This window comes from Amycolatopsis jejuensis, from assembly GCF_000717335.1.
In the GTDB taxonomy this organism is placed as follows: Bacteria; Actinomycetota; Actinomycetes; order Mycobacteriales; family Pseudonocardiaceae; genus Amycolatopsis; species Amycolatopsis jejuensis.
In genome coordinates this window covers 337469-395139 of the sequence record NZ_JNYZ01000004.1, presented here as the reverse complement: position 1 = coordinate 395139, position 57671 = coordinate 337469, and the positions used below count along the sequence as shown (strand labels likewise).

The window sequence follows — 57671 nt, the reverse complement described above, 5'->3', positions numbered from 1 at the left end:
CCCGCATGGAGCCCCGTTCGTGTTCACACCGCGGTAAAACCGCCATCCACGAGGATTTCCACCCCGGTCACGTACGACGATTCCCCTGACGCCAGGAACAGGATCACGTCCGCGACCTCCTGTACCTCGCCCGTCCGGCCCATCGGCACGCCCTCGACCTGCTTCGCCCGCCACACCGGATCCGCCGAACCGCGGGACGTGCGCATCGGCGGGAGCATGCCGGGTGCGACGGCGTTCACGCGAATACCGTCGGCGGCATAATGGACCGACGCCGTCGTCGTCATCGATTTGATCGCCGCCTTCGACGCGCCGTAACCCAGGTGGACGCCGAGCTGGCCGATCGACGCCGAGATCGACGTCAGGTTCACGATCGACCCGCCGCCGCTGCGCTTCATCGCTGCCGCGCCGTGTTTGATGCCCAGGAACACGCCGCGGGCGTTGACCTGCATGAGGCGGTCGTAGAACTCGGTGCTGGTGAGGTCCGGGTCGAAGGTGCCGCTGATCCCGGCGTTGTTCACGAGCACGTCGAGCCGCCCGTGCCGGTCGAGGAGGTCGGCGACGGCGGTGGTCCAGGACTGCTCATCGGTGACGTCAAGCCGCCGGTATTCCGCCTGCCCGCCGTTCGCGCGGATCTCCTCGGCGACCGCCGCGCCGTCGGTGTCCTCGATGTCGGCGACGATCACCGTCGCGCCTTCGCGGGCGAACGTGATCGCGGCCGCGCGGCCCATCCCGCTCGACGCGCCGGTGATCAGGGCGATCTTGTCGGCCAATCGCATGTGGTGCACCCTTTCGCTGGTACTGGGATGGTCAGTCTGCGCGCCCGAGCGCGCGCAGGGTAGTCCACCGGATTTCCTCCGCCACCACCTCGAGCGGCAGCAGTTCGAGCGCGTCGGAAACCGGCTCGACGCTCACCGGCGGCCACGCGCCGCACAGCTGCCGGATCCGCGAGAGGAACCCGGTGGTGTCGAGGGTCCCCCGGCCGGGGTAGGTACGCAGGTGCCGGGCCTCCCGGGCGAGCGCGACGCCCGGCCGGTCGACCACGTCGGACAGCTGCACCACCGCTACCCGGTCAGCGAGCTTTGCCGAGATCCGGCCGGGCGTCCATCCGGACCGGAAGAATTGCAGGATGTCCAGCACGATTGCGGCGTTGCCGGTGCCCGCATGCGTGACCAGGTCGAGCGCGGCAGCCGGATCGCGAACGACCGAGTACGGCATGAACTCCACCGCGACCGCCGTGTCCGGATGCCGTGCGCACAGCGCCGCGAACTCGTCCGCGACCCGCGGGAGCTCGCCACTGAACGCGGCCGTGTGCAGGCGGTCCGGCTTCAACACGCCGACGAGATCTTCGACCAGGCCGTTGGCGAACCGGACCGGGCCGTCGTCCCCGAGCCGGACCAGTTCCAGCTCGGCGACCGCCAGTCCGGCGTCCTCGATCCGCCGCGGCAGCTCCTCCGGTGCGATTCCGCGTTCCAGCGCCGACACGCATTGCCCCACGGTCAGCCCGATTCCCGGGAACGCACTCGTGCTCGCCGCGGCGAGGATCCGGTCGAATGGCCGGTCGCGGAAGCAGATTGCGCCCATCGTGAGCGGCACCGGCGTTGTCCGGTAAGGGAAAGGCACGGCAGCTCCTTACGCGTTGGTGAGCACGGGCGCCGGGTCCGAAGTGGACGCTCGACGGCTCTTGACGATTACCGCTGTAATGGCGATGGCCGCCGGGACGAGGAGCACCAGGAACACCTGACGGTACGACAGGCCCGCGGCGACCAGCACGGTACCCGCCGCTGCCCCGGCAATGGCGCCGAAGCGGGCGATTCCGGTGGCCCAGCTGGTGCCGGTGGCGCGGATCGAGGTGGGGTAGAAGTCCGCGGACAGGATGGGGAAGCCGGTTGCGACCGAGTTGGTGAACATGCCGAGGATGAAGATCAGCGTACCGATTGCGGCGACGTTGCGCGGGGCCAGCGCGACGAGCACCAGCAGCACCGCGGCGCACGCCATGCCGGTGGCGACTGTGCGGTGCAGGCCGAAGCGGTCCATCAGCCAGCCGATCCCGATGTTCCCGATGGTGCCGCCGACCTGCAGCAGCAGCCCGATCGTCGCGGCCGCGGCGAGCGAGAACCCGACGTCGGTCATGAGCAGCGGCAGCCAGCTGTTCATCAGGTACACGATGAAGAACGCGGCGAGGAACCCGGTCCAGATGGTCAGCGTGCCGAGGCGGAACCGGCGTGACACGAGTCCGGCGACGCGGATCCGGGAACCGGCGGCGGGTTCGTCGAGGCGGAACTGCGTGCCCTCGGGCAGTGGTTCCGGAACGATGCGGTTGACCAGCGCGCCGAGCTCGGACTGGCGATTTTCCTGCCGGGCAAGGAATTTCGGCGACTCCGGCAGCGCGACCACGAGCACGACCGAGTACAGCACCGGCAGCACGCCGCCCGCGATCAGGACCCAGTGCCAGCTCGAGATCTGGACCAGCGCGTTCGTGAGGTACCCGGCGAGCGCGCCGCCGAGCGTGTGCCCGCAGTAGGTGAGTGCCATCATTGCGCTGCGGCGGCGGGTCGGGGCGTATTCCGACACCAGCGTGGTCGCGTTCGGCATCGCCGCGCCGAGCCCGATTCCGGTGAGGACGCGCAGGATCGAGAACCACAGTACGTCCGTCGCGAGTGCGGTGAGTGCACTCATCAGGCCGAAGAAAATCACCGAGAGCAGGATGATCCGCCGTCGCCCGAACCGGTCCGCGAGTGGACCGGCGACGAGGGAACCGATGGCGAGGCCGAAGAGTCCGCTCGTGACGATCGGGCCGAGTTCGGCTTTCGTCAGTCCCCAGTCGGCCAGCAGCGACGGGCTGAGGAAGCTGACCATCGCGACGTCCATTCCGTCGAGAGTCAGCACCCCCAGGCACAGCAGCAGGACCCGGCGTTGCATGCGGCCGACCGGATGCCGGTCGATCAGCTGCTGCAAGTCGAGAGCGGGCATGGTTGTCCTCCGTTGGACAGGGCCGCGGATGCGGCTAAGCGGTGGGGGCGGTGCCGAGGAAAGCGTTGCGTAGCAACGTCTGGAGGGCATCGGTGGTGACCGGGCGCGGGTTCGCGTAGGGGGCGGCGAGCGCTTGATCGGCCACAGTGGACAGTCCAGTTTCGGGAAGTCCCAGTGCCTTCAGGGACATTTCCGCGCCCAGGCTGCGGGCGAGATCGTACAGGCGGGTGGCTGGGTCCGGGCCCAGGTTGAGAGCTGCGTGTGCGGCCGGGGAAGCAGGGAGGTTGAAGGCGAGGACGTGCGGGAGTACGGCGGTGTGCGTCTCGGCGTGTGGCAGGTCGAAGGTGCCGCCGAGGAGGTGACACAGCTTGTGGTGCAAGGACATCGTGGTGCTGCCGAGTGCGGTTCCGGCGAGCCAGGCACCGTACAGCGCGTCGGAGCGGGCGTCGAGGTCGCGCGGGTTTTCGACGATGCGAGGGAGCGCGCTGGCGATGGCGCGGACGGATTCCGCGGCGACCAGGGCGGTGATCGGGGAGCAATCGGGAGCATACAACGCTTCGGCGGAGTGGGCCAGTGCGTTCATTCCGCTCGTGACCGACAGCCCCGGTGGGAGTGAAACGGTCAGTTCCGGGTCGTAGATCACGGTGGTGGGTAAGACTTTTGGGTCGCGGCCGGTGGTCTTGTGGCCGTTGGCGGTCAGACCCCAGACTGGAGTCATCTCGGACCCGGCGTACGTCGTGGCGACGGCGATGATCGGGAGCCCGGTTTCCTTGGCGACGGCCTTGGCCAGCCCGACGGCCGAGCCGCCGCCGACCGAGAGACAACCGTCGGTACCCTCGCTCAGCGCAATGGCTTTCTCCGCGGTGGACACCGGAATGTGCATTACGGCGTGCGGATGCAGGACGGTGTTTGGCAGCGGCGCAGTCAGTTCGGCGGCGAGATCGGCTTGTCCGGGTGCGCAGACGACCAGGAGTCGTTTCACGCCAAGGCGTTCGACCTCTTCGGCAAGCTGATGCCGGGTGCCGGCACCGAAGACAACGCGGCCGGGTCTGGTTTCGTGGACGAATTTCATTGCCGCGTGTCCAGGACGATATCGAATTCGATGAGCCGGAACGGGTTTTCCGTGCCGTAATGCGTGGCCAGCTTCACGTCGTCGACGTCGGTGACCGGCCGGATGAGCGATTCCTTCACGCCGAACACGGCGTCCGAATCCAGATACGGGCTTCCTTCGACGAAAACGTGCGTGGTCACCGGGAAATGACCTTCGGCACCGGCGATCACGTGAATGTGCGCGGGCCGGTTGGGATGGCGTCCGGTGGCGTTCAGCAGGGTGCCGACCGGGCCGTCGTCGGGAATCGGGTAATAGCGCGGAACGACCGTCCGCAGCCAAAACCGGCCCTCTGTGTCGGTGGTGAAAAGGCCGCGAAGATTGCGTTCCGGCTGGAGATCCGGTTGCTGGACGTCGTAGAAGCCCGCGCCGTTGGCCTGCCAGACGTCGACCTGCGCGCCGGGTAACGGCGTCCCGTCGGCAGAGCGGACCCGGCCCGCGAATACGCACGCATCGCCGAGACCGTCGAGGGAAATGTCGTCTCCCAGTTCCCGCGGTGGGGAATCGACCAGATGGAACGGGCCGAGCACGGTCGAATCGGTCGAATCGGCCTGGGCTCGGTGATTGATCGCGTCGACCAGCATCGACACTCCAAGCACGTCGGACAGCAACACGAATTCCTGCCGGGTGTCATCGCATTTGTGCCCGACGGCGGTGAGGAAGTCGATTGCGTGCTGCCACTCGGTTTCGGTGAGTTCGACGTCTTTCACGAACGCATGCAGGTGTGAAACGAGACTGGTCAGTACCTGCTTCAGCCGCGGATCCGTGGTATCGGCGAAACTACCGGCGACGATTTCGGCCGAGCGTTCCTCGGAAAAACTGGCGGTCACCGGGACTCCTCGAGATTGGTTTTCCACGCGGCCGCCGTACTTCCCGTGCGGCGGAGCGTTTCCTCCGCGGCGGCGAAGGCCAGCCGGGCGGCTTCTTCCGCGGGCCGGGCGTCGAGGTCGTCGGAGAACACCTCGACCGACATCGGCAACGGTCGCGCAACTTCGCGCAAGGCGGCAAGCGCCGCGGCCGTGTCGCCCGCCCCTTGACCGGGCAGTTGCCTGCGGTGCCTGGCCTCGTCGGCGAGGTCCGGGCCCGGTTCGGGAAGGACGTCGCACAGCTGCACGGACGTGATCGCCGAGACCTCGGCCAGGTCGGCGACCTGCGCCCCGGAACGGAACCAATGCCACAGATCGACGATCACTCCGGCGTTCGGCCGGTCCGCGGCGGACACGACCTGCCATGCCTCGCCGAGCGTCCGGACGTGGCTGTAGGGCAGGAACTCGAACCCCACCAGCAGACCGTGCCCGGCCGCCCGGTCGCACAGCTCACCGAATGGCCGTACCAGGTCTTCGAGCGGATGCTCGCTGAACATCGGGACGTTGAGCTGGCGGACGCCGATCCGGTCGGCAAAGCGGAACATCGCCTGCTCGGCGGGGTCTTCGACCGTCCAGTCCCACGTGTGCTCCAGTTCGAGCACCCGCATCCCGTGCCGGTCGAGCAGGTCGCGGATCGCTTCGTCGGGCAGTTCGGCGCCGAGGTAGTCGGACACGCGCAGGCCGAGCCCGGTGAACCCGGCGGCGGCCGCGGCCGACACCCTGGTCGGCAGGTCGGCGAACCGGAGCGTGTTCGCGCTGCAGGTCAGGTCGGGCATGTCAGCCGACCTCGCCCGCGGTGGCCGACCCGGCGAGCCACTTCGCGCCCTCGTCGTACAGCCGCTGCACGGCCTCGCCGGTGAGGCCCGGGAGGTCGAGCTTGACCGTGAACCCGGCCTTGGTCTGCAGGTAACCGAGGTGGCGGTAGCCGATCGGGAAACGGGCCAGCAGCGCCGGGTCGAGCTCGAGGCGGGCGGCCGGGTCGACCGGGTCGAGCCGGTCCTTCTCGTAGATCGGCTGGCGGCGCACGATCGTCCAGCGGCCGTCGCGGCGGTGGCAGAAATCGTAGAACCGGCCGGTGCACACGACGTCGACCTCGACCCCGTCGACCTCGGCGCGCTGGTTGATGGTCATCTTGGTCTGCGCGATCGCGCGGTCGCCCGCGAGGTCGGCGGAGTGGCCGCCGAGGAAGTGCAGGATGCTCACGCCGCGTTCGAACCCGTCGCGGCTCACCGCGATGAAGTCCTTGGCGGGGCCCTGGAACCAGGTCGCGGTCATCCAGCCGGCGTCCTCGTCCCAGACGCGCGCGAACCGGTCCCAGTCGCCGGCGTCGCGCCACACCGCCCAGTTGTCGACGAGCTCGCGCAGGGCTTCGCGGTCGGTCTGCACTTCAGGATCCTCCTTGATGTTCACGGAATGTGCGGCGCGAGATGGGTCCCGGCCGTGACGTGGATGACTTCGCCGGTGATGGCGCGGGCGCGGTCGGACAGCAGGAACGCGACCGCGTTCGCCACGTCCACCGGTTCCACCAACCGGCCGATCGGGGACGCGGCGGCAAAACGTTCCCCATAGGAATCGCCTTTCACCGCACTCAGCGGAGTGCGCACGAAACTCGGCGCGACCACATTTGCGGTGACCCCGAGTGCGCCCAGCTCACGGCAGGCGGTGCGGGTCAGCCCGACGAGCGCTGCTTTCGACGCCGCGTACGACGCCGAGGTAGCCCCGCCGAGCCAGGTGCGCGAGCCGACCGACACCACCCGGCCGCTGCCCTGGTTCCGCCACTGCGGGATGCAATGCTTGATCATCAGCGCCGGTCCGGCGAGGTTGACGGCCAGAGTTGCTTGCCAGGTAATGGTTTCCAGGTCGGCCATCGTGTGCTGCAGCTCGATCCCGGCGTTGTTGACGAGCCCGTCGATCCGGCCCCAGGCCGCCACGACCTGGTCGACGGCCGTGCGGACCGAGTCCTCGTCGGTGACGTCGGCCTCGACCCCGAGCGCCTGGTCGCCGAACCGGGCCGCGGCTTCCGGCGCGCCGCGCCGGTCGAGCAACGCGACGCGGAATCCGTCGGCGAGCAGGACTTCGGCGATCGCTGTGCCCATTCCGCCCGCGCCACCGGTCACGATTGCCACGCTCATACGAACTCGAGAATGGTGCGGGCGAGGGCGTCCGGCATGGAGAGCATCGGGGAGTGACTCGATTTCAGTTCGCTTTGCGAATCGAGCCGCGCAGCCATTTTCCGTTGTACATCGGGGGTGCATGCACGGTCGAGTGTGCATACGACGAAATGCGACGGAACCGTTTGCCAGGCAGCTTGGGTGACTTCGGTGTTGCGGACACTGGCGTGCTCTGGGGTAAGCCGGTCGGCGGGATCTTCCGAACAGTCATGATAGAAGGCGTTTCGCGCGGTTTCCGGGGCGATGACAAGGTATTCGCCGTCGCTGACGATGTCGTCCGCGCCTGCTTCCGACCCTGCTTCAGCGTCGTTGATCGAAGCGACCGATTCCCCTGGTAGCAAAGCAAATGCACCCACGAAAATCATTCCGCGGACATTCGGCGCAGCCCCGGCTTGAGTGAGTACTGCGCCGCCATAAGAATGTCCGACGAGCACGACGTCACCGGGGATTTCGGCGAGCGTGCGGGCGAGATGGTCGCAATGGCCCCGAAAAGTGACGTCACCCGGGGCGCGGTCCTTGCCCGGCAAGGTGACCTGGACGGTCGGGTGATCTTCCAGCAGCGGTACCAACTGGTCCCACGCCCAGCCGCCGTGCCACATTCCGTGCACCAGCACGATGGTCGGCTTTCCGGTCATGGCGCGATCCTTTCCTTCAACCTGGCATCCAGCAGATTCGCCGATGGTTCCTTGAGCAGGTACGTGAGGCCGATGCCGACGACGTAGCAGGCGGAAATCACCCAGACCGTGCCCTCGACCCCGATCGGCGCGACGAGCCCGGCCACCACCGGCCCGGCGAACTGGCTCACCCCCGCGCCCAGGTTCAGGATCGCGACCGCACTGCCGACCCGGTGCGGCGCGAGCGACGGCATGATCGCCGAAAGCGGAACGAAGGCCGACAACGCCGCGCCCCATACGACGCCGACGGCGAGCACCGCCCAGAAGTTCGGACCGGCCAGCTTCGGGACGTAATACAGCGCGGGCACGGTGATCGCGCACAGCAGCCCGCCGAACCACGCCACCGTGCGGACGCGGCCGAACCGGTCGCCGATGTAGCCGAACAGGATGTTGGCCAGCACGTTCACCAGCAACATCGTGCCCCAGACGGTCTGCCATTCCGAAGTGGACAGTCCGACCTCGCGGACCATGTGCGTGGTCATGAAGACGACGAAGGCGTAGAAGCTCAGGGTGTTGATCACCCGGACGACGCCGCCGATGCCCACCCGCGGGCGTTCCGCGACGACGGTGAACGCGCCGAGCATCGAACGCAGGCTGCCGCGCAGGTCCGCCGACTCCTTCCGGCGGCCCTTCACCAGCAACAGGACCATCAGCCCGCCTGCGGCGATGAACGCGAGTGACGACGCGAGTGTCGCGAACTCGCCGATCAGCGGGATGACCGCGCCGGCGTAGTACGAGCCCAGCACGCCGAGCCCGAGGACGGAGAAGAACCAGTACCAGCCGACGGCCTTGCCGAGCACCGCGCCGGGCGTGTCCATCGCGACCCAGACGAGGAAGCCGTAGGCGAAGAGCGGGTATCCGAGGCCGCGGACGCCGAAGCCGGCCAGCATGAGCGGGAAGTCGCCGCGGGCCAGCGCGAAGAGGAACACCACCTCGAAGACGACCCAGAGCGTGAACCCGGCGAGCATCACCCGGCGCGGGCCGAACGCCTCGGCAAGCGCGCCGGACAGCCACGCGGCCACCGCCACGACGAGCCCGTAAACGCTCCAGAGCAGGGAGCTCTGCCCGGTGCCGAACCCGCGTTCGGCCAGGTAGGGTGACAGAAAACCGGCTTCGATGCCGTCGCCGACCATGAAGAGCGTGAGCGCGACGAAGCCCCAGCGCAGGTGGGGGACGAGCCCTTGGCGCGTCCAGAAACCGGCGTTCACCGGGATGTCCACACAGTGGCAACAGAGATATGGGGAGTCAGCACCGGGAGAACCTCCTTGTTCCGGGTTGCTGACGGCGATCCTGCGGCTCGTGCGGGGTCGTTCGCCAGCGTTCATTGCCATCCAGTGGCAACGCTGGCAAGCTCGTGATCCTGGACGCGGGGAAGGTGGGGATGTGGCTGGACGGACGAACACCCCAGGTCAGACGGTCTCGCGGCGGCTGTTGACGGTTCTCGATTGCTTCGACGTCGCGCACCCGGCGCTGTCGCTCACCGACGTCGCCACGCGCAGCGGCCTGCCGATCTCGACGGCGCGGCGGCTCATCGGTGAGCTGCGGGCGTGGGGCGGCCTGGAGCGGCTGGAGGACGGCCGGTACCGCATCGGCATGCGGCTGTGGACCATCGGCACGCTCGCGCCGCAGCAGCGCGGGCTGCGGGAGGCGGCGCTGCCGTACATGCACGATCTTTTCCAGGCCACGCAAGAAAACATCCAGCTGACCGTGCTGGAGGGCACCGAGGCGCTGTGCGTAGAAAAGATCTCCAGCGACCGTGCGGTACCCACGCAGACGCACATCGGCGGACGGCTGCCGCTGCATGCGACCGGCGTCGGCAAGGCGATCCTGGCGTTCTCCGGGAAGGGCCTGCTGACCACGGTCGCGGCAGGCGGGCTGTCCCGGATGACCCCGCACACGATCACCCAGCCCGGGCGGCTCGCGTCGGCTCTCGCGGAGGTCCGCCGGTCCGGGGTGGCGTATTCGTACGAGGAGATGACCCTGGGTGCGGTTTCGGTGGCCGCGCCGATCCTCACGCTGGACGGCGGGGTGCGCGCGGCGCTGGGCATCGTCGCGCATTCCCGGGCCGCGGTGGACCGGCTGGCCCCCGCCGTGCGGACGGCCGCGCTGGGGATCGCGCGGTCGACCAGGTGAGGGTCGGGCCGGGTTGGCCGAGGCGGAGGGTCGGGCCGGTTCGGCTGAGATGGCGGGTCGGGCTGGTTCGGCCGAGATGGCGGGTCGGGCTGGTTCGGGCGAGGGTCAGGCGAGCTCGGCCGACACGACCGACGGCAGGTCGCGCAGGCAGCCGAGCAGGCCGTCGAGGGCGTCGGGCGCGACCAGGACCGTGCAGACCATGCTGGCTTCCCGGACGCCTTCGCGGACGTCGACGGACAGCTCGTGGACCAGGCGGCCGTGCTGGGTCAGTGCGCTGACCAGGCCGGGGATCTGGTCGATGCCGCCGACGAAGTACGTCGCAATCCGGCGGCGGACCAGCATGGCCGGGGTGGGGGTGTAGAAGGTACTGGAAGACATGGCGCTTCTCCGGAAATCTGGCGGTTTCGTGGAAGGGCCAGGTCCCGAAGGGGAGTCACGGCATACGCCGGCATCGCGCGCCGGCAGCCTGGTTCAGCCGGCGCGCTGGGTTACGAGTCGCTCGGACGTCAGGATGCGCAGCACGGCGTCAGGTTAACACGTCACCGCGGGTAGTCAACCCGGTCGTCCACAGTGGACCTGCGATACCCGGGCAAGGCGCCGGACCCGCGGTACCCTGCCGGGACTGCGTTCACGCGAGACTGGGGAGTCCACATGTCCACCACCCACCACCTGGCCACCGACGGCGCCGACATCGTCTACGACGTACACGGCCGCCCCCTCGCCGACGGCCTGCGGCCGCTCGTGCTGATCGGCCAGCCGATGGACGCAAGCGGGTTCAGCACGCTCGTCGGGTACCTCGAGGACCGCACGGTGGTCACGTACGACCCGCGCGGCCTTGGCCGCAGCACCCGCAGTGACGGCCGCACCGACCACACCCCCGAGGTCCAAGCCGAGGACGTACACGCGGTGATCGAGGCGCTCGGCTCCGGCCCGGTCGACCTGTTCGGCAGCAGCGGCGGCGCAGTCACCGCCCTCGCGCTGGTAGCGGCACACCCGAACGACGTGGTCACCCTGATCGCGCACGAGCCGCCCACCATCCCGGTCCTGCCCGACGCAGCAGCCGCCGAACGAGCCCGCAACTCACTCACCGACGTCTACCGAGCCCGCGGCTGGGGCGCGGCCATGGCGGGATTCATCGTGCAGACCGGCTGGCAAGGCGAATTCACCGACGAATACTTCGCCCAACCCCCCGCCGACCCAGCACAATTCGGCATGCCGACAGAAGACGACGGAAAACGCGACGACCCACTCCTGTCGGACCGGTCGTGGGCAATCAGCAGCTACCACCCGAACGTCGAGGCACTCAAGGCCGCTCCAACCCGCACGCTGATCGCAGTAGGCGAGGAAACCGGCGACACCTTCACCGGCCGCACCGCCCGCGCAGTAGCCGCCCTGCTAGGCCAGGAAGCAACAGTCTTCCCCAGCCACCACGGCGGCTTCATGGGCGGCGAACACGGCTACGCCGGAAAACCGGAAGCCTTCGCCACCCGCCTACGTGAGGTACTGGGGTGACGTCCGTGAAGGGAACCATCACGGAATCTAATTCCCTCATGGTTCCCTTCACGGACTTCCCCCACCGCCCAAGCCGCACGCGCGAACCCCACGAAACCCGGGCAGCCAGCCCCCGCCCTGCACCCCGATACGAAGCCAAAACACGGTCTGAGGGTGGTTGTCAAGGCATCTTTCCCGCCTTGACAACCACCCTCAGACCGTAGTCACGGTCCCGGCTTCGGGGTGCCCCACCAGTCACCCCGCAACAGGAACCGGCGTTGCACGGACAGGCAACACCTCTGCCCGCGCCGACAACACAGCCCCCGCCTCACACCGGCACACTGAGGACCCCCACCCCCCACCGGAGGTCCAAGATGACACAGTCACCCCCCGGCCTCCGCCCCAACGCCCTAGGTACCGGCGGCATCGCCTTTCTGGTCCTGGCCGCAGTAGCCCCGCTAACCGGAATGGTGGTAATCGCCGGTCTGGGAATAGCGCTTGGTAACGGCGGCGGAATGCCAGCAGCATTCCTCCTGGCCGGACTAGTACTCCTCCTCTTCGGCATAGGCTACGCACGAATGAGCCGCTACGTCTCCAACGCAGGCGGCTTCTACACCTACCTCACCATCGCCCTAGGCCGCCCAACCGGCCTTTCCGGCGCATTCATCGCCCTGGCCGGATACAACTGCTTCGTAGCCGGAGCAGTAGGCACCTCAGGCGCATTGACGTCCGGCGTCTTCAACACCGTCTTCCACCTGAACCTACCCTGGGAATTCTGGTCAGCATTATCAGTGCTGGCAGTATTCCTGCTGAGCCGCCGAGGAGTAGACGTCTCGGCAAAAGTCCTGGCCGTCTCCCTCATCCTGGAAGTAAGCATCCTCGCAGTATTCGACGTAGCAGTACTGGCAAAATCAGGCTACCAATTCACTGCATTCTCCCCGGCAATAGTAGCCTCCGGCTCAATCGGCCTAGGACTACTATTCGCCGCAACATGTTTCATCGGCTTCGAAGCAACAGCACTCTTCAGCGAGGAAGCCCGAGACCCCAACCGCTCAGTACCCCGGGCAACATACATCGCCGTAATAGCCATCGGCATCTTCGCCGCCATTACCTCCCTGGCCCTGGTAAGCGCAATCGGCGTCGAGAACGCAAAAAGCATCGCCCAAGACCACCTGGCAACCGGCGACCTCCTCCTGGCCACCTCGCAAAACGTCCTGGGCACCGCACTCACCGACATAATGCAACTGCTCCTGGTCGTAAGCCTATTCGCCGCCCTATTGGCCCTCCACAACTCCGCAAGCCGCTACATCTACGCCCTGGCCCGCGACGGTGTGCTGCCAAAAGCCTTGGCCCGCACAGTTTCCGGCACTCCCCGCAACGCGAGCGCCGCACAACTCGGCTTCGCCACGGTAGTCGCCGCAATTTTCGCAGTGCTGGGTCTGGACCCGGTAGCCTTCCTGACCGCGTCGATGACCGGCTTCGGCACCCTCGCGATCCTGGTCCTGCAGGCAATGGCATCGGTCGCCGTGGTGGTCTTCTTCCGAAGAAGGCGCGACCCGCATTGGTGGAGCACCTGCATCGCGCCCGGCCTCGGCGGCCTCGGACTGCTGGTGGTGATCGTGCTCGCCGTACAGAACTTCCCGACGATGGCCGGTTCCGACGCAGCCTGGATCGCCCTGCTGCCATGGCTTCTGCCGGTCCTGATCGTGGTCGGCATCGCAGTCGCCGCGTACCTGCGCCGCCGTCGGCCGGAGACCTACGCCGCGCTGGCCCCTCGCCAGTGGCAATCGCCCCAGGTCCGTGAAGGGAACCATGAGGGAATCTGATTCCGTGAAGGTTCCCTTCACGGACTTCGGGGCTGCTAACCCCGGGGCAGCCGGGCTTGCCGGGTGGACAGGAATGCCCGTTCGGTTTCGTTGGTGGCCAAGGTGATTGCGTCGCCGTAAGCCGCGATCGCCTCCGCCGGACGGTCCAGCCGGGCGAGCAGGTCGGCGCGGGTGGCGGGCAGCAGGTGGTAGCCCGGCAGGTCCAGGGTGTCGACGATGGCCAGCGCCGCCGCCGGACCGTGTACCTCGGCCACGGCGACCGCGCGGTTGAGCGCGACGATCGGCGTCGGGCGGAGGTGCAGGAGTTGGTCGTAAAGGGCCAGCACCTGCGTCCAGTCGGTGGCCGGTCCGTCCGTGTGCACGGCGTTGATCGCGGCCTGCAGCTGGTACGGCCCCGGCTGACCGCGTCGCAGACATTCCCGCACGAGCTCATGCCCCTCGGCGATCAGGTCCGGGTTCCACAATGACCGGTCCTGCTCGGCGAGCACCACCAGCTCACCCGAAGGTCCCACGCGCGCCGGGCGGCGGGCCTCGGTGAGCAGGAGCAACGCGAGCAGGCCGAGCACCTCCGGCTCGCCGGGCATCAGCTCGGCGAGCGCACGGGCCAGCCGGACGGCCTCCTGGCACAGATCCGTCCGCACCAGCTCGCCGGACGTCGCCGTGTAACCCTCGTTGAACACCAGGTACAGCACGGTCAGCACGGGTGCCAGCCGATCCGGGAGCTCGGCAGCTTCGGGGACGCGGTACGGGATCCCGGCGTCGCGGATCTTCTTCTTCGCCCGCACGATCCGCTGGGCGACGGTGGTTTCCGGCACCAGGTACGCCCGCGCGATCTCGGCCACCTCCAGCCCGCCGAGCAGCCGCAGGGTGAGCGCGGTCTGGGCGAGCGCCGACAACGCCGGGTGACAGCAGGTGAAGATCAGGCGGAGCTGGTCGTCGCGCACCGGTCCGGCTTCCGCGGGTTCGCCGGGCTGCTGCAGCAGGAGCGCTTGCGCGTGGCGGGCTTCGCGGGTGGACTCCCGGCGCAGGCGGTCGATCGCCCGGTTGCGCGCGGTCGTGACGATCCACGCACCCGGGTTCGGCGGCGGCTCGTCCCACTTCCGGAGTGCGACGGCGAACGCGTCCTGCACGGCTTCCTCGGCGAGCCCGATGTCGCCGAGCATCCGGGTGAGGGTGGCCACGCACCGGCCGTATTCGTCCCGGTAGATGCGGTCGAGGTCCATCCGGCCCCAGCTCCTTCCGGCTACGAATGCGGGCACCCCCATTCGACACCAGCGCGTTCAGCCTTTCGTCTTCGCCCGGTCGAAGGCCCACCCGGCGAGCCCCATCCCGGCCAGAGCCAGCACCAGCAGCACCACCAGCTGCCCGGCCCAGCCACCCGGTACCCAGCCGAAAATGCCCCAGAGCTGGGCGTCGTCGCGGTCGAAGAAGCTGCGGATCACGGCCTGCGCGGACACGATCGTGATCACCATGCCCGCCGCCTGCACCGCTCCGTAGGCACCTTTGCTCATCATCATTCCTCCCTTGACCTGGGGTAAGTGTCACCCGCGGCGAGCGGGCCGCACATCGGGCGCGTGGCGAACGCGGGTCCGACTTTGGTCTAGGGCGACGCTCGCCCGCAGGCGGCTGCACGGCCGCGGCGGATCGGCGAAGATGGGGCGGGTGAGCGTTCCGCAGGCCAGGCTCAAGCCGTGGCAGCACGGATGGCGGCTGGTCGTGGCCGTCGTCATCGGCCTGCTCGCCTGGGTCTCCGTCGCCTCGAAGCTCCCGCCGGACTCCGAAGATCCCCGGATCGGGTGGCTGATCTTCGGCGACCCGGCGGTGGCCGCCGGATGCCTGGTCGCGGCGATGTGGCGGAGGCGGTACCCGCTCACGGTCGCCACCGGGGTGGTGGTCGCCTCGGCCGTGTCCACGCTCGCCGCCGGGGCGGCGCTGCTGGTGCTGGGGTCGCTGGCCACCCGGCGGCGTCCGCTGGAGACCTCGCTCATCGGGGTCGCGTGCGTGGCGACGGCGCTGGTCACCGACAGCCTCTATCCCCGGACCGGAGAACCCGACCCGTGGTGGATGCTGCTCACCGTGGCGAGCCTGGCCACCGGGATCGTGGTGGCCGTCGGCGCGGCGATCGGGGCGCGGCGGGAGGAGCTGCGGTCGCTGCGGGAACGTGCGGAGAGCGCCGAACGCGAGCAGACCGCGCGGGCCGCCGAGGCGCGGATCGTCGAGCGGCACCGGATCGCCCGCGAGATGCACGACGTCCTCGCGCACCGGGTTTCGCTGGTCGCCATGCAGGCCGGGGTGCTGGGACATCGCACCGACCTCCCGGCCGAGCAGGCCACGGTCCTCGCTCGCGGCATCGCCGACGGCGCGCACCAGGCGCTCGAGGAACTGCGCGACGTGCTCGGGGTGCTGCGGGCGAACCCGGACGGGCTCGAACCGCCGCAGCCGTCGCTCGCGAACCTGCCCGCGCTCGTCGCCGACGCCCGTGCGCTCGGTGTGGCCGTCACGTACACGCCCGATTCGATGGACTCGCCGCCGGACCTGGTTGCCCGCACGGCATATCGGATCGTCCAAGAAGGACTGACCAACGCCGGGAAGCATGCGCCGGGAGCCGAGGTGGTGGTGACCGTCGAGGGGGCCGAGGGCGAGGGACTGCGGGTGACGGTGCGCGATTCCGGGGCGGCGCGGGGCGAGGCGCCGCCGCCGTCGTCGGGGTTCGGGTTGCTGGGGCTCGCCGAACGGGTCGGGCTGGCCGGTGGTGAACTGGACCATCGCGCGGACCCCGGCGGCGGGTTCGTGCTCAGTGCGTGGCTGCCGTGGCCGGCGCGCGGCGAAGGGAGCGAATGAGTGGACGTGGTGATCGTCGACGACGACCAGCTGGTACGGATGTCGTTGCGGCTCATCCTCGACGGGGAACCGGACCTGTCCGTGGTGGGCGAGGCCGCGGACGGCAACACCGCGATCACCGAGGTCCGCCGGTTGAAGCCGGACGTAGTGCTGATGGACGTGCGGATGCCCGGCCGCGACGGCCTGAGTGCCACCGAGGAGATCCTCACGTGGCCGGAAGCGCCGCGGATTCTGGTGCTCACCACGTTCGATTCCGACGAGATGGTGCTCGGCGCGCTGCGAGCCGGTGCGCTGGGTTTCGTGCTGAAAGACACGCCGCCGCCGGACATCCTGGCCGCGGTACGCGCCGTCGCGTCCGGAAACCCGGCGCTGTCCCCGGCCGCGACGAGCCGCCTGATCACCGCGGCAATGGGCCCGCAGTCATCGGAAACCCGCCGCACGGCCCGGGAATCGGCACGCACCCGGCTGTCCGCGCTGACTGAACGCGAGCTGGATACGGCCCGCGCTATTGCGTCCGGACTGTCGAACGCGGAGGTGGGCGCGCGGTTGCACATCAGCGTGGCTACGGTGAAGGCTCATACGAGCAGCTTGTTCACGAAACTCGGCGTCACGAACCGGGTGCAGATCGCGCTGCTGGTCCGCGATGCCGAGGAGTGAGCCGGCGGTGGTTCAGAGGATCCTGATTTTGTCGATCCGCACTCCGCCGGGATGATTCGGGAAAGTGAAGACGGTGCGCTTGCCGATGGGAGTGGACGGCTGCCATTTCTTGTCGCCGTGCCATTGAACGCGGTTTTTTCCGGTGGAGATCCTGGTGAGCCACATGTCGGCACCGCGAGTGCTCGACTTGACGTCCATTTCTCCGCCGTTGGCAATGCAACGGTCTTCGCTGGGAGCGTCCGTGACGTGGATCGTGATGCGCAGGTAATCCGAACTGGTACAGGGCACTTCATTGCTGAGTACCGAGGCGGCTGCGGGTGTTGCCGGAATTGCTGCGGTCAGGACGGCAGCCATTGCCGAGACCAGCACTGCAGTGGTGGCTGAGCGAAACACCGGGTTCTCCTTTGCGAGTCGTTTCGCAAACCGACGATACTGGCCAAGAACGTCGAATCCGGACAATTGTGCACGTTCGGTCAGCCGGTGGTGCATTTTTGACTACTTGTGACGTTTGCGCGGGATCCTTCACCTGGAGGTGCGGGGGCGGCCCGGTTGACCGCCCCCCGCACCGGGTTCAGCTGCAGGTGCCGTCGATACTGCAGGCGCCAGGGCGCTCTTCCAGCAGCCGGGTCACCTCTGCCGCGAGTGCCATGTCTTCCACCGCACCGAAATGGTGGCTGCGGAGGTTCCCGTCACGATCGATGTGCACCATCGAAGGCGTGCCGCGCATTCCGTACCTGCCGAACGTGACCGGCGTCGAACCGCTGTCCTCGTGTGCGTCGACTCCCACCGGGAAGCGGATCCGGTACTCGAACAGGAATGCTTCGAGGCTGGTCGGCGTCATTGCCTCGTGGTGTTCGAACACGCTGCGCAGGCCGATCGGCGAGGTCGAGCGGCTCGCTGTTGAACCACCGGGTGGTCCGCCAAGCCGGAGCGGAAGTCACCATCCGGAACCGGAGTATGGCTGCGACCACAGCGTGACCTGCAGTGTCACCGTCTTGAACCACGCCTGGAACATCGCCTCGACCTCTTCCTCGCTGTGGCCGCCCGCGGCGAGGAACGGGCGCATCGTCGCGGTGATCGGGTAGATGAAGGCCACCAGGTACCGCAGCGGGATGTGCGGGACGGAGTCGACCGCGTCGGTCTTGTTCTTCTTCTCGGACGTGTGCCGCAGGGCGATTTCCTGTTGGTAGGCCAGCCAGCGCTCGTCGTACGGGCGGTTGCAGGTGTCGAGGATCCACTGTCCGAACCGGACTCGCACCCGGTCGAGGTACTCGCCGATCGGTTCGCCCGACGGGGTCGAGAAGTACGCGAGCAGGTGCGGGTGCGAGCCGACGAAGCCGTACCAGACGTCGAGGACCTGGTCGATCTGTCCACTGAGGACTTCACCGGCCGTGCGCAGCGCGGCCTCGTCGTCCGGTCCGAAAAGGACGGTCGCCTTCAGGTTTTCCAGGTCGGCGAGGGTGACCGGTGATGCGGCCAGTGCAGGGTCGTCGGGGGTGTAGCCGGGGATGGTGGGAGTGGTCATTTCGGGCTCCTTACTCGATGGGTTGTCCGTGCAACCGGCTGGTCTGGTCGTCGAGACGGCCGTCCAGCCGGGTGCGCAGCAGCCGGATCCAGGATTCCGGCAGGATTTCGGGGTGGTCGAGAAGACGGTTGGCCGCAACGAGATCGTGCCGGTCCACATTGATCACTCGGTGCACCTCGGCGACGGTGATTCCGTGCTCGGGTTCGTGCAGCAGCTCGATCCCGTCTCCGGTCTCGACGTACCCGGGGCGCAGTACGCGGCAGTAGATGCCGGTGCGGCCGGTGCGCTGGGTCTGTACGGCCAGGTCCGGAATTCCGTGGTACGCCGCGAGTTTGTAACAGGGCCGCCGCGGCTGGGTGACTTGGAGTATCACAGTGCCGACGACGTAGAGCGCACCCATCACCGCGTCGGTCTCCATGATCCCCGTGGTGGTGAGGTTTTCGCCGAACGACGGCGGGGTCAGGTCGCCGAGCCGGTCCGTCCACTGAGGATAGTGCTCGGCCGGGTAGAGGAGTACCGCTTTGTGTGGTCCGCCGTGGTGTTTCCGGTCGCCTTGTTCGTCGCCGGCCAGTCCGAGCTTTCCGACCTCGACCCGGCCCTCGACCGGCGTCTTGCGGAATCCGGAAAGGACAGTCCCGCCTCGCCAGGGCAAGGGAACCACCGGTCCGGTGGAGACGGTGCGTACCTGCATCATCGGGACGTGGCGTGCTTGACCCAGCGGTCGAGGATCTGCGCACCCACCGCCGCAATCGACCGGCCGACGTGCGGCTGGATCACCGTTCCCTCCGGCAGGTGCGGCGAAACCGTCTTCAGCGCTTCGGGATCCAGCTCGACATGGAACTGCAGGCCATACGACGCCCCGACGCGAAACGCCTGGTGCGCGTAATCGTCGGAACTCGCCAGCAGCACGCCGCCTTCGGGTAGCGCGAAAGTGTCGTCGTGCCAATGCACCACGGGCAGCAGCGGACCGGACGGGCCGAGGACCGGGTCGGACAGTCCGGCCGGGGTCAGCTCCACCGTGCCCGCGCCGACCTCGCTCGCCGGACCTCGCTCCACGCGTGCCCCCAGCGCACCGGCCAGCAGCTGCGCACCGAGGCAAACGCCGAGCACCGGGCGGTCGTGCCGGACGCATTCGGCGATGAGCGCTCGTTCCTGCGCGAGATGGGGGAGGCCGTCGAAGGCACCCATCGGCCCGCCGAGGACCACGAGCACGTCGAGGTCCGCCACCGACGGCAGCGGATCCCCTTGGTACACCCGCACGATCTCGACCTCGGCGCCCGCCGCGGTGAGCGCGGGTGCGATCAGGCCGGGCCCCTCGAACGGAACGTGCTGTACCACGACCGAGTGCATTCCGGGCCTCCTTTCTGGAGTCATTCCGGATCTCCCTTGTGCCGCCTCCGACAGCATGCCACACTATCGCTAGGAGTCCTACCTAGTTGTCCGCCGCCCGGAGGAGGGGAGCCGTTCGTGCAGGTCGCCGACCCGGTCGCCGCGCTCCGCGGGGCGTCGCTCCGGATCACCCGGCAGCGCATCGCCGTGCTCACCGCCTTGCGGCACACCCCGCATGCCGGGTTCGAGCACATCCGCGACGCGGTCCGCAAAGACCTCGGTTCCGTTTCCTCCCAGGCGGTTTACGACGTACTGGGCGCGTTGCTCGGGGCCGGTCTGGTGCGCCGGCTCGAGCTGCCCGGTTCGCGTGCGCGCTTCGAACTGCGCACCGACGACCACGACCACCTCGCGTGCCGGGTCTGCGGCGCGGTGACCGACGTCGAGCGCACCGACCTGCCGCCGGTGAACGAGCACGGCTACCACATCGACGGAGCCGAAGTCACGTACTGGGGCACCTGCCCGTCCTGTCTGTCCGCCACACCGAAAGAAGAAGAGCAATGACCTTCGCTGACAACACCGACCCGTTGACGACGGCCGCCGGTGCCCCCGTCGCCGACAACCAGAACAGCGTCACCGCGGGTCCGCGCGGCCCGGTTCTGCTGCAGGACCTGTGGTTGCTGGAAAAGCTCGCGCATTTCGACCGTGAGGTGATCCCGGAGCGGCGGATGCACGCCAAGGGGTCCGGCGCGTTCGGGAAGTTCACCGTCACGCACGACATCAGCCGGTACACCAAGGCCGCGCTGTTCGGCAAGGTCGGCAACGAGGTCGAGACGTTCGCTCGATTCTCCACCGTGGCCGGGGAGCGCGGCGCCGCCGACGCCGAACGTGACATCCGCGGGTTCGCCGTGCGGTTCTACACCACGCAGGGAAACTGGGACCTGGTCGGCAACAACACGCCGATCTTCTTCCACCGCGACCCGCTGAAGTTCCCCGACCTCAACCGCGCGGTGAAGCGCGACCCGCGCACGAACCTGCGCAACCCGGAGAACAACTGGGGATTCTGGACGAACCTGCCCGAATCGCTGCACCAGGTCACCATCATCATGAGCGACCGCGGCATTCCCAAGTCGTACCGGAACATGCACGGCTTCGGCTCGCACGCGTTCAGTCTCATCAACGCCGCGGGCGAGCGGAACTGGGTGAAATTCCACTGGCGCACGCAGCAGGGCATCGAGAACCTCACCGACGCCGAGGCGAGTGCGATCATCGCCGACGACCGCGAATCACACCAGCGTGACCTGTATGAAGCCATCGAACGCGGTGACTATCCGAAGTGGACACTGTACGTGCAGATCATGCCGGAGGCGGACGCGGCGGGCTACCGCTTCCACCCGTTCGACCTCACGAAGGTGTGGAGCAAGAAGGACTACCCGCTGATCGAGGTCGGTGAACTGGAGCTGAACCGCAACCCGGAGAACTACTTCGCCGACGTCGAGCAGGTCGCGTTCACCCCGGCCAACCTCGTGCCCGGGATCTCGGTGAGCCCGGACAAGATGTTGCAGGGCAGGCTGTTTTCGTATGGCGACGCGACGCGGTACCGGCTCGGGGTGAACCACCACCAGATCCCGGTCAACTACCCGCGCGGGGCCACGCTGGTCAACACCTACCACCGCGACGGCGCCATGCGGGTCGACGGCAACCAGGGCGGGGTACCCGGTGTCGAGCCGAACACCTTCGGCCGCTGGGCCGAGCAGCCGCAGTACGCCGAACCTGCGCAGACGGTCGGTGATGTCGCGGATCATTTCGATTACCGCGCGGATGACGACAATTACTTCCAGCAGCCGGGTGATCTTTTCCGGCTCCTCGGCGAAGCGGAGCAGCAGCGGCTTTTCGAGAACACCGCGCGGGCGATCAAGGGTGCCCGTAAAGAAACGGTGGAGCGGCATATCGCGAACTGCGGTCAGGCGGATCCGGCGTACGGTGCCGGGGTGCGCAAGGCTTGTGAGGCGATCGGTGCGCTGTAACGGCTCAGGAGGCTTGCTGGTGTTCCGCGCAGTCGATGCGCAAATCGGCCAGTCGTAAGGGTTTCTGCATCAGGTTGCAATGGTGTGGGGCGGCCGGGTCGGGGTGGGCGTCGGGGCTGAAGAAGCGGCACGTGGTGCACGTGCGGACCACGCTCACCACGCCCTGGCCCTGCAGCTCGCCGATTACGCGCAGCAGGGTGTGCAGCGTCGTCGCCCGGTCCTGTTCCGGGAGCGCGGCCAGCGCGGCGACCACCTGCTGGTCCCACTGCGCGAGTTCCGCGGCGACCGCAGAGCCGCGCTCGGTGAGGGTGAGCAGGCGGCGGCGGCCGTCGGGGCCGGGTGAGCGCGTGAGGAGTCCTTTGCGTTCCAGCGTACTAACGGCGTCCGACATCGTGGGCGTGGTGACATCGAACTCAGCGGCCAGCGCATTGACCTGACGCCGGGACTCCGGTTGCCGGGCCAGCGCGAGTACGGCCTGTTGCTGCAACGGCGAAAGACCCTGCGCCCGCGCACTGTGCTGGGAAAGCGAACGCAGGCCGTTGCCGAGCCGTTCGATGGCGTCGGCCAGCCGCCGGTCGAGGCCGGCTACGTGCTCGGTCATGCGCACCGCCTTGCGGTTAGGACTCCTTATCATAGCAAGAGAGAGTCCCCGGTGCGAAACCGGAAAAGCGCAGAAAAATGCGGAAGAAATCGTCCGCTAAATGGGGGCCGGGGAAATGCGCACCCGGCCCCCGAGCGGGTCAGACGAGCTTCTGCGCTTCCAGCAAGGTGTCCCGCAGGATGTCGGTCATCTCGTCGAACTCCGCCTGCCCGGCGATCAGCGGCGGAGCCAGTTGCACGACCACGTCACCGCGGTCGTCCGGACGGCAGTAGAGGCCGCGGTCGAACAGCGCACCCGGCAGGAAGCCGCGGACGAGCAGTTCCCGCTCCGCAGTGTCGAACGTTTCCCTGGTCGCCTTGTCCTTGACCAGTTCCACCGCCCAGAAGTAGCCGTCACCGCGGACGTCGCCGACGATCGGCAGGTCCAGCAGCGTGCGCAGGGTCGCGCCGAACGCCTCCTGGTTGTCCAGTACGCGCTGGTTGAGGCCCTCCCGCTCCATCAGGTCGAGGTTGGCGAGCGCCACCGCGGCCGACACCGGATGCCCGCCGAAGGTGTACCCGTGCGCGAACCCGACCTTGGGGGCGAGGAACGGCTCCATCACCCGGTCCGACGCGATCATCGCGGCAATCGGGCTGTACCCGGAGCTGAGGCCCTTCGCGCAGACCAGCAGGTCCGGCGCAATGCCGAACTTCTCGCTTGCGAATGTCGTACCGTGGCGGCCAAAGGCGCAGATGACCTCGTCGGCGACGAGAAGCACGTTGTGCCGGTCGCAGATTTCCCGTACCCGGGCGAAATATCCGGGCGGCGGCGTGAGGCAGCCGCCGGAGTTCTGCACCGGTTCGAGCACCACGGCCGCGACCGTGTCCGCGCCCTCGAAAAGAATTGCCTCCTCGATCCGGTCCGCGGCCCAGCGGCCGAATGCTTCGAGGTCGTCGGCGAATTCGGGATGCCGGTACAGATTTGTGTTGGGTACCCGGAATCCGCCCGGCGCGAGCGGTTCGAAATCCTGTTTCATCGCGGGCAACCCGGTGATGGCGAGTGCACCGTGCGGGGTGCCGTGATAAGCCACCGCGCGGCTGATCACCTTGTGTTTGGCGGGTTTTCCGACCAGCTTGAAATACTGTTTCGCGACTTTCCACGCCGATTCCACGGCTTCCCCGCCACCGGTGGTGAAGAAAACGCGGTTGAGGTCACCCGGTGCGAGATGCGCGAGCCGTTCGGCGAGTTCCGCCGCCGGTTTCGTGGCATAGCCCCAGACCGGGAAGTACGCGAGCTCGTTCGCCTGTTTCGCGGCGACCTCCACGAGCTCACGGCGGCCGTGCCCGGCCTGTACCACGAAAAGCCCGGCCAGCCCGTCGAGAATGCGGCGGCCGCGGTCGTCCCACACGTGCATGCCCTCGCCGCGGGTGATCACCGGTACCGGCGTATCGGCGTACTTTCCCATGCGGGAGAAGTGCATCCAGAGGTGCCGGGCTGCTGCCGACTGAGTGTCCATTGTGGTCTCCTCTCAGACGTTCTGCGGGAAGCCGAGGTCGAGCCCGCCCTGTCCGGCGCCGGGCCAGCGGGTGGTGACGACCTTGGCACGGGTGAAGAAGTGCACGCCCTCGCCGCCGTGCGCGTGGGTGTCGCCGAACAGCGAGTTCTTGCGGCCGCCGAACGAGTGGTAGGCCACCGGGACCGGCACCGGCACGTTGACGCCGACCATCCCAGCCTCGACGTCGGCGGCGAACCGGCGGGCCGCGCCGCCGTCGTTGGTGAAGACCGCCGCGCCGTTGCCGTACGGTCCGGCGTTGATCAGCTCCACCGCGTCGGAGAACGTCTCCACCCGTACCACCGACAGCACCGGGCCGAAGATTTCGTCGGTGTAGATCGACATGTCCGGGCGGACGTGGTCGAACACCGTGGGGCCGACGAAGAATCCGTCGCCGTCGGCGTCGAACTCGCCCTGGCGCCCGTCGAGGACCAGCGTTGCGCCTGCCTCGGCCCCAGCGGCGATGTAATTCGTGACCCGGTCCTTCGCCGCCGCGGTCACCAGCGGACCCATGTCGCACGCGCGCGTCCCGTCGCCGGTCACCAGCGTCTTCGCGCGGTCGGCGATCCGGGGGACCAGCGCGTCCGCGACATCGCCCACCGCGACCACCACCGACACCGCCATACAGCGCTCGCCCGCGGACCCGAATCCGGCGCTCACCGCCTGGTCGGCAACCAGGTCCAGGTCGGCGTCGGGCAGCACCACCAGGTGGTTCTTAGCCCCGCCGAGCGCCTGGACGCGCTTGCCGTGCTGGGTGCCCGTTTCGTAGACGTACCGGGCGATCGGGGTCGAGCCGACGAACGAAACCGCCTCGATGTCCGGGCTGCGCAGCAGAGTATCGACAACGGTCTTGTCGCCGTGCAGCACGTTGAACACGCCGTCGGGCAACCCGGCCTCGCGCCACAGCTCGGCGAGCCAGCGCGCGGAGGTCGGCACCTTCTCCGACGGCTTCAGCACCACGGTGTTCCCGGCCGCGATCGCGATCGGGAAGAACCACATCGGCACCATGGCGGGGAAGTTGAACGGCGAGATGATCGCGACCGGGCCGAGCGGCTCGCGCAGGGACGTGACGTCGACGTCGGTGGACGCGTTCGCGGTCGCGTCGCCCTTCAGCAGCTGCGGGATCCCGCACGCGAACTCGACCACCTCCAGGCCGCGCGCGACCTCGCCGGCCGCGTCGGAGAGCACCTTGCCGTGCTCGGCGGTGATGATCTTCGCCAGTTCGAGCGCGCGGGCGTCGAGCAGCTCGCGGAAGCGGAAGAGTACCCGGCTCCGCTTGGCCAGGGAAGTCTTGCGCCACGCGGGAAACGCGGCCTTCGCGGCGGCGATCGCGGCCTCGGCGTCCGCGGCCGAGCCGAGTGGTACGCGCGCGGTGACCCGGCCGGTCGCCGGGTTCGTGACGTCCGCGTAGCCGTCCGGCGTACCGGCTTGGTCACCGCCGTCGATCCACTGGGACAGCGTCGGCACGGAATCGCTCATCGAGCCACCTTTCCTTCGGGTTCAGCTTCCGCAGCGTGCCTCTCTTCCGCGCGCGGGGGAACCGACGAAACGGCGAAACCACGGCACTGGGGTTTACATTTCGTCGGGGTAGGCTGACGAGGTGGAGCTGACCCTGCGCGACGTCCTCGAGCTGCCGGTGATGGCCGCCGGGTCGCCGGTGGTGCGCTCGGCCGCGGACGCGATCGACGTGCCGGTCGCCTCCGTGCACGTGAGTGAGCTGAGCGACGTCGCGGGCACGCTGACCAGCGACGTTCTGGTGCTGTCCATCGGCAGGGCGATGACCGAACCGGGGTTCGACGCGGTCGCGTACATCCGGTCGCTCCGGGACGCGGGGGCGATCGGGCTCGTCGTGGAGCCGGGGCAGCACCTGCGGTGGCTGCCGGACGCGCTCGTACAGGCCGCCCGCGCCGCGCGGTTCCCGCTGGTCGAGTTGCGCAGCACGGTCCGGTTCATCGAGGTCACCGAGACGGTGCACGCGCGGATCGTCAACGCGCACTACGAGCGGCTGCGGCTGGCCGAGCGGGCACACGAGGTGTTCAGCACGGTCGGGTCGCCGGTGCAGGCGCCGGACGCGGTCCTCGCGCACGCGGCGGAGCTGATCGGGCTGCCGGTGGTGCTGGAGGACCGGACCCATCGCGCGCTCGCATACGCCGGTTCCGGGTCAGCCGAAGCCCTCCTGCGCGACTGGCCGGCGCGGTCGAGGCTGGTCCCGTTCACGGCCGGGACCGACGTTGGCGGGCCGGAGGGCTGGATGTGCACGCCGGTCGGTCCGCCCCGCGAACGCTGGGGACGGCTGGTCGTGCCCGCTCGCGCGGGTGGGGAGCAGCCCGCGGCGTGGATGGTGCTGGAACGCGCGGCCGAAGCGCTCACGGTGGGGAAACTGCTCGAGCGCGACCCGCTGTCGATGGAACTCGAAGCACAGGGCGACTTACTGCGTGACCTGCTGCACGGCGCTGTCGCGGACGAGGGTTCGGTGCGCGCCCGGGCTCGCGCGCTCGGGTTGGCTGCGGCAGCGCAGTACGAGGTGCTGGTGTGCCGTCCGGTGGCGCCTGCGCAGGTGCACGCGTTGCTGGAGGCCGTGCTGGCTCCCGGCGGGATCGGTGGCGTGCTCGCCGGGCGCGCTGCGGTGATTCTTCCGGCCTCGGCGGCGTTGCTGGAACGCATTGTGGAAGGGGTACCGGACGGTCTGGCTGCTGCGTTCGGCGCGGCCGGTCCCGTGCGGCGGCTGGCCGAGCTACCCGCGGCGCTGCAGGAAGCGGTGCACGTGGCGGACGTCGATTCGCCTGGGGTACCTGGACTTCGCCGGGCTGGAGATCTGGGGGTACGCGGATTGTTGTGGTGGCTGCGGGATCATCCGCGACTGCACGAGTTCACCGAAGCCCAGCTGCGCCCGTTGCTTACGTTGCCCGAACCCCGTGGTAGCACGGCTTTTGCGACGCTACGCGCTTTCGTCGAGTCCGGGTATTCCATGACTTCGTTTGCGCGGGCGCTGAATTTGAGCCGACCCGCGGCGTACTCCCGGCTGGCGACGATCGAACGCTTGCTCGGGGTTGATCTGTCCAATCCGGACACTCGATTGTCGTTGCACCTGGCGGTATTGGCGCACCGCGGGTCAGGTGCCGGTTCCCCAGCGCAATGACAGGTGGTCGGTGGCGCGTTCGGTGGTGATGTGCATCATGCTGCCGAGAATGGTGGCGCGGTCGGTGACGACGACGGTGCCGTCCGACGTGCTGGTGCTGCGCTCGCTGACCAGGACCGGGGTACCGGCGGGTTCGCCGAGATGCCGGGCGAGCTTGTCGTCCAGGACATCCGGGCGGATGGTTTCACTCGCGCAGCCTACGGTCACGTCGAGCTCGGCCAACGCGGTGTACAGCGAAACTGCGGTGAAATCGTTGTCACGTAAGCGTTCCCCGTGCGGTGGCGCGATCCACGACACCTGATGGATTGCCCGCCGCCCGCCGAACTCGCGGACGCGCTCCAGCCGCAGGCCGGAATCGGTACTGCGGGCTTGCAGCTGGGCCGCGATGCGAGCGGGCAACCGCCGTACCGTCTGGCTCACGACTTCGGTGCGCACGACGTAACCCTGATCGCGCAGGTCCTCGGTGAAGCTGCGCAAGGACCCCAGCCGGTACGTCGGCGTGACAAATGTGCCACGGCCGGGTTGTTGCACGATCAGGGCTTCGTCGCTGAGTTCCCGCAGAGCTTGGCGGAGCGTCATCAGCGTGACGCCGTACGCCGCGCTCAGTTCCCGTTGCGGCGGCAGGGCTTCGCCGGGCGCGTACTCCCCGGCGCGGATCTTCGCGGCGAGATCCGCGGCGATTGCTCGGTACCTCGCCATGCGCGTCCGTTCTCCGTTCCAGCGTCTCCGCGAATCCTACAAGGCGGCCCGCAGCGTTGCGACGTACTCGCCGACCTGCGCCGGACCGGCCCCGTCGAGCACGCGGCGCATGATCGCCGCGCCGATGATCACGCCGTCGGCCACCTGCGCGGCCTCGGCGGCGTGCGCGGGTTCGGAGATGCCGAAACCGACCAGCACCGGACGGTCGGTCGCCCTCTTCACTCGCGCGGCCAGCTCGGTTGCCGATGCAGGCAGGTGGTCGCGTTCGCCGGTGGTGCTCATGGCTGACACGGCGTAGACGAAACCTCGGCTCCGCGCGGCGATTTCGTGCACCCGTCCGGCCGGAGTCGCGGGGGAGACCAGCAGGGCAAGGGGGACCTCGGCGTGGTCGGGGACCTCCTCCAGCGGCAGGTCGGGCACGATCAGCCCGGCGACCCCGGCCCGTTTCAGGTCAGCGGTGAAACCGTTGCGGAGAGCCAGGTTGGCGTACGTGCTCACGACAATCGGTACGTCCACTGTGGACTGCGCGAGGTCGGACAGGACGCTCTGCGGGGTGGTCCCGTCGGCGAGCGCGACGGTGGACGCTTCCTGGATCGTGACGCCGTCGAGGGTCGGGTCGGAGAACGGGATGCCGACCTCGATCGCGTCGGCGCCGGCCGCGGCGAGGGCCGGGAGGTACTCGGTCCATTGTGGAGTGACGCCACCGGTCACGTACGGCATCAGCAGCTTGCGCCCGCGGCTGCGCAGGTGGGTTTCGAGGGTCATCGGACGGTCTCCTCCGAACGGGCGATGAGGGTGGTGATGTCCTTGTCACCGCGGCCGGACAGGGTGAGCAGCACCGTCGAGCCGGCCGGCAGATCCGGGGTACCGGCGGCCTCGGCGACCCAGGCGAGAGCGTGCGCGGATTCGAGCGCCGGGATGATGCCCTCGGTGCGGGCGAGCTGGCCGGCCGCGGCGACTGCGGCGTCGTCCCCGACCGCGACGTACCGCGCCCGGCCGAGATCGCGCAGGTACGCGTGCTCCGGGCCGACACCGGGGTAGTCCAGCCCGGCGGCGATGGAGTGGGCTTCGCGGATCTGGCCGTGCTCGTCCTGGAGGAACAGCGACCGGGACCCGTGCAGGACCCCGGCCTGCCCGGAGGTCGCGCCCGATCCGCCGACGGCTTCGACCCCGACGAGCTGCGCCGTGGTGTCGGCGAATCCCGCGAAGGTACCCGCCGCGTTCGAACCGCCGCCGACGCAGGCGACCACGAAATCCGGCACCGCGGCGTACTGCTCGCGGGCCTCTTCCCCGATCACGCGCTGGAACTCCCGCACCATCCACGGGTACGGATGTGGTCCGACCACCGAGCCGAGGCAGTAGTGCGCTTCGTCGGTCGCGCCGACCCAGTGCCGCATGGCCTCGCTGGTCGCGTCCTTGAGCGTGCGGCTGCCGGCGCGGACCGGCGCGACCTCCGCGCCGAGGTAACGCATGCGGAACACGTTGTGCGCCTGGCGTTCGACGTCTTCCTCGCCCATGAACACGGTGACCGGCAGGTCGAGCAGGGCTCCCGCGGTGGCCGTCGCGACGCCGTGCATTCCGGCCCCGGTCTCGGCGATCAGCCGCCGCTTGCCCATCCGCCGCGCGAGCAGCGCCTGCCCGACGGCGTTGTTGATCTTGTGCGACCCGGTGTGCGTGAGGTCTTCCCGCTTGAGGACGACGGTGACCCCGAGTTCGGCGGACAACCGCGACACCGCGGTCAGCGGGGTGGGGCGGCCGACGTGCCGGGCCAGCATCGTGGTCAGCTCGCCGCGGAACGCCGGGTCGGCCCAGGCTTCCTCGAACGCGTCCGCCACCGCGAAACAGGCCGGGACCAGGGATTCCGGCACCCAGCGCCCGCCGTACTCCCCGAACTTCCCTTGCCGGGCCGGGGTGCGCATGGTCATCGTGAGCTCCTCAGAGTTCTAGAACAGTCACCACAGTTATAGAACTCTTGGCGGCCGAGTGCAACCGCTCCAGGCCGTAGTTGTAAATTCTCCAATCAGTGGGTATATTCCAATGACATGAACGACCGGAAGCGGGCCGACCTGCAGTCCACGCGGCGGGTGCTCGCCGATCCCCTGCGAATCCGGCTGCTGGAGGCGCTGGCGACGGAGCCGCAGTCGGTCAAGGAGCTGGCCGAATGGGTCGGCATGGCGGCGGACCGGCTGTACTACCACCTCCGCCAGCTGGAGCGCGCCGGGCTCGTCGAGGTCTGCGAGTACCGGCGGATCGACGGCGGGAAGGTCGAACGGGTCTACGCGCCGGTGGCCGCCGAGCCGCCCGCGGAGGGTTCTTCACCGGCCGAGATCGCCGAGTTTCTGGGGCAGATGCTGCAGGTCACGCGGGTCGACGTCAGCGATGCGTTCGCTGCCCGCGAGCGCGGTGCCCGCCGGGAGGCACGGCTCTTCCGGACCACCGCGCGGCTGTCGCTGAAGCAGGTCGGCGAATTGTACGACCACGTCGAGAAATTGGTCATGCGGATGCGCGACGAGCCCGCCGAGGACGGGGTCCGGGCGAGCATTGTCTTCGCGCTGACCGATGTGCAGGATCGTCCGGAATCGAGGGGCTGAATGGTGAAGGAAGTTGTCGAGACCAAACCGGCGAGACATCGGGGATGGGGTGCGCTATCCCTGCTGATGGCACTCGCGCTGACGTATTCTGTACCGGCGTTGGTGCCGGTGCTGGCGAATCCCGTCACGTCGTTCCTGCAGGCGATCGGGATTCTTTCCGATCATCCGACGCCTTTCGAACGCGTATTCGCGACCGGTCAGGTGCTGCGCTGGGCGGCGGTCATCCTCCTGCTGCTGTACGTGCTGGTGATCGAACGGGAGTCGCTCGCCTCCCTCGGGTTACGTGCGATGAAACGGAAAGACCTCTGGTGGGCGCTCGGTGGCGCGGCGGTGTTCATCGTCTTCGGCGAGGGTCTCTACCTGCTGCTGCACGGCCCGGGTTTCGACGCGAACAGCGGCCACGGAATGTTCCTGGCGTTCTCGATCGTCGCCAAGATCGCGATTCTGCTCAATGCCGCGGTCTACGAGGAGTTTCTGTTCCGTGGCTTGCTGATGGAACGTCTCATCCGGCTGACCGGCCGGACGTGGCCCGCCGCAATCGTCTCGTTCCTGGTGTTCGCCGGGCTGCATTATCTGAGTGGCAGTTCCGGTCTCGTCGAAACGCTCACCCGGATCGTGGTGGGTTCGGCGGTCCTGGTCGTGGTTTATGCGCGGACTCGCAATACCTACGCCGCGATAATTGCGCACGCGATCTGCGACATCCCCGGAATTCTGGGCTGGTAGCTCACGCCTTGGGCGCTGCCCGCACGTGCGCCCGCTGCCCCTGACGGCCGATCAGGCTGAGGTACTCCACCGGCTGCGCGGTTGCCGCACCGAACCAGTGCGGCACCCGCGTGTCGAATTCCGCGGCCTCGCCAGGGGAAAGCGTGAGGTCGTGTTCCCCGAGGACGAGCCGCACGATCCATTGAGGACATACGCCCATTCGTAGCCCTCGTGCGTCTGCGGGGTCGATTCCTGCGGCTTGCCGGATGAACGCGCTCACCGAGCGGATCCGCGAGATCGTCGACGAACGCGCGGACGCGATGCGGCTGGCCGGACCGCCGGCCGAGCTCGTTGCCCATCCCGTCGCTGGGCGTGCCGTACGCGGACCGTGAAGGCTTCCAGCGCGACACCGCGCAGTTGCTCACCGCCGGGCACGAGACCACGGCGAACATGCTCGCGCTCGGGACGTGGGCGCTGCTCGCGCATCCGGAGCAGCACGCGGTGCTGCGTGGTGACCCGTCGCTGGCCGACGGTGCGGTGGAGGAGCTGCTGCGCTACTTGACCATCGACGGGATCCTGCTGCGTGCCGGGGAAGCGGTGCAGGTCCACCGGCCGGCCGCGAACCGCGATCCGGACCGGTTCCCCGACCCGGACCGGGCTGGACGTGCGCCGCCCGGTGGCCGGGCATCTCGCGTTCGGCCGCGGGATCCACCAGTGCCTCGGTCAGCAGCTCGCCCGCATCGAACTGCGGACCGCCCTCGGCACGCTGCTGCAACGGTTCCCGGGGTTGCGCCTGGCGATCCCGGCGGAGCAGGTGCGGATGCGGTCGGACATGGAGGTGTACGGCGTGCACGAGCTCCCGGTGACGTGGTGAGCGTCAGCGGGCCACGGCGACGTTGTCCGGCGATCGGTTTTTCCGGCAGGTCCGCGCGGGAAATGCCGCTCGCTCGGCGATCCCTCTTCCGCGAGGCTCGTACCCATGGTTCCGGGTACGAGGAGAATGAACGTGCGAAACCCCAGTGGTGGCTCACCGGAGATCGACGTCGATGCGGTGATCATCGGCGCCGGATTCGCCGGGCTGCGGGCCCTTTACGAGCTCCGTGACGTCGTAGGACTGTCGGTCCGGGTCATCGAGGCGGCCACGGACGTGGGCGGCACATGGCACTGGAACCGCTATCCCGGCGCCCGCTGCGACAGCGATTCGATCGTTTTCTGCTACTCGTTCTCCCGCGAGCTTCAGCAGGAGTGGGACTGGCACGAGCGCCAAGCTACCCAGCCGGAGATCAAACGGTACCTGCAGCACGTCGCAGATCGTTTCGGCATGCGCCGCGATATCCGGTTCGGTACGACCGTGAATTCCGCAATCCATGACGACCGGAATAACCACTGGACCGTCACGACGGACCACGGTGACAGCATCAGGTGCCGGTATCTGATCACCGCGGTCGGGCCTTTGTCCGCCGCATTGAACCCTCCGTTCGATGGCCTGGAGTCGTTCGAGGGGGACTGGTACCTGACGGCACGGTGGCCGGAGAAACCGGTCGACCTCACAGGTAAGCGAGTCGCGGTGGTCGGGACCGGGCCGACCGCTGTTCAGCTCATCCCGGTCGTCGCCCAGTCTGCCCGGCAGCTCACCGTATTCCAGCGCACCGCAAGCTTTGTGCTCCCGGCTCGCAACCAGGTGTTCGACCAGGACAAGCGGCGGGAGATCAAGGACAGCTACGACGAGATCTGGGCGAGGGCACACCAGCAGTCGGAGGGGCTGCCGTATGACGACTCGGACGTGGTGTTCGGGGAGTTGCCCGAGGCCGAGCAGCAGCGGTTGCTCGAAAGAGGATGGGAACTCGGTGGCCTGCACTTCGTCTTCGAAACGTTCGCCGACTGGACGATCGACGAGGCAGCCAACACGGCCATGGCCGACTTCGTCCGGCGCAAGATCCACGCCGTCGTCGACGACCCGGCCACGGCTGACCTGCTCTGCCCGCCCGACCCCATGGCCAAGGCGGCCATCGGCCACCACTACTACCAGACGTTCAACCGGCCGAATGTCTCGATCGTCGACCTGAGCGGAAACCCGATCGAAGAGGTGACTCGCAGCGGGATCCGGACGACGGACGGCGAGTACGAATTCGATGTCATCATCTTCGCGCTCGGCTTCGACATCACCGGTGGAGTCGATCGTATCGACATCCGCGGCAAGGACGGGCGGTCGATCAGGGAGAAGTGGAGCGCCGGTCCGCGGTCCTGCTACGGGTTTGCGGTCGACGGCTTCCCGAACCTGTTCATGAGCTCCGGGCCGCTCAGCCCCATCGTGAACGGGCCGGTCATGAACGAACATGCCGCCCGGTGGATCGGGCGTGCCATCTCGCACCTGCAGGACAACGGATACCGCAGCATGGAGGCCCTGCCGGATACCGTCGAATCCTGGGTGAAGGAGGTAGCGGAGGAATTCGACGGAACCGCATTGCACAAGGCTGCAGACGGCGGCTCCCAATACGTCGGGGCAAACGTCCCGGGAAAGGTGAAAGCACCTGTTCTCTACACCGGGCACACCGGGAATTACTTTGCCCGGATCGAGAAGGTGGCAAACAACGGCTTCGAGGGTTTCTCTTTTACCTGACGAGGTTGCCTCCGGGTGAGGCGTAGCGCCGGATGCACTTTTCCGCCAAGCTGGTCGCCAGCCTGGATCCGGCCGAAGGTTCGGCGCCCCGCCAATGCACCGCGACGACGGTGTCGTGGAACTTCGGCTGCAAGGGCACCCAGCTCAGGTGCGGGGCGACTTTCCGCAGCAGCGGCAAGGGAACCACCGTACTGCCGACTCCGCGGTCCACGAGTTTGATTGCCGTCTCGCCGCTTTCGACCTCGGCCCGGATGGTCAAGGTAAGCCCGAGGCGTTGTACCCGTTCGGCCAGCCGGACGCGGAACGAATCCGTCGCTCGTTCGCGTGCGTTGGCCAGCACCAAGCTGGCCGAGGCGAGGTCGTGGGCGGTGACCTCCCGATCGGGAACGGCCGGGTCCTTGCTGGTGAACACGTGCTCGATCTGCGCGATGGGGCGGATGTCGAAATCATCTTCGTTCGCGATCGGCAAGGTGGCAAAGGCGACATCGATCAGGCCGTGCCGGAGCGCGTCAATGGCCTCGGTTGAGCTCCGGCCGACAATCTCGATATGTAAACCAGGATACTCCTGCAGTATTTTCGCGATCAGATCGTCGTCGATCACCGAATGGGCATACATGCCGACCCGGACCGTTCCCGATTCGAGGGCTCCGGCCGATTTGGCCGCCCGTTCCGCTTCCGCGACGGCCGCGACCGCCCGCTCCGCATGGGGGCGCAGGGCGTCTCCTGCCGGGGTGGGGACGACCCCGCGGCCACGTCGTTCGAACAAGCGCGTCTGTACGGCGCGCTCGAGCAGGTTGATGTGCTCGGACAAGGTCGCCGGAGCGTACCCGAGCTGCGCTGCTGCACTGGCGAACGAGCCGTACTCACTCGCGGCGAGGAAACACCTGAGCTGGTGGAGCGTGATCATGCTTCTCGACAGTACCGCGGGCCACGATGCCGTCGTACATCATGCGGCGGACGGCTTCGCTCAGGTTGCGTTGGTCACCCGGGTTGCGCAGGGACGAGATCGCGGACGCCAGGATCATGCCGTTGATGGCGCGTGCGGTGTTCGCGATGTCCAGGTCGGCGCGCAGGTAGCCCAGTTCCACCCCGTGTGACAGGTATGCCGCGGTCAGTTCCGTGGCCATTTCGAGGAAGTCCAGTACCCGCGCGGCCATCGCTTTGTCGATTCCGGCTGCTTCGAACAGCAGCAGCCGGGGGACGCGCGGGTCCTCGCCGAAGATGTGGGCCAGTGCGTCGCCGATGCGGGCGCTCTGCTCGCGGTAGGCGTCCAAAGTGGACACCGCAGCCGGGGCGTTTTCGGCCGTGAGTGCGGTGACGATGCGGGTGACGAGGTCGTCGATGACGTGGTCGACGATGTCGCGTTTGTTCTCGAAGTACCGGTAGAACGTGCCGTGTCCGATGCCGAGGCGGGTGGCGATGTCGGAGATGCCGGTGGCGTGGTAGCCGAGGTCGGCAAAGCAGTCGAAGGCCGCGTCGATGATTTCGCGGCGCAGTTCCTGCTTCCGGCGTTCGGCGCGGGTGGCGGGGCGGGACTCGGCTGTCACGTCCGCAGTGTATTGCCAATCCCGCCGAAGTGACATACCGTTCCGTTACTGACACGTCGTTCCGGACGGAGGCCGAGCATGCAGTACGACGCGGTCATCGTGGGTGCGGGCTTCGGCGGCATGGGCGCGGCCATCCAGCTGCGCCGGCTCGGCTACCGCGACCTGCTGATCCTCGAGCGGGAGGACGACCTCGGCGGCACCTGGCACGTCAACCGCTACCCGGGGCTGGCCGTCGACATCCCGTCGTCCACCTACTCGTACTCGTTCGAGCCCAACCCGTACTGGTCGCGGCTGTTCGCGCCCGGTGCCGAGCTGAAGAAGTACGCCGAGCACGTGGCGGACAAGTACGGCCTGCGTGCGTCGATGCGCTTCGGCACGGTGGTGACCGGCGCGACGTGGGACGGGTCCGGCTGGCGGATCGGGATCGAAGGCGGGGAGACGGTCACCACGAAGTACCTGCTCACCGCCACCGGATTCCTGTCGCAGCCCAAGATGCCGGACATCGAGGGCATCGATCGCTTTGCCGGCAAGGTCATCCACACCACCGCGTGGGACGACAGCTACGACCTCACCGGCAAACGCGCCGCGGTGATCGGCACCGGGGCCACGGCCGTACAGCTGATCCCCGAGATCGCCAAGGTCGCCGCGGACCTCACGGTGTACCAGCGCACGCCGATCTGGGTGAGCCCGAAGCCCGATTACGCCGTGCCGAAGCCGGTGCAGCAAGCGTTTGCGCGGCTGCCGCTCGTGCAGCGGGCGGTGCGGCTGGCCGGGAGCTCACTGCTGGAACTGATGATGATCTCGGGCGTGGTGCAGTACCGGCAGTTCCGTACCGCCAACCGGATCGCCGAACGCTGGTGCCGTGCGCATCTGCACCGCCAGGTCCGCGATCCCGCGCTGCGCCGCAAGCTCACGCCGGACTATTCCTTCGGCTGCAAGCGGCCCACGTTCTCCAACGACTACTTCCCGGCCTTCACGCGTCCGCACGTACATCTCGAAACGAACCGCATCGAGCGGATCGACGAGACCGGGGTCGTGACCGCCGACGGTACCCGCACCGAGATCGACGTGCTCGTGCTCGCCACCGGATTCAACCTGTGGGACACGAATTTCCCGGCCATCGAAATCCTCGGCCGGGACGGGAAGAACCTCGGGAAATGGTGGCGGGCGAACCGGTTCCAGGCTTATGAAGGCGTCACCGTGCCCGGGTTCCCGAATCTGGTTTCGCTCAACAGCCCGTATTCCTACAGTGGCCTTTCGTATTTCACCACCATCGAATGTCAGATGAAACACCTGGACCGGCTTTTCACCGCCATGCGCCGCCGCGGAGCCGACATTTTCGAGGTGAAGCAGAGCGCGAACGACGAATTCCTCGACCGGATGACGCGTAAAGTCGGGCATTCGGTGTTCACGCTCGGCCAATGCGCCACCGCCAACAGCTACTACTTCAACCAGCACGGCGAGGCCACCCTGCTCCGGCCGACCTCGACGATCAGCGCACACCGCGAAGCAGCACGATTCCCGTTGCAGGACTACAGTTTCGCATGACGGCCGGTGGCCGACGATCCCGTCGGCCACCGGTTTTCGTCACTGGATCAGAAGATCGACAGCCGACTGGTCGTCCCGCTGACGGCACCAGTGGGCGTTGTCCGGATAGTTCCAGTTCGCCCACTGATCGCATTCGTAATACTGGTAAGGGCCGAAGGAAACTCCGGTGTACCGCCACACGCCACCCGGATCGAAGTCCGAAGTACCGGCCGAGGCCAACGCCGGGGTGGCCACCGAAAGGCCGATCGCCATGGCGAGAACGGCGAATCCCCCGGCAAGCTTCTTGCCCATGAATCCTCCCTCTTTCGCGGAAAGCACAAGATTGATGTGCTTCTTCGAAAGTTAGCAGCCAGGGGCGCCGGAAAAGTGGCGGTGAGCCCTTTGTGGCACCGCTTCTGCCCGGGGAAACCATTACTGGACGCCGTCCAGAACAGCCGCTGGTCAGGGAGTGCGCCGCCGCAAAGTCGCCGCACCCAAGGCCAATGCCAGTACCGCACAACCCAGCACCACCAAGATGTTGCGGGTCAACGTCGTCGTCCAATCCGCCGTGCGCGTTACCTGTGTGAGCGCCTCGACGGCGTACGACAGCGGCATCACATCGGACAGCCAGTTCAGCACCCAGCCCATTTCCTCGCGCGGCTGGAAAAGCCCGCACAGCAACGCTTGCGGCAGCACGAACAGCGGCATGAACTGCACCGCCTGGAATTCCGTGGTCGCGAACGCGCTCACGAACAGGCCGAGTGCCATGCCCAGCAACGCATCCAGCGCGGTGATCAGCAGCAGTGACCACACCGAACCGGACACCGACAAACCCAGCCACCACAGGCTGACCGCGGTCGCCACGGCCACCTGCAGCACCGCGACGATGCCGAAGGCCAGCGCGTAACCCGCGAGGAGGTCGAACTTCCCCAGCGGCATCGTCATCAGCCGTTCCAGGGTGCCCGCGGTGCGTTCGCGCAGGGTGGTGATCGATGCGATCAGGAACATGATCACGAACGGGAACACGCCGAGCAGCGCGGGTGCGGTGCGGCTGAACGTCTCGGCCGAGTTGAACACGAAGCGCAGCAACACCATCAGCAGCGACGGCACCAGCACGAGCATCACGACGGTGCGCGGGTCGTGCCGCAGCTGGGTGAGGATGCGGCGGGTGGTGGCGAGGGTGATCGAGACGCTCATTGCGCGGCCCCCCGGGTCTTGACCAGGTGCAGGAATGCCCGTTCGAGATCCTGCTCGCCGGTGGCGGTGCGCAGGGCGTCGGGCGAATCGTCGGCGAGCAGGACGCCGTCGCGCATCAGCAGCAGCCGCGTGCAGCGTGCGGCTTCGTCCATGACGTGACTGGAAACCACGAGCGTGACCCCGTCCGCCGCGAGCCGGTGGAACAGGTTCCACAGGTGTTCCCGCAGCAGCGGATCGAGGCCGACGGTTGGCTCGTCGAGCACGAGCAGCTCCGGCGACCCCAGCAGTGCGACGGCAAGGCTCGCCCGGCTGCGCTGGCCGCCGGAAAGCCGCCCGACCAGCGCGTCGGCGTGCGAGCCGAGGCCGACCTGCTCGATCGCGTCGGCCACCGACCGCGCCGGTGCGCCCAGCACGGCGGCGAAGTAGCGCAAGGACTCGGTGACCGTGAGGTCGGCGTACACGGCGGGCGCCTGCGTGGCGTACCCGATCCGCTTGCGCAGCCGTTTGCTCCCGGCCGGTTCGCCGAGCACGGTGACCGTGCCGCCATGCGTCACCTGCACGCCGACGATCGCCCGCATCAGCGTGGTCTTCCCGCAGCCGCTCGGCCCGAGCAGCCCGGTCACCGAACCCGGCTCGACGCGGAAACTGAAGTCGCGCAGCACATCCCGGCCCCCGCGGATCACCCGCAGGCCGTCGGCCACGATCGCGGAATTAGTCATGCGTTTAATTCTGCGCGCGCAGAATTTCCCTGTCAACCTCCGGCTGCTCGCGAGAGGCCGGACCGGGGTGAATCGCTGCGGGGACCACGGCCGGGGCCTGGCACGATCGATCCGCCATGATTTCGTGCAGGGTAAGCCCTCACGGGATGCCGGGGATCGGGCGCGCGGTCCCGCCGCGGGCCGTCCGGGCGGCTCGCGAAATGTCGCGAGCGCGGGTCGGGGCAGCCGGTCAGCGTCCGTCGACGTACTGCTGCACCACGGGGGCGATCAGCTCGACGACCTCTTCGTGCGTGGCATGGGCGAGCGGCTCGACCTGGACGACGTAGCGCACCATCGCGAGCCCGACGAGTTGTGCCGCCATTCCGGTCACCCGCAAGGGGGATACGTCGAGGGCGTCGGCGACGCGGGAGAGTACGGCGCCCTGGATGAAGCCGCGCAGCATTTCCGCGGCCTGCTCCGTGGTCGACACCGAGCGGAGCATGCCGAAGAACGCGTCGCGCGAGGCCGGGGTTTCCCAGAGGGTCAGGAAGAGCCGTACGAGCCGTTCGCCGACGCCGGACCTCGGGCCGTCGAGCACGGCCGCGACCAGGACGCCCGGGTCGGCCGGAAGGTGCAGCGCGGTCGCGAAAACCTGGTCCTTGCTGCCGAAGAAGTGGTGCACGAGCGCGGGATTCACCCCGGCCTCGGCGGCGATCGCGCGGATCGTCGCGCCGTCGTACCCGTGCCTGCCGAACAGGTCCCGCGCGGCGGCCAGAATCGCCTCGCGGGTCTCGGTCTGCCCTGGCCGGCGTCCCGTCCGTGCCATCGGACTCCCTTCTCGCCGGGTCCAGTATCGCTTGCCGGCGAAAGGGGCACCCGCCCGGAAGGGCCGGGCTCAGCTGCCGCCCGGGCCGCCGCCCCAGCCGCCGTTGCCTTCCCCGGGGCCGCCGCCCCCGCCGGTCCCGTTTCCGGCGACTACGTGCCCGGTCGTGCTGTGCGGCGAAAGTGCGCCGAGGATCGCGGCCGGTGCGAGACCCAGCAAGGCTGCGGCCACGATGGCCGCGGCCAGGCGTTTCCTGACTGCCATGGGAACTCCGAAAGTCGATGAGCAACGTGCGGACAACCGCAAAGGTAAGCGAGCTGTACGGCCGTACCGGACCTGGTTGCCCGATCTTTGCGCCAGGCCTGCCCTCGTTGACTGGCCTGCGGGTTGGGCATGAAAGGGCAGAACGACGTGCCTTTGGGGTACACCTGAACCTACGCTCGGCAATGCCCGCCGTACGCGCGGTTAGGCTCCCGCAGCCGAACCGGCACGACAAGGACACTGCGCCGGCGGTGAACCGACTGGGGTCCCGCCGCGGAAATGGCACGTCGGAGGGTGTTCGATGAGCACGACGCAATTTTCCCCCACCGAGGTGGCCGCCGCGGTCGCCGCACTCGAGAAAGAGACCAAGCGGTTCACCGGGATGGGCGGCGAACTGCCCAAACCGCCGGACGGCGAAATACTCGGCAAGGTCGAGAATGCGCACGAGCTGGCCGAACTGGTGCGGACGCTGGCCGAGACCGTCGGCGGCGAACTCAAGCGGGGTGGGGAAATCCTTACTTCGCTGGGCGCGCTGGTGCAGGGGCACACCGGAAAACTCCTCGACCTCGACCACTCGAACGCAAAGGCGGTACTGAAGTCGTGAGTGCTGTCGACGAGGTCGCCGCGCTGCCCGGCGGGGCCGCGGTCACCGAGCTGATCAAGCAGGTCGATTCCGCGAACCCGCAGGCTCTCACCGACCTGCTCGGCGGATGGCGGAAGACCAGCACCGGGCTCACCGACGCGAGCGGTGCGCTCACCCGGCTCTCGGCCGACCAGGAAAGCGTGCTGAAGGGCGAGTTCGCCGACAAATGGCGGGACTACCTCGGCTCCACGTCGAAGGCGAGCCTCACGCTTTCCCAGTCGCTGCAGGAAGCCCAGGGCGTGCTGGCGCAGACCGCCGCCGTGCTCGAAGGCGCCCGCAACTGGGCGAAGAGCCGCTGTGAATGGCTGCTCAGCACCGCGAAGGCGATCCCGGCCGGGAACGGGCGGGACGCCGCGATCAAGACCCTGTGCGACGAAACCGCGGTCGAGGTGAAGCAGGTCCTCGCCACCTACTCCGCGCAGCTGAAGATCGCCCTCGACGTGCTCCGCCGCATTGCCGGGCAGAGCAAGCCGTTCTCGTCGCTGAAGCTGCCGGGGATGCCGATCCCGTTGCAGCGCAAGGTGGTCATGCCGCAGGACCAGAAGTCGGCGTTGATCCCGGGGACGACCGGCGGGGTGGTCGGCGGCAAGCTCGGGAACGTCGTGAACAAGCAGGCGACGCCCCCGTCCGCGCCTGCTCCCGCCCCGGCTCCGCCGCCGGGCAAACCCGTGCAGCACAAGCCGGTCACGAGCACCGACGGCCCGCCCGGTGGCGGCGGTTCCGGTGGTGGTTCGGGCGGTTCCGGCGGCTCCCACGGTTCCGGTGGCTCCGGCGGTTCGGGGGGCTCCAGTGGTGCCCCCTCGGGAATGCCGTCCGGCCAGGTGGGCGACTGGATTCGCGAGGCACTCGAAGTGCTCCGGCAGAACGGCGTGAATGTCGACAACATCAATCCGGCCGACCTCATGCAGATGATCCAGCACGAGTCGAGCGGGAACCCGCACGCCGTGAACGGGTGGGATTCCAATGCTGCGGCGGGAACCCCGTCGAAGGGCCTGATGCAGACGATCGACCCCACGTTCAACGCCTACAAAGTGCCCGGCCACGACGACATCTGGAATCCGGTCGACAACATTGTCGCGGCCGTCCGGTACGCCATTGCGCGTTACGGTTCGATCAGCAATGTCCCCGGAGTGGTCCAGGTGCACAACGGTGGTTCCTACGTCGGTTACTGAACCGGCTTGAAGACCCGGCGCCGCCTTCCCGGCGCCGGGTCTTTGCCTGTCCGGGCTTCGAGGAGCAGTCGTTTCCGTAACGGGACGGCAAATTCCCCGTTATCGGACAACCATTCCATGCTCAGGTGAGCGGCTATTCCGGTACTGTTCACGTAAGAGTATTCGACGCTCATCTGCGCGGGTGTTTCCGGGATTCGCAAGAATGATCACGACGGGTCGCGGTTCTCGTGGCGTGGCCCGTCTTTCGGGTAGGAAGAGTACCCGAAAGAACCCGGCCGGTACTCGGTGTCTCTCCGTATCCGGGTCGCCACCGGCATGATGCCAAACATGGATCCGACACCCTTTGCGCTCGGCGCCGGGAAACCGCTGAAGGCGGTCACCGGGCCGACGGGTATCGGGCGGACCACCATACTCACCCGAATGGGGGAGGAATACGTCCGGCAAGGCGTCCGCGTTTACCTGATTCGTTTCACGCGGGACGGAGATGCGGTGCCGGTCGGTTTTCCCGGCAGTTCCACCGGATGGTCGCTGCCGGGTTCCGTTCCGGGGGCGAGGAACGATCCGGCGATTGCGCACCGCGCGGCAGTGGCAATCGCGGCTTCGCTCGTCCGCGGCGCCGATCGGACCGTCGCCCTTCTCGACGACGCGCAGTGGATGGGCGAAGACCTGCAGGCCGTTTTCGGTGCGCTGGCCCGGCGGCTTTCCGGTCCGGTGGGGTGTGTCGCCGCGATCCGGACCCCGTCCTACGGGACGGTGCCCGGCGCCGACTGGATCCGGCGGCTGCGCGAGGACGGGTTGCTGGAGACCGTCCGGGTCCGGCCGATGGACGCCGCCGCGGTGGCCCGGCTGCTCACCGCCATCACGAAGGCGCGGCCCGACTCCGCCCTGCTGGCCGAGGTGATCCGGCTCGGCCGGGGCGTCCCGGCCGCGGTCCGCGACGCGGTGGATTTCCTGCGCCGCAACGGGTCCGTCCGGACGGTCGGGGGGACGGCGTTCCTGGCGGTACCGACGAAACCGGCCACGCCGTCGGTGGAGAACGAATTCGCCCGCGTGGTACGGGGTCTCGGCGAGCCTGCCCAGGCCGTGGCCAGGGCGATGGCGCTGCTGGCCCCGTTCGGCGCGGACGCTCCCCGGCTGGTCGCCGAGGCGCTCGGCCGCACGATCGACGAGACTTCCGCGGTCCTGCACCAGCTGCGGCAGGAAGGCATCCTGCACTGCAGCGACGGCGGCCGGACCTGGCGGTTCCCCATTCCGCTCGTCGCCGATGCACTGACCGCCGCGATGGGACCGTTCGAACGACGGCAGCTCGCCGCGCAGGCCGTGCGCGCGGTGTGGGACGGCGAAGCGCAGTGCGCCGACCTCGGCCATCTCACCGACCTCGTCGCCGACGCCGGCCGCATGGTCGACGCACGGCACGCGCTCGACGTCCTGCTGCCCCGGCTGACCGAGCCCGCCGGGTACTCGGCCGCGTCGGTGTCCCGCTGGCTCGGCATGGCCCTCGAACTGGCCGAGGACCGGCGCGAACGGACGATCGTGCTGCGCAGGCTCGTCGCGACCGGTGCCGAACAGGGCGACCACCGGCGGGCGTTCAGCGTCGCGCAATTCCTGCTCACCGAGCTGGCCGACCAGCTTTCCCCGGCCGCGGCCCAGGAAGTGCAGGCCACGACGGTGCGGTCGCTCAAGAACATCGGGGACCTCGAAGTGCTGCACGACATCGCCGAATTCCGCCGCCGCTGGCCGGGGGACAACGCACAGGCGCTGGTCACGCGTGCCTACGCCTACGCCCAGCTGGACGAATGGCGGGCGGCCCGCGATCTGCTGGCGGACACCGAAGCCCAGTGGCAGCACGGAAGTTCGGCAGCGGCCCGCTACGGCGCGGCGCTGCAGGTGCTGGCCGGGCTGTGGACCGGCGACCACGAACCGCTCGAGCGGAGCCTCGCCTCGGGCGAGCACACCCGGCTCGGCTCCGACTTCGAGTGCCTGACCGGAATGGACACCTACGTCGCCGCGCTGCTGAGCATCGGTGATTCGGTGCGGGCGGAGAAGCTCCTGGTCGACGCGAACGTTCCGGCCACCCGGCTGCGGCTGGGAAACCAGGCCGCGCTGGCCGCGCTGCGCGGGTCCTCGGCCGAAGCCCTCACCCTCGCCAAGCGTTCGCTGGCAACGGGTGCCGACCAGGGGTACGTCACGAACTCCGCGGCGATGTGGGTGCTCGTGGTCACCACCCTGGTGATGCAGGGAAATCTGACGATGGCGCGGGACATCCTGGCCACCGTCCGGGAGTCCGCGCCGCCGCTCGCGCACCTGCTGGACATCGCCGAGGCGATGATCGAGAACGCGCTCGGCCGCGAGGATCTCGCCGCCGAGAAGCTCACTGCCTGCCTTGCCGCCGAAGCGGAACAGGGCCTGCTGATCGGTTCCGACGACTGCTGGCTGCAGCTGGCCGGGATCGCGTTCATCGGCGGCGACGAGGAGGAGCTGCGGCGCTGCCTTGCCGGGCTCGACAAGGTCGTGCAGGTCATGCCGACCTCGCGCGCCGTCGCCGGTGCCCGGCTGGTGCGGGCGATCGCGTACCGCGACCGGGAAGCCGCCGCCGAATGCCTGCGGCTGTTCCGGGAACGGGGACATCCGCTGGAGCTGGTCACCGCGGCGGCCTGGCTGGTGCGCGCGGGCGTCGCCGATCCGGCGCTGCTGCGCGAGGGGTACGAGACCCTGGGCGGGCTCGATGCGTTGCTGCTCCGGTCCTGGTTGCGCAGCGCGATGCGAGACCACGACGTCGCGGTACCCGGGCGCAAGGAGACGCTCGCCGAGAACGAGCGGCTGCTGGCTCTCCTCGCTGCCGACGGCCTCACCAACAAGCAGCTCGCGGCCGCCTTGCGGACCAGCGAGAAGAGCGTGGAGAGCAGGCTGAGCAGGTTGTTCGCGCGGACCGGCTACCGGTCCCGGATCGAGCTGTCCACGGCCATTCTCACCGGCGAGCTCTGAGGAGGACGGCAATGGGGGACCTGCGTTCGGGCACGGGACGAAAGGACTGATGTGGGACGGCACCACGTGGCGCTCCGCGGCAGGGAGGACGTCCTCACGACCCTGCGCGGACAGGCGCACGCTCCCGGCACCCTGACCCTGCTGTGCGGATCGCGCGGCAGCGGCCGCACGGTGGTACTGGCACAGCTCGGCCGCGAGCTCTCGAGCATGGGGATCACCGTACTTTCGCTGTCCGGCAAGGCGGACCGCCCGGAGTGGGACCGGCTCGGCGGGGTGCCGATCCTCGAGGTGCTGCGGGAACGGTTCGAGGAGTTCGGCGGTGACTCGCGGCTGACCGAGGCCATGGACGGGTTGAGCAGGCTGTGCACCGCCGCCGCGTACGCCGATCCGGTCGCCAGGGCACGGCTCGTCGGCGCGCTGGGCACGGTGTTCGACCGGTTGCGGGCGACCGGCCGGGTCGCGCTGCTGGTGGACGACGTCGACGCCTTCGCTTCCCCCGCTCCGGCACTGGCGGAGATCCGGCACGCCGGGCACCTGGTGTTCGTCTCCTGCGCCGAAAGCCGGGCCGCGGACCTGCGCACGATCGCCGACGAGGTGGTCCGGCTCGATCCGCTCGCCGACCCGGACGCCGCCGCGGTGCTGCGGCAGACCGCCGGGCTGCCGCTCGACGAACTGCTGCAGCAGGCCCTGTGCGACGATCTCGGGCCGCTGTACGGAAATCCGGGCACACTGGTGTCCACTGTGGTCGATCTGCGCCGGCGCGGGCGGCTGGTCGTGGTGCAGGGCCACCTGTGCCTGCGCGACCCGGGTACGCCGATTGCCCTCGGGGCCGGGCATCCGCTCGTCGCCGAGGTCGCGGCGGACGGCCGGTACGGCAGCGACCTCGTCGCGCTCGCCGCCGCGGACGCCGGGTTCTGGGTGGACGAGGTGTCGCTGCCTGCTTCGGCGACCGGGGAACCGGCCGCGGCGTACGGCAGGGCGGTGGACCGGCTCGTGCTCGCGGGGGTGCTCGACGCGGATCCGATCGGCAGGCTGGCCGTGTGCTGCCCGGCGCTGGCGGCCGCGGTGGCCGAAGGTGCGGGCTCGGACGACGCGCCGGTCGGCCTACTCATCGCCCGGCAGATGCTCGAGACCGGCGAAGGGGCTCGATCCGTCCTGCTGCGGCACGTCGCGGTCGCCGGGCGGGCGATGGCACCGCATCCGGAGCTGGTCGGGCTGCTCCGCGAAGCCGAGGTGCGGATGCCGGTGATGGACACCGCCGGGCACGCCGCGTACCGGTACGCCGCCTGGTGGCACGCCGAACCGGGCGGGCAGCGCACCCGGCTGGCGTTCGACCTCGTGCGGCTGTTCATGCGGACCGGGGACTACTCCCGGCTGGCGGCCTTCGTGCCCGAGATGGTGCCGGACCTACCCACGGAAGGCCGCCCCGAGCTGAGCGCGGCGACTGCGCTGGCGGCACTGCACCTGCACCGGCCGGTCACCCACGAGGTCCGCGCGGCGCTCACCGGCGCGGGTCCGGAACCGGCTGCTCTGGTGTTCTGCGACCGGTGGTTCGGCGGCGAACCGGTCACCGTCGCCGACCTCGAAGCCGCCTTCGCCCCGCTGCTGCAGCGTTCGGGCGGGACGCCGACGCTCGAATGGCGCACCCGGCGCCGCCGCAAGCCCACCACGGTGGTCGAAGAAGCCCTCGGCGCGCGGGATCTGGTTCCGGTGCTGGAGGCGGTGCTCGGGTCGCAGTACGGCAGCCCGCTCGACGGTCCGCTGGCGACCTACCACCGTGTCCGGTCCGGGTTCGCGAGCGAGGACTGGGCCGCGGCGCTGAGCGCGGCCCGGCGGCTGGAACTGGAGCCGGACGCCGATCCGGTGGCCCGCCAGCATGCCCGGCTGTACGCGGCCGAGATGTGCTTCTGGCGGGGCGAGGACCGCCGGATGGCCGACTGGCTCGCGGCGGCGGACGAGCAGGCCGGTCTGCTCCCGGCCATGCGGGCCTGGGTCGAGCTGGCAAGGGACTGTTTCGAAAACGGCGCCGCGACGGCGTTGCAGACCGGCTGGCGGGCCGTGGAAGCCAGCCGCGATCACGCGGACGTCGGCGGGTTCGCGCGGTTGCTGCGGCGGCTCGCGGCGGTCGCGGCCGAGGCGGGCGAGACGCTGCAGGCCCGCCGGGTGGAGAAGGAGGCCGAGCTCCTGGACGCGCGCGTGCGGTCCGCGGGCAGCCGGGAGACTGCCTTGCACGTCAGCGCGGTCCTGCACGCCGACCCGGCCAAGATGCGGGCGGTGGAGGGGCTGGTCCGCCGGCACGGTACGCGCGCCGACCTGTCCGCCGCGTGCCTGCTGGTCGGGCTGGTCGCAGCCGATCCGCAGCCGTGGCTTGCCGAAGGGCTCGAGATCGCGCGGGCGATCGGCGCCGTGCGGCTCACTGCACGGGCGAAGAAGGCGATGGAGGACCGCGGGCTCACGGTGGCCGTGCCGCGCGGCGAATCCGGCGCCGGCGAACTGTCCGACACCGAACTGCGGATCCTCGGCCTCATCCGGCGCGGGCAGACGAACCGGCAGATCGCCCGCGCCGTCGGGATGAGCGAGAAGACCGTGGAGAAGTACCTCACCCGCCTCTTCGCCAAGGCGGGGTGCCGGACGCGGCACGGGCTCGCGACGTCGGGCCTCGGCGGTACGGCGGAATCAGTGGGCGCGTAAAGCAGGACGGGAGCGGCAAAGGTGAGCAGGAACGTGATCACGGTGACCCAGACGCCCGGTCTGGGTCACCGTTCCATCGGCGACGCCGTCGACCGCGCCCCCGACGGTGCGGTCATCGTGGTCGGTCCTGGGCGCTACACGGAAAATCTCGAGCTCACGAAGCCGGTGACGATCACCGCGGAGAACGGGCCGGGCACCGTGTGGCTGGTCGCGCCGCAGGGCACGACGGTGACGTTGCAGACGGATTCCGCCGCGCTGTCCGGGATCACGGTCGTGGCCGCCGACGCCGACAGTCCCGCGGTGCTCGTGATGCGCGGGCAGCTGAGCGTCACCGAATGTCAGGTCGAGGCGGCCAGCTGGGCGTCGGTCTACGTCTGCGACCAGGGCACGCTGCTGATGCGCGCGAGCGAGGTGCGCAACACCGTTGGGGCGGGGGTGGTCGTCACGTCGCCCGAGGGTGGGGTGCTGGACGACACGAAGCTGACCGACCTCGGCACGTCCGGGATCGTCGTCGCGGAGCAGGGCGGCTTTCTGGTCCGGTCGTGCGTCGTGCGCGGCGCCGCGGGCAACGGGATCTGCCTCAACGGGCGGGGACGGCTGACCGTCGAGGACACGAAGGTGTCCGGCACCGGGAAACCGGCGGTCGCGGTGGAGCAGCAGGCCGGGATGTCCGCGACCCGGCTGAAGGTGCTCGACACCGGCGCGGTCGGGTTCTACCTGGCCAGCTCGGAGCAGGTCGTGCTGGAGGACTGCGGCGTCGAAAGTGCCGGTGCGGAAGGGGTTTTCGTCGGCGAGGGCTGTGCGCCGGTGTTGCGCCGCTGCCGGGTGACCCGTACTCGTGGCCGCGGTTTGCACTTCGCCGGGCGCGCGGCTGGGTCGGTGTCCGGCTGTGAAGTGTCCGATGTGGACGGTTCGGGGATCGGGGTGACCGAGCGCAGCCTGCCGGAGTTCGACGCGGTCACGGTCGGCTCGTGCACGGCGTCCGGGGTGCGGGTCGACGACGGTGCCGACCCGTTTTTCCGCGGGCTGCGCGTGGTCGGCTGCGACGGCGCGGCCATCGAGGTCGACGGCGGGGCGCGGGGCCGGATGGAGAACGTCGAGATCGACGGCGGCCGTGGCGCCGGGATTTCGGTGACCGGCGGGGCGCGTCCGTCGGTGAGCGGGCTGAGCGCCCGCGGGGTCGCCGGGGCCGGGGTGTACGTCGCCGAGGCGGCGCTTTCCCTTGCCGACGGGGTGATCAGCGGCGCGGGCGCGGCCGGCGTGCACGCGGCGGGCGGCGCCGACCTGTCGGTGACCCGGTGCCGGGTCCAGAACAGCGCCGGCGCGGGTGCGCTTTTCGCCGCGGGCTCGTCCGGGACGGTGACCGAGTCGGAGTTCTCCGGCGGGTCGGCCGACGGGGTCCGGCTGGAGACCGAGGAATCCGTGACGCTCAAGGGGTGCACGGTCCGCGACAACCACGGCAGTGGTGTCCGGCAGCTGAAGCCGAGCGGCGCGATCGAGGTACTGGACCTGATCAGCGGCGGCAACGTCACGCCGGACGCGTACGGCACCGCGGCGGCGGCCGACGACACGGCGCGGACTACCACCGCGGCGCGGCCCGACCAGCGTCCGGCGGCCGGGTCCGACCCGCTGGAGGAACTGCACGCGCTCGTCGGGCTGGCCGGGGTGAAGGCGGAGGTGACGTCGCTGGTCAACCTGAACAAGATGGCCAAGCGCCGGGTAGACGCCGGGCTGTCCGCGCCGCCGATGGCGCGGCACCTGGTGTTCGCGGGTGCGCCGGGTACCGGCAAGACCACGATCGCCCGGCTGTACGGCAAGATCCTGGCCCAGCTCGGCGTGCTGCGGGAAGGGCATCTCGTGGAGGTCGCGCGGGCGGACCTGGTCGCGCAGATCATCGGCGGTACCGCGATCAAGACCACCGAGGCGTTCACGAGCGCGCTCGGCGGGGTGTTCTTCATCGACGAGGCGTACGCGCTGAGCTCCGGCGGCGGCGGTACCGGCCCGGATTTCGGCCGCGAGGCGATCGACACCCTGGTGAAGCTGATGGAGGACCACCGGGACGACGTCGTCGTGGTCGCCGCAGGCTACTCGAAGGAGATGGGCGAGTTCCTGTCGGCGAACCCCGGGATGGAGTCGCGGTTCAGCCGCACCATCGAGTTCGCCAACTACACCGCGGACGAACTGGTCACGATCGTGCGGGCGCAGTGCGCGAAGCACGACTACCGGCTCACGGAGGCGGCGAGTGACGCGCTGCTGACGTATTTCGAAGAGATCCCGAAGGACGGCACGTTCGGCAACGGCCGCACGGCGCGGCGGGTGTTCGAGCGGATGGCCGACCGGCAGGCGTCGCGGCTGGCCACCCAACCGGATGCCAAAGCGGCGGACCTGACCCTGCTGACCGAGGAAGACCTGCTCTTCGCCCGGTGAGCCGGCTGCGGGAACGACGGGAGTGACCATGGAGGAATCGGGAACCAGCCCGCTGGTAGCCGAGCCGCACGAGCGGCACGAGCGGCACCTGGTGGTACGGCACGCCGACGAGGCCCCGCTGGACCGGCGGCTCGTCGGCGCCGCGCCGCTCGGGCCGCGGGAACTGTTCGTGCTGGCCTCGCCGGGTGCCCACCGGGTCGCGTCGCCGGATGCGGTGCTGCCTGCCGCGCTGGCGGGTTTCCTCGACGGCATCGACACGATCTGGCTCGCGCTCAGCGGTCTGGCCGCCCAACCCGAGGTCGCCGGACGGCTGGCGAAGGAACTGGACGTCGAGGTCGTCGTCCCGGACGGCGGGGTCGTTGCGGCTCCTGGCGCTGCGCTGTACGGCGGGCACACTGTCGATGGCCTTGGCTGGCACCGGTTCCGCCCGGACCAGTCGGTGACATTCCACGGCGCGCGCTTCCCGTTGCCGGAGTGGGAGTCTTGGCTGCCGGACGCGCCGGTGTCGGTCGCGGGTCTCGTTGCGGTTCCGGCTCCGTGCGGCCTGTTGGTGGGTTCTTCGTCGCCGGAACCGGGTGATGTCGCTTTCGGGGTGCCCGCCGAGGCACGGTTCCCGAAGCTGGTGGTGAGCGACGGGTCTCCCGCAGAGGTCGCGGCTGTATTGGCTTTGCTGCCCGACCGGCCGGTGATGATCGTCCCGGCGACGCCCGCTGCCTGTGCTGCTTCGTGGCAGTCTTCGCTGGCGCAGCTGGTGGGCCACGAGGTGGTGTTCAGTGCCGGTCTGCAGGTGTCGTCGTGGACGGGCACGCGGTCGACGATCGTGCCGAATGCTTCGGGGAAACCGCACTACCGCCCGTATGCGACGGTGCTGTCGCAGGGTTTTGGGGAGCAGCAGGTGATCGACGTCGCGGCTCCGCCTGCCGATTGGGAGCCGGAGGGTGATTTTTCGTACCGGCTCGGGTCGGTCGTCGCGGATGTGGTGCCTTCGGGTTTGGTGCTACGCCCTGCTTCGAGTGCCGGTGGTGGGTATCCGGACCCGTTCGATCCGTCGGGGTGGACGCTTACGCTGGGTGTCGAGGGGTCGGTAGTCCCGGTTTCGGTGCTTGCCGCGGCGGAGTCTTTGCTGGGCGGTCTGACGGCCCGGCAGCGAGCGGTGGTACGGGTCCGGCTGGGGGGTGTTCTGGACGCGGAGGGAGAGCGGGCTTTGGACCGGCGCGCGGAGGAACGCCGCGGTGGGTCGATCGGGGCTCGGCTTGCTCCTGGTGGGGGTTCTGGTGTTGCTGGGGATTACCCGAGTGGGTTGTCGCCGTTGGCTACGCCACTGCCTCCTGTTCCGGCGCCTGCTGCTTCGTCGCCTGCTGCTCCGGTGGCTGCTGCTTCGTCGGCTGCTGCTCTCGCGGCGACGCCCGCGCCGGTGGCCTCTGCGATTGCACCTCCTCCGGCGCCTGCCACGGAGGACCCGGCAGCCACCCGAACGCCAGGAACCCCTGCAGACGAAGCCGGACTCGGCAACCCGCCCGCTCCCTCCGTCGCAGTGAATCCGGCGCCCGAACCTCTCCCCGCGGCCCCCGTCGCCGCACCTCCTGAGCCCATGTCCGAGGCAATCCCGGCTGCCGACGTCCCACCAGCAGAGACCGGTCCGGGCACTCCTGCCCCCGGACCGTCCGAAGTGGACGATAACCCCGCAACCCCGGGCAAACCGGTAGCCGCGGGACCGTCGCTGTTCGAACGGGTCGCGCCCGGGACGTCGGAGTCCGTCGACCCCCCTCCGGCCGACGGCTACTCCAACGACCAGATTCCCGCCCTGCCGCGCGATTCAGCCGCGGTGCCGGTCGTGCCCTTCGAACCTGCCGTGCCGCTCGACCCTGCCGAGGAGCCACCGTCCCCGGTACCTTCCGCCCCGCCTGCACCGCCGCGGAAGGTGTCGATGCCGCCGATCATGACCACCTCGGCCGCGCCGGTGTCCACTGTGTCCGGTTCGCCGACGCAGCCCGCCCCGAAGCGCCCACAGCCGGACGCCGACCCGTTGGCGACCCCCCGGAAATCCCGCCCCGGGAACCCGGCCTTGCACGACGAGGGATCCGGGAACCCTCAGCTGCGGCAGCCCGGGCAGCCGTCCGCACCGGATCACCGACCCGGGAATCCGCCCCTGCCGGACTCCGATACCCGGCACCCACATCTACCGGAATCCGACGCGTGGCAGTCGAATCCGGAGCATCTGCTGGAGCCCGGCGCGCGGCAGCCGAATCCGGAGCATCTGTCGGAGCCCGGCGCGCGGCAGCCGAATTCGGAGCATCTACCGGAATCCGACGCGCGGCAGCCGAATCCGGAGCTTCTGCTGGAGCCTGGCGCGCGGCAGTCGAATCCGGGTCAGTCATCTCTGCCGGAGCCAGGCGCGCGGGAGTGGCAACCCGGGCAGCCGCGTCTGTCGGAAGCAGATGTCCGGCGACCGGGGCAGCCGCATCTGCCGGAACCTGAAGCGCCGCAGCCGGAACTGCTGCCCAGCGCGCGCCACTGGGAAGCGGGGCTGGAACCGGGGCAGCCGGACCTGCCGGAGCCAGGCGCGGCGCAACCCGGGCAGCCGCATCTGCCGCAGTCAGGCGCACCGCAACCTGGGTACCCGCACCTTCCGGAATCCGCTGTGCGACCGGAGCAACCCGGCAATCCGCAACTGCGGGAACGAGCCGGTCGCGAACCCGGACAGCCGCAACCGTCGGACTCGGCCGTTCGACCGCTCGCCGAGCCGCAGCTGGGTGAGTCTGCCGGTCGCCGGTGGCAACCTGGGCAGCCGCACTCGCCGGAATCCGCCGTCCGGCCGCAGCAGCTGCACTCGTCGGACTCGGCCGCTCGACCGCAGCAATCAGGCCAGTCACAGCCGGGGGAACCAACCGGTCGCCAGTGGCAACCCGGCCAGCCGCCCCTTCCGGAGCTCGCCGTCCGGCAACCGCACCTTGCGGAATCGGAAGCCGGGCAACCGCGTCCGCAAGAACCCCAGCAAACCTCGCCCGTCCACGCCCCGTCGCCACGGCAACCTGACGTGACCTCGGCGCTCGTCGTCCCCGTGCGGTCCAGCACGTCCGGTGAACAGACCCGCTTCACCGCCGCCGCGGGGGAGTCCTTTTCCGAGGCGCTCGCCACCGTCAACGCGGCGCTCGCCACGTGGCCGTCGATGCGGGTTGACGATTCCCTTGGGGCCAAAGCGGATTACGTCGCCGTCTGTCTATACCTCGGGCGTGGCGACGGGGACGCACGTGCGGTCAACCAGGCGGTCCGGTATGGGCAGGCCGCACTCGCTGACCAGATTCCGTGTCTGATGTCCGGCATTCTGCGCCTTCCGACGCACCGTCGCGCCGTGTTGCGCCAAGGCTGTGCGCCGGACGCGCTCGAATCACACAGCACCCCGGGTACCGTCCTGACCGAGCCGGGGTTTCTGACCGGGAGCGTCGACCTGGACGTCACCGTCCCCGGCGCGGTCTTCGACGTCCTCATCTGGCCCAGTTCCGCGCGCCGGACGTCGGAGCTGCTGCTCGGCAGGCCCGTCGACGAGGCGGTTTTCCTGGCCGGTGCCCGGTTCAAGGCGCTGGCCGTACGCACCGCCGAGGACGACCAGGACCTCCCCGACGATGACGACGCTCCCTCCGCGCCCAAGGTCGCCGTCCTGTTCCGCGAGCTGGCTCCCGGCGAAACCCCGGACACGACCGGCCTCGACGAGCGCGACCTCGCCGTGCTGGCCAAGCTCGACCGTCTGCTCAGGAGGCGGCAGAAGGGAAAAGTCCGGCTCATCGAGGACGCCGAGGCTGTCTCCCGCCTGACGACGTCGATGGTCGCCTGGCGCGACGACGTCGCCGGGACTGGCCAACCTGCGGCGGTGGCGTCATGATCGGGCACAGCCGAGCTCCGGAAGACATCAGCGGCGGCGGTGGCGTCATGACCGCGTCCGGCCGAGCACCGAAGGACAAAGCTGCGGCGGTGGCATCGTGAGACGCGGCCGGACCCGGAGCAGGGCGGTCAGTCGGCTGGCTGCGGTCGTAGTCATCGCCGGGGCATTCGGAGTCGTGCCCGTCAGTACCGCCGGAGCGGCGCCGGACAAACCGGTCCAATGCTTACCACCGCCCAAAACCGTGGAGCCGTCGGTGCCGTGGCCGCAGCGGCAGCTGGGGCCGGAGCGGGTATGGCCGGTCACCGATGGCGGTGGGGTGGTCGTCGGTGTGGTCGACACCGGGGTCGACGGCAGTATTCCGCAGCTCAGCGGCGGCAAGGTGCTTCCCGGCCTCGACACGACCAAACCCGGCAACAGCCCCGCCGACTCCGACTGCTTCGGGCACGGCACGTTCGTCGCCGGGATCATTGCCGCGACACCGACGTCCGGTACCGGGTACGCCGGTGTCGCGCCAGGCGTGAAGATTCTCCCGATCCGTTGTGCGACAACGGACAGCCCCGGCCAAGAAGGCTCGCTCACCCCGGAAAGCATGGCGCACGGCATCCGCGCCGCGGTCGATCAGGGGGCGCGGGTGATCAACCTGTCCGCCAGTACGACCGAGCAGGTATCCGCACTCGCGGACGCCGTCGAATACGCCGCGCAGAAGGACGTCCTCGTCGTCGCCTCCGCTGCGAACGGCGCGAAACGCGGCGATCCGGTGACGTATCCGGCGGCGTACCCGTCGGTGCTGGCGGTCGGCGCGGTGGACCAGAACGGGCAGCACGCGGACTTCTCGCAGACCGGACCGTTCGTGTCGCTGGTCGCACCGGGTGTCGACGTGCTCGGACTCGGCCCCGGCGGGCCGGGGCAGTGGAAGGCCAGCGGGACGAGCTACGCGGCCCCGTTCGTGACCGCGGTCGCCGCGCTGGTCCGGGCGTACCGGCCGAATCTCACTGCGGCACAAGTGAAACAGCGCCTCATCGCGACGGCCAACCACCCCGCGGTCCCGCTGCCCGACCCGGCGCTCGGCTGGGGCACGGTCAACCCGCTGGCCGCGGTCACGACGATGCTCCCCGGCGAGGACGCGCCGGCGCCGTCGGCGATGGTCGCCCCACCGAACGCCCGCGCGGCCGCCATCCCGGACCCGGACGTGATCGGCCCGGCCCTCGCGATGGCGGGTGCCTTCGGCGTCGCCTGCCTGGTGCTGACCCTGCTGTTGCTGCGAAAGGTCTACGGCGCGGGAAGACAACGCCGCTGGAGCCGCGCCCGGGTGGTCGAGGTGACCACCCCGTCGGAGCAGCACTGAGACGAAGCCCCTTTCCCGCGCGCACCGGCCGACGGGAAAGGGGCTTTTCCATGTCCGTCAGCAGGAGTCTGCATGCGGATGGGGACGAGGGAGCCCGCGAGCCAGGTGAGCCGATGAAGTCCGGCCAGTCCGATGCCGAGCGCGATGGGCGCCCGGGAGCAAGCGGTCTCACCACGCCGGGGGACTCACCCCGGCTCAGCTGCGCCGCCGGCCGAGCGCTTGACGCGCCGCTCAGGACGGCATCGACTCCGGCGATCCTGAACTGTGAGCGGGCATCACCGACGGGCGAAGCATGAGCCCGGCCAGGGAACGGCGATTCACGGCAGGCCATCCGTGGGCCGCGGCGGGCGACCGACGGCAGGCAACCGGGACCTGTGCCGGACCAGGAGCGGCAAAATCCGGTCCGGCAATTCCGCTCGCCCATCGGTATTGTGTTGATCCTCACTTCAGAGTAGTGTTTCATTTCGGAGAAAAATTAGACCGAAGTCTACGTCCGACACGGCATTCGGAACTGTCGTTTCGGATCCCTGTCTGCGCCTTGCTGGCTGCAGTATGCAATTTTTTGCCTGTCGGATCAAAAAACACTGCCCTTGTGGGCAATTGTATTCGGTCGTGGCGGTCGAGTGTGGCCTCTCGGAGATACGTTCGCGTCATCGGGCCCGTTCGTACCGACTTCCCCCGTGGTGCCCGGTGCAAGTGAGTCAGCTCATGAAATGTGGAAGGCAATCATCGTTGTGACCGGGCCACCTCCTGTGGTGGCCCGGTAAACACCTCCGCTGGTGCATTCCCGGTCAGGGCGGACATTCTCACGCATCCTTTCAGAAATTGCCGAACCGCAGGCAACCGGGTGGCGAGGGAAGCTTCCGCAAAGCCAATCTCTCGGCGCAAGTTCAAGGAATTGTTCACCTTATGACAAGTATCACGATGAATCAGGCCGGGACCCTTTTGTCCGTCGAACCGCTGCCGGAGGAGCTCTGGCCGCGCGGTACACATACGGCGTATCGGATCACCTATCGAGGAGTAGGATACGACCGCTATGATCGGAGGATCAGCGGCTCGGTCTTCCTGCCGCCGGGTACGCCACCGGCCGCCGGTTGGCCCGTGGCCAGCTGGGCGCACTGTACGGTCGGCCTCACGAATGCCGACGCTCCTTCGGCCGTGGGTCTGCACCCGGCTGAGCGGAAGCACCTCGAGTACTGGCTGAACGCGGGATATCTCGTGGTGGCTACCGACTACGAGGGACTTGGCGGCGAGGAGCCGCATCCGTATCTCAATGGCGAGGCGGTGGCTGACGACGTCATCGACATCGTTCGCGCTGCGCGGCAGCTGGATCATCCAGTCGACACCCGGTACGTCGTAGCGGGTTTTTCCCAGGGTGCGCATGCGGCGATGTTCGCCGGCTTGATGGCCACGGCCTACGCGCCGGAGCTGGATTTCCGGGGCACGATTGCGATGGCCCCGCCACTTCGCCTTGCCCGGTTCCTCCGCGAGCAGACCGAGGACCCACAGGGCGTCCTCGAGCCGCTGGTGCCGATCATTCTTGGCGGGCTCACCGTCAGCCAGCCCGGTTTCCGGCCAGCCGACCATCTCAACGAACGGGGTGCGCAGCTGGTCGAACAGGCCAGGTCACAGCCGATGAACCACATCGCCGCCGTCGCCGGAACGCTGACCAATGCCGATGTCGGGGCCACCGGACTGGGTGACCAGGTTGCCGTCCAGGATGCCTTGCGGGCGGTCGACATCCCGATCAGCCTGATGGATCGTCCGGTCTTCATCGGCGTCGGCGGGGCCGACATCATCCTGCCGATGGAGGTCGTCGACGGGTTCATCCCGCAGCTGCGCGCCAGCGGTACTGCATTGCGGTATGAGAGCTACCCGGGAGTCGAGCACATCGACGTACCGGTGGCCTCGGCGGCAGACGCGGTCGCCGTCGCCGAGGAACTGGTCAGGCCGGCGCAGCCCACCGTCACGGACCGGCCGGAAAGCACAATCGACGATGCCAGGTTCCGGCTGCTCGACGTGACCGGTGACGGCACCTTGCAGGCCGACGACTTCGACGCGCTCGCGTTACGGTTGGTGCAGAGCTTCGGCCTGCCACCCCGTTCTCCTGGTGCGGCAGCGGTACGGGAAGGCTACCGGCAGCTGTGGGAGGCCATCGCGGAGCGCTGTGACGCCGACCGGAACGGCGAGGTCGACGTGGCCGAGTTCGGCGCCGGGCTCAGCCGACTGGGAGCAGCGGGCGCGGCGTACTTCGACACCGTCGCAGGAGGTCTTGCGAGCGCGGTGACGGAGCTGGCGGACACCGACGGCAGCGGACTTCTGGAGCCGGCCGAGTTCACCAGGATGCTGGCCGGTCTCGGCGTGCCCGCGGACCGGGCAGAAGAGGCGTTCCGCCAGTTCGACGCGGACGGGGGTGGCTCGGCCAGTACCAGCGAGATCATCGCAGCGGTACGGGACTTCCTCACCGGCAGGAGTGTCGAATCTCCCGGAGCCTGGTTGTTCGGTCGTGGGTGACCTCGCGCTCGGCCGGTTGGGCAGGGTCATCAGCGTCGAGGCCCTCCCGAGCCGGCTCTGGTTGCCCGGTGCCGGTCGCGCCGTGCGGCTCAGGTATCTCTCGGATGCGGCACTCCTCGGTCCGGCGGTGGTCGGCGGAACAGTTCACCTTCCGCCGGAACCTCCTCCGGAAGGTGGATACCCCGTGGTCGGATGGGGTCATTGCCTCCTCGGCCTCAACTCGGCGGACGCCCCTTCGCTGGGCGGGTTGCTGCGTGGCGAACGTGCCCACCTCGGGCAGTGGCTTGCCGCGGGTTTCGCCGTCGTGGTCACCGACTATCGCGGATTCGAAGAATTTCGTGCCCGCCCGCGGCTCGATGGCATCAGCGAGGGCTATGACATCCTCGAACTCGTCGCTGCTGCCCAAACCCTGCCTTACCCGTTGAGCAGCAAGTGGATCTGTGGCGGGTTTTCCCAAGGCGGG

52 protein-coding genes and 2 pseudogenes (1 of these 54 cut by a window edge) are annotated in these 57671 nt (G+C 68.9%); 22 read left to right on the top strand and 32 right to left on the bottom strand.

Annotation, left to right across the window (positions count from 1 at the left end; all coding sequences use genetic code 11):
- Positions 1-23: 23 nt before the first annotated feature.
- The 10 genes from OO71_RS06470 to OO71_RS06425 are packed head-to-tail and all read right to left on the bottom strand — an operon-like array spanning position 24 to position 8997.
- Positions 24-776, bottom strand: a complete 753-nt coding sequence (locus tag OO71_RS06470) for an SDR family NAD(P)-dependent oxidoreductase (protein WP_033288656.1) — start codon at positions 774-776, stop codon at positions 24-26.
- 31 nt (positions 777-807) lie between these two features.
- A complete protein-coding gene (locus OO71_RS06465; RefSeq protein WP_156096198.1) occupies positions 808-1620 on the bottom strand; it encodes a sugar phosphate isomerase/epimerase family protein in 813 nt (270 codons plus the stop codon).
- 9 nt (positions 1621-1629) lie between these two features.
- Positions 1630-2970, bottom strand: coding sequence for an MFS transporter (locus OO71_RS06460; RefSeq protein ID WP_033288655.1), 1341 nt, complete (start codon positions 2968-2970; stop codon positions 1630-1632).
- Between the two features lie 34 nt (positions 2971-3004).
- Positions 3005-4042, bottom strand: coding sequence for a maleylacetate reductase (locus tag OO71_RS06455; protein WP_033288654.1), 1038 nt, complete (start codon positions 4040-4042; stop codon positions 3005-3007).
- A complete protein-coding gene (locus OO71_RS06450; RefSeq protein WP_033288653.1) occupies positions 4039-4908 on the bottom strand; it encodes a dioxygenase family protein in 870 nt (289 codons plus the stop codon). The genes OO71_RS06455 and OO71_RS06450 overlap by 4 nt, the downstream gene beginning before the upstream one ends.
- The gene (locus tag OO71_RS06445) at positions 4905-5720 is read right to left on the bottom strand and encodes a sugar phosphate isomerase/epimerase family protein (protein WP_051791111.1); all 816 of its coding nucleotides are present in this window, start codon (positions 5718-5720) and stop codon (positions 4905-4907) included. The genes OO71_RS06450 and OO71_RS06445 overlap by 4 nt, the downstream gene beginning before the upstream one ends.
- Before the next feature lies 1 nt (position 5721).
- A complete protein-coding gene (locus OO71_RS06440; RefSeq protein WP_211260446.1) occupies positions 5722-6330 on the bottom strand; it encodes a nuclear transport factor 2 family protein in 609 nt (202 codons plus the stop codon).
- A 20-nt stretch (positions 6331-6350) separates the two neighbouring features.
- Positions 6351-7076, bottom strand: a complete 726-nt coding sequence (locus tag OO71_RS06435; protein ID WP_033288652.1) for an SDR family NAD(P)-dependent oxidoreductase — start codon at positions 7074-7076, stop codon at positions 6351-6353.
- Positions 7073-7750 carry an alpha/beta fold hydrolase gene (locus OO71_RS06430; RefSeq protein ID WP_051791109.1) on the bottom strand — a complete coding sequence of 226 codons (678 nt, stop codon included), beginning with the start codon at positions 7748-7750 and terminating at the stop codon, positions 7073-7075. The genes OO71_RS06435 and OO71_RS06430 overlap by 4 nt, the downstream gene beginning before the upstream one ends.
- Entirely contained in the window at positions 7747-8997 is a 1251-nt protein-coding gene (locus OO71_RS06425; protein ID WP_245633582.1) for an MFS transporter, read from the bottom strand. Before OO71_RS06425 ends, OO71_RS06430 begins: the two co-directional genes overlap by 4 nt.
- A gap of 175 nt (positions 8998-9172) precedes the next feature.
- On the opposite strand from OO71_RS06425, the gene OO71_RS06420 reads away from it, so the two are divergent.
- Positions 9173-9922 carry an IclR family transcriptional regulator gene (locus OO71_RS06420; RefSeq protein ID WP_033288650.1) on the top strand — a complete coding sequence of 250 codons (750 nt, stop codon included), beginning with the start codon at positions 9173-9175 and terminating at the stop codon, positions 9920-9922.
- Positions 9923-10027: 105 nt separating this feature from the next.
- Here the strand turns inward: OO71_RS06420 and OO71_RS06415 are convergent, their stop codons facing one another.
- Positions 10028-10300, bottom strand: a complete 273-nt coding sequence (locus OO71_RS06415; protein ID WP_033288649.1) for a hypothetical protein — start codon at positions 10298-10300, stop codon at positions 10028-10030.
- A gap of 273 nt (positions 10301-10573) precedes the next feature.
- Between OO71_RS06415 and OO71_RS06410 the strand changes: the two genes are divergently transcribed.
- Both OO71_RS06410 and OO71_RS06405 read left to right on the top strand, forming a co-directional pair.
- On the top strand, positions 10574-11434 hold the full coding sequence (locus OO71_RS06410; protein WP_033288648.1) for an alpha/beta fold hydrolase: 861 nt from the start codon (positions 10574-10576) through the stop codon (positions 11432-11434).
- 353 nt (positions 11435-11787) lie between these two features.
- On the top strand, positions 11788-13239 hold the full coding sequence (locus OO71_RS06405) for an APC family permease (protein WP_033288647.1): 1452 nt from the start codon (positions 11788-11790) through the stop codon (positions 13237-13239).
- Between the two features lie 35 nt (positions 13240-13274).
- On the opposite strand, the gene OO71_RS06400 is transcribed toward OO71_RS06405, so the two are convergent.
- Positions 13275-14462 carry an RNA polymerase sigma factor gene (locus OO71_RS06400; RefSeq protein ID WP_033288646.1) on the bottom strand — a complete coding sequence of 396 codons (1188 nt, stop codon included), beginning with the start codon at positions 14460-14462 and terminating at the stop codon, positions 13275-13277.
- Positions 14463-14519: 57 nt separating this feature from the next.
- Complete coding sequence (locus OO71_RS06395) at positions 14520-14750, bottom strand: hypothetical protein (protein ID WP_033288769.1); 231 nt, start codon at positions 14748-14750, stop codon at positions 14520-14522.
- Between the two features lie 151 nt (positions 14751-14901).
- Between OO71_RS06395 and OO71_RS06390 the strand changes: the two genes are divergently transcribed.
- Positions 14902-16080, top strand: coding sequence for a sensor histidine kinase (locus tag OO71_RS06390; protein ID WP_245633581.1), 1179 nt, complete (start codon positions 14902-14904; stop codon positions 16078-16080).
- The gene (locus tag OO71_RS06385; RefSeq protein ID WP_281178393.1) at positions 16081-16737 is read left to right on the top strand and encodes a response regulator transcription factor; all 657 of its coding nucleotides are present in this window, start codon (positions 16081-16083) and stop codon (positions 16735-16737) included.
- A gap of 12 nt (positions 16738-16749) precedes the next feature.
- On the opposite strand, the gene OO71_RS06380 is transcribed toward OO71_RS06385, so the two are convergent.
- From OO71_RS06380 to OO71_RS06360, 5 genes are all read right to left on the bottom strand, one after another.
- Positions 16750-17226, bottom strand: coding sequence for a beta/gamma crystallin domain-containing protein (locus OO71_RS06380; RefSeq protein WP_211260445.1), 477 nt, complete (start codon positions 17224-17226; stop codon positions 16750-16752).
- A gap of 82 nt (positions 17227-17308) precedes the next feature.
- On the bottom strand, positions 17309-17578 hold the full coding sequence (locus tag OO71_RS46185; RefSeq protein ID WP_211260444.1) for a TlpA family protein disulfide reductase: 270 nt from the start codon (positions 17576-17578) through the stop codon (positions 17309-17311).
- Between the two features lie 96 nt (positions 17579-17674).
- A complete protein-coding gene (locus OO71_RS06370) occupies positions 17675-18262 on the bottom strand; it encodes a protoglobin domain-containing protein (protein WP_033288644.1) in 588 nt (195 codons plus the stop codon).
- A gap of 10 nt (positions 18263-18272) precedes the next feature.
- Positions 18273-18956, bottom strand: a complete 684-nt coding sequence (locus OO71_RS06365) for an MOSC domain-containing protein (RefSeq protein WP_051791107.1) — start codon at positions 18954-18956, stop codon at positions 18273-18275.
- Positions 18953-19612 (bottom strand): type 1 glutamine amidotransferase, encoded by a 660-nt coding sequence (locus OO71_RS06360; RefSeq protein ID WP_051791104.1) that lies wholly within the window; start codon positions 19610-19612, stop codon positions 18953-18955. The genes OO71_RS06365 and OO71_RS06360 overlap by 4 nt, the downstream gene beginning before the upstream one ends.
- Before the next feature lie 117 nt (positions 19613-19729).
- On the opposite strand from OO71_RS06360, the gene OO71_RS06355 reads away from it, so the two are divergent.
- Both OO71_RS06355 and OO71_RS06350 read left to right on the top strand, forming a co-directional pair.
- The gene (locus OO71_RS06355) at positions 19730-20152 is read left to right on the top strand and encodes a Fur family transcriptional regulator (protein WP_033288642.1); all 423 of its coding nucleotides are present in this window, start codon (positions 19730-19732) and stop codon (positions 20150-20152) included.
- Positions 20149-21615, top strand: a complete 1467-nt coding sequence (locus OO71_RS06350; RefSeq protein WP_033288641.1) for a catalase — start codon at positions 20149-20151, stop codon at positions 21613-21615. Before OO71_RS06355 ends, OO71_RS06350 begins: the two co-directional genes overlap by 4 nt.
- Before the next feature lie 4 nt (positions 21616-21619).
- Here OO71_RS06350 and OO71_RS06345 read toward each other — a convergent pair whose 3' ends face one another.
- From OO71_RS06345 to OO71_RS06335, 3 genes are all read right to left on the bottom strand, one after another.
- Complete coding sequence (locus OO71_RS06345) at positions 21620-22216, bottom strand: MarR family winged helix-turn-helix transcriptional regulator (protein WP_033288640.1); 597 nt, start codon at positions 22214-22216, stop codon at positions 21620-21622.
- 139 nt (positions 22217-22355) lie between these two features.
- On the bottom strand, positions 22356-23711 hold the full coding sequence (locus OO71_RS06340; protein WP_033288639.1) for an aspartate aminotransferase family protein: 1356 nt from the start codon (positions 23709-23711) through the stop codon (positions 22356-22358).
- A 12-nt stretch (positions 23712-23723) separates the two neighbouring features.
- Positions 23724-25226: a CoA-acylating methylmalonate-semialdehyde dehydrogenase gene (locus OO71_RS06335; RefSeq protein WP_084144740.1), complete on the bottom strand. Its 1503-nt coding sequence runs from the start codon at positions 25224-25226 to the stop codon at positions 23724-23726.
- Positions 25227-25347: 121 nt separating this feature from the next.
- Between OO71_RS06335 and OO71_RS06330 the strand changes: the two genes are divergently transcribed.
- The gene (locus OO71_RS06330; protein ID WP_033288638.1) at positions 25348-26886 is read left to right on the top strand and encodes a PucR family transcriptional regulator; all 1539 of its coding nucleotides are present in this window, start codon (positions 25348-25350) and stop codon (positions 26884-26886) included.
- Here the strand turns inward: OO71_RS06330 and OO71_RS06325 are convergent.
- From OO71_RS06325 to trpB, 3 genes are read right to left on the bottom strand one after another with little or no spacing between them, the layout of a single operon-like run.
- A complete protein-coding gene (locus OO71_RS06325; protein WP_033288637.1) occupies positions 26860-27585 on the bottom strand; it encodes a GntR family transcriptional regulator in 726 nt (241 codons plus the stop codon). The genes OO71_RS06330 and OO71_RS06325 overlap by 27 nt on opposite strands.
- A 36-nt stretch (positions 27586-27621) precedes the next feature.
- The gene (gene trpA, locus OO71_RS06320) at positions 27622-28350 is read right to left on the bottom strand and encodes a tryptophan synthase subunit alpha (protein WP_033288636.1); all 729 of its coding nucleotides are present in this window, start codon (positions 28348-28350) and stop codon (positions 27622-27624) included.
- Positions 28347-29510, bottom strand: coding sequence for a tryptophan synthase subunit beta (gene trpB / locus OO71_RS06315; RefSeq protein WP_033288635.1), 1164 nt, complete (start codon positions 29508-29510; stop codon positions 28347-28349). Before trpB ends, trpA begins: the two co-directional genes overlap by 4 nt.
- 117 nt (positions 29511-29627) lie before the next feature.
- Between trpB and OO71_RS47080 the strand changes: the two genes are divergently transcribed.
- Both OO71_RS47080 and OO71_RS06305 read left to right on the top strand, forming a co-directional pair.
- The gene (locus tag OO71_RS47080) at positions 29628-30176 is read left to right on the top strand and encodes an ArsR/SmtB family transcription factor (protein ID WP_051791101.1); all 549 of its coding nucleotides are present in this window, start codon (positions 29628-29630) and stop codon (positions 30174-30176) included.
- Positions 30177-30899 carry a CPBP family intramembrane glutamic endopeptidase gene (locus OO71_RS06305; protein WP_033288634.1) on the top strand — a complete coding sequence of 241 codons (723 nt, stop codon included), beginning with the start codon at positions 30177-30179 and terminating at the stop codon, positions 30897-30899.
- Between the two features lies 1 nt (position 30900).
- Here the strand turns inward: OO71_RS06305 and OO71_RS49915 are convergent.
- Positions 30901-31133, bottom strand: a pseudogene (locus OO71_RS49915) (cupin domain-containing protein); the annotation flags it as partial.
- Positions 31134-31141: 8 nt separating this feature from the next.
- Here OO71_RS49915 and OO71_RS48565 point away from each other — a divergent pair.
- Positions 31142-31752 (top strand): annotated as a pseudogene (locus OO71_RS48565) (cytochrome P450); the annotation flags it as partial.
- A 132-nt stretch (positions 31753-31884) separates the two neighbouring features.
- Positions 31885-33498, top strand: a complete 1614-nt coding sequence (locus OO71_RS06290) for a flavin-containing monooxygenase (protein ID WP_211260443.1) — start codon at positions 31885-31887, stop codon at positions 33496-33498.
- Here OO71_RS06290 and OO71_RS06285 read toward each other — a convergent pair.
- Both OO71_RS06285 and OO71_RS06280 read right to left on the bottom strand, forming a co-directional pair.
- Complete coding sequence (locus OO71_RS06285; RefSeq protein ID WP_033288632.1) at positions 33491-34405, bottom strand: LysR family transcriptional regulator; 915 nt, start codon at positions 34403-34405, stop codon at positions 33491-33493. The genes OO71_RS06290 and OO71_RS06285 overlap by 8 nt on opposite strands.
- Positions 34362-35045, bottom strand: coding sequence for a TetR/AcrR family transcriptional regulator (locus OO71_RS06280; RefSeq protein WP_051791134.1), 684 nt, complete (start codon positions 35043-35045; stop codon positions 34362-34364). The genes OO71_RS06285 and OO71_RS06280 overlap by 44 nt, the downstream gene beginning before the upstream one ends.
- A gap of 78 nt (positions 35046-35123) precedes the next feature.
- Here OO71_RS06280 and OO71_RS06275 point away from each other — a divergent pair, with 78 nt between their 5' ends.
- Positions 35124-36593, top strand: a complete 1470-nt coding sequence (locus OO71_RS06275) for a flavin-containing monooxygenase (protein WP_033288631.1) — start codon at positions 35124-35126, stop codon at positions 36591-36593.
- Positions 36594-36632: 39 nt separating this feature from the next.
- Here OO71_RS06275 and OO71_RS06270 read toward each other — a convergent pair whose 3' ends face one another.
- The 5 genes from OO71_RS06270 to OO71_RS51535 form a co-directional block, all read right to left on the bottom strand.
- Positions 36633-36884 (bottom strand): hypothetical protein, encoded by a 252-nt coding sequence (locus OO71_RS06270; RefSeq protein ID WP_033288630.1) that lies wholly within the window; start codon positions 36882-36884, stop codon positions 36633-36635.
- A gap of 150 nt (positions 36885-37034) precedes the next feature.
- Entirely contained in the window at positions 37035-37769 is a 735-nt protein-coding gene (locus OO71_RS06265) for an ABC transporter permease (RefSeq protein ID WP_033288629.1), read from the bottom strand.
- The gene (locus OO71_RS06260) at positions 37766-38488 is read right to left on the bottom strand and encodes an ABC transporter ATP-binding protein (protein WP_033288628.1); all 723 of its coding nucleotides are present in this window, start codon (positions 38486-38488) and stop codon (positions 37766-37768) included. Before OO71_RS06260 ends, OO71_RS06265 begins: the two co-directional genes overlap by 4 nt.
- A 229-nt stretch (positions 38489-38717) precedes the next feature.
- The gene (locus OO71_RS06255; RefSeq protein WP_033288627.1) at positions 38718-39293 is read right to left on the bottom strand and encodes a TetR/AcrR family transcriptional regulator; all 576 of its coding nucleotides are present in this window, start codon (positions 39291-39293) and stop codon (positions 38718-38720) included.
- A gap of 69 nt (positions 39294-39362) precedes the next feature.
- Entirely contained in the window at positions 39363-39554 is a 192-nt protein-coding gene (locus OO71_RS51535) for a hypothetical protein (protein WP_033288626.1), read from the bottom strand.
- A 298-nt stretch (positions 39555-39852) separates the two neighbouring features.
- Here OO71_RS51535 and OO71_RS06245 point away from each other — a divergent pair, with 298 nt between their 5' ends.
- The 9 genes from OO71_RS06245 to OO71_RS47055 form a co-directional block, all read left to right on the top strand.
- Positions 39853-40155 carry a hypothetical protein gene (locus OO71_RS06245; RefSeq protein WP_033288625.1) on the top strand — a complete coding sequence of 101 codons (303 nt, stop codon included), beginning with the start codon at positions 39853-39855 and terminating at the stop codon, positions 40153-40155.
- Positions 40152-41366, top strand: a complete 1215-nt coding sequence (locus OO71_RS51995; RefSeq protein ID WP_051791098.1) for a transglycosylase SLT domain-containing protein — start codon at positions 40152-40154, stop codon at positions 41364-41366. Before OO71_RS06245 ends, OO71_RS51995 begins: the two co-directional genes overlap by 4 nt.
- A 327-nt stretch (positions 41367-41693) precedes the next feature.
- The gene (locus OO71_RS06235; protein WP_033288624.1) at positions 41694-44351 is read left to right on the top strand and encodes a LuxR C-terminal-related transcriptional regulator; all 2658 of its coding nucleotides are present in this window, start codon (positions 41694-41696) and stop codon (positions 44349-44351) included.
- A 51-nt stretch (positions 44352-44402) separates the two neighbouring features.
- Positions 44403-47042 (top strand): helix-turn-helix transcriptional regulator, encoded by a 2640-nt coding sequence (locus tag OO71_RS06230; RefSeq protein ID WP_033288623.1) that lies wholly within the window; start codon positions 44403-44405, stop codon positions 47040-47042.
- Positions 47043-47063: 21 nt separating this feature from the next.
- Positions 47064-49469: a right-handed parallel beta-helix repeat-containing protein gene (locus OO71_RS06225; protein ID WP_051791096.1), complete on the top strand. Its 2406-nt coding sequence runs from the start codon at positions 47064-47066 to the stop codon at positions 49467-49469.
- Between the two features lie 28 nt (positions 49470-49497).
- Complete coding sequence (locus OO71_RS47065) at positions 49498-53349, top strand: hypothetical protein (protein ID WP_051791094.1); 3852 nt, start codon at positions 49498-49500, stop codon at positions 53347-53349.
- Between the two features lie 253 nt (positions 53350-53602).
- Positions 53603-54694 (top strand): type VII secretion-associated serine protease mycosin, encoded by a 1092-nt coding sequence (gene mycP / locus OO71_RS06210; protein WP_245633580.1) that lies wholly within the window; start codon positions 53603-53605, stop codon positions 54692-54694.
- Between the two features lie 1158 nt (positions 54695-55852).
- Positions 55853-57208, top strand: a complete 1356-nt coding sequence (locus OO71_RS47060) for a lipase family protein (RefSeq protein WP_162186037.1) — start codon at positions 55853-55855, stop codon at positions 57206-57208.
- 184 nt (positions 57209-57392) lie between these two features.
- Positions 57393-57671: the start of an alpha/beta hydrolase family protein gene (locus tag OO71_RS47055; protein WP_156096195.1), read on the top strand. Its footprint extends 600 nt past the window's final position; only the first 279 of its 879 coding nucleotides appear in the window; the start codon lies at positions 57393-57395; its stop codon lies off the right edge, out of view.

Excerpts from the sequence above, each read along its gene's own strand:
- OO71_RS47065 (WP_051791094.1), top strand. The coding sequence starts at position 49,498 with ATGGAGGAATCGGGAACCAGCCCGCTGGTAGCCGAGCCGCACGAGCGG.
- OO71_RS06360 (WP_051791104.1), bottom strand. The coding sequence starts at position 19,612 with ATGCACTCGGTCGTGGTACAGCACGTTCCGTTCGAGGGGCCCGGCCTG.
- OO71_RS06455 (WP_033288654.1), bottom strand. The coding sequence starts at position 4,042 with ATGAAATTCGTCCACGAAACCAGACCCGGCCGCGTTGTCTTCGGTGCC.
- OO71_RS06245 (WP_033288625.1), top strand. The coding sequence starts at position 39,853 with ATGAGCACGACGCAATTTTCCCCCACCGAGGTGGCCGCCGCGGTCGCC.
- OO71_RS06270 (WP_033288630.1), bottom strand. The coding sequence starts at position 36,884 with ATGGGCAAGAAGCTTGCCGGGGGATTCGCCGTTCTCGCCATGGCGATC.
- OO71_RS06265 (WP_033288629.1), bottom strand. The coding sequence starts at position 37,769 with ATGAGCGTCTCGATCACCCTCGCCACCACCCGCCGCATCCTCACCCAG.
- OO71_RS06400 (WP_033288646.1), bottom strand. The coding sequence starts at position 14,462 with ATGGACCTCGACCGCATCTACCGGGACGAATACGGCCGGTGCGTGGCC.
- OO71_RS06305 (WP_033288634.1), top strand. The coding sequence starts at position 30,177 with ATGGTGAAGGAAGTTGTCGAGACCAAACCGGCGAGACATCGGGGATGG.
- OO71_RS51535 (WP_033288626.1), bottom strand. The coding sequence starts at position 39,554 with ATGGCAGTCAGGAAACGCCTGGCCGCGGCCATCGTGGCCGCAGCCTTG.
- OO71_RS06255 (WP_033288627.1), bottom strand. The coding sequence starts at position 39,293 with ATGGCACGGACGGGACGCCGGCCAGGGCAGACCGAGACCCGCGAGGCG.
- trpB (WP_033288635.1), bottom strand. The coding sequence starts at position 29,510 with ATGACCATGCGCACCCCGGCCCGGCAAGGGAAGTTCGGGGAGTACGGC.
- trpA (WP_033288636.1), bottom strand. The coding sequence starts at position 28,350 with ATGACCCTCGAAACCCACCTGCGCAGCCGCGGGCGCAAGCTGCTGATG.
- OO71_RS06435 (WP_033288652.1), bottom strand. The coding sequence starts at position 7,076 with ATGAGCGTGGCAATCGTGACCGGTGGCGCGGGCGGAATGGGCACAGCG.
- OO71_RS06430 (WP_051791109.1), bottom strand. The coding sequence starts at position 7,750 with ATGACCGGAAAGCCGACCATCGTGCTGGTGCACGGAATGTGGCACGGC.
- OO71_RS06365 (WP_051791107.1), bottom strand. The coding sequence starts at position 18,956 with ATGATGCAGGTACGCACCGTCTCCACCGGACCGGTGGTTCCCTTGCCC.
- OO71_RS06410 (WP_033288648.1), top strand. The coding sequence starts at position 10,574 with ATGTCCACCACCCACCACCTGGCCACCGACGGCGCCGACATCGTCTAC.
- OO71_RS06345 (WP_033288640.1), bottom strand. The coding sequence starts at position 22,216 with ATGACCGAGCACGTAGCCGGCCTCGACCGGCGGCTGGCCGACGCCATC.
- OO71_RS06285 (WP_033288632.1), bottom strand. The coding sequence starts at position 34,405 with ATGATCACGCTCCACCAGCTCAGGTGTTTCCTCGCCGCGAGTGAGTAC.
- OO71_RS06380 (WP_211260445.1), bottom strand. The coding sequence starts at position 17,226 with ATGCACCACCGGCTGACCGAACGTGCACAATTGTCCGGATTCGACGTT.
- OO71_RS06350 (WP_033288641.1), top strand. The coding sequence starts at position 20,149 with ATGACCTTCGCTGACAACACCGACCCGTTGACGACGGCCGCCGGTGCC.
- OO71_RS06395 (WP_033288769.1), bottom strand. The coding sequence starts at position 14,750 with ATGAGCAAAGGTGCCTACGGAGCGGTGCAGGCGGCGGGCATGGTGATC.
- OO71_RS06370 (WP_033288644.1), bottom strand. The coding sequence starts at position 18,262 with ATGACCACTCCCACCATCCCCGGCTACACCCCCGACGACCCTGCACTG.
- OO71_RS06260 (WP_033288628.1), bottom strand. The coding sequence starts at position 38,488 with ATGACTAATTCCGCGATCGTGGCCGACGGCCTGCGGGTGATCCGCGGG.
- OO71_RS06340 (WP_033288639.1), bottom strand. The coding sequence starts at position 23,711 with ATGGACACTCAGTCGGCAGCAGCCCGGCACCTCTGGATGCACTTCTCC.
- OO71_RS46185 (WP_211260444.1), bottom strand. The coding sequence starts at position 17,578 with ATGACGCCGACCAGCCTCGAAGCATTCCTGTTCGAGTACCGGATCCGC.
- OO71_RS06275 (WP_033288631.1), top strand. The coding sequence starts at position 35,124 with ATGCAGTACGACGCGGTCATCGTGGGTGCGGGCTTCGGCGGCATGGGC.
- OO71_RS06325 (WP_033288637.1), bottom strand. The coding sequence starts at position 27,585 with ATGGCGAGGTACCGAGCAATCGCCGCGGATCTCGCCGCGAAGATCCGC.
- OO71_RS06460 (WP_033288655.1), bottom strand. The coding sequence starts at position 2,970 with ATGCCCGCTCTCGACTTGCAGCAGCTGATCGACCGGCATCCGGTCGGC.
- OO71_RS06415 (WP_033288649.1), bottom strand. The coding sequence starts at position 10,300 with ATGTCTTCCAGTACCTTCTACACCCCCACCCCGGCCATGCTGGTCCGC.
- OO71_RS06235 (WP_033288624.1), top strand. The coding sequence starts at position 41,694 with ATGGATCCGACACCCTTTGCGCTCGGCGCCGGGAAACCGCTGAAGGCG.
- OO71_RS47080 (WP_051791101.1), top strand. The coding sequence starts at position 29,628 with ATGAACGACCGGAAGCGGGCCGACCTGCAGTCCACGCGGCGGGTGCTC.
- OO71_RS06470 (WP_033288656.1), bottom strand. The coding sequence starts at position 776 with ATGCGATTGGCCGACAAGATCGCCCTGATCACCGGCGCGTCGAGCGGG.
- OO71_RS06405 (WP_033288647.1), top strand. The coding sequence starts at position 11,788 with ATGACACAGTCACCCCCCGGCCTCCGCCCCAACGCCCTAGGTACCGGC.
- OO71_RS06445 (WP_051791111.1), bottom strand. The coding sequence starts at position 5,720 with ATGCCCGACCTGACCTGCAGCGCGAACACGCTCCGGTTCGCCGACCTG.
- OO71_RS06335 (WP_084144740.1), bottom strand. The coding sequence starts at position 25,226 with ATGAGCGATTCCGTGCCGACGCTGTCCCAGTGGATCGACGGCGGTGAC.